We start from the raw sequence: 54,663 nt of genomic DNA on the forward strand, positions 1-54,663 counted from the left end.
GCCCCGGGCGGTCGGCCCCGCTCCGGCCCGCAGCGGGCGCTCGGCCGCGCCCGGGCCCTGAGGGGGCGTTGTGGCCGCACCCGGCGGGACGCCGCCGCTCATTCCACGCCGAGGCCCTCGATCAGCACCGCGTTCGGCAGCTCCGGGAACACCTTGCCGGGCACGATCAGCTTGCCCCGGCGGCTGCCGCTGCCGACCAGGACCCACGGCAGGCCGGCGACGGCCGCGTCGACGAGGAGCGGCCAGGTGCCGGGCAGGCCGATCGGCGTGATGCCGCCGTACTCCATGCCGGTCTCGCCGGTGGCGGTGTCCATCGGCGCGAACGAGGCCTTGCGCGCGCCCAGTTGGCGGCGCACGGCGCCGTTCACGTCCACGCGGGCGCGGGACAGGACCACGCACGCGGCGAGCGTGGTCCCACCTCCGCGCTTGCCGGCGACGACGACGCAGTTCGCGGACTGGTCGAGCAGCTCGGGGCCGTAGTGCTCGACGAACGTGGCGGTGTCCGCCCACTCGGGCTCCGTGTCGACGTGGACCAGCTCGTCGGCGGGCACGGGTCCGCTCCAGCCGCGCACCGCGTCGGCGACCGGGGCGACGAGCAGGTCCAGGGCCTGCGGGGCGGGGCGGACGGCGTCGAAGTCTCCGATGGGTGCGCGCATGTCCGCACGGTAACAGGGCCGTTGGCGCGACCCGGCCGGGCCCGGTGCGGGCCGGACGCCGCGTGCCCCCGGACGGGAGGCCCCTCAAGGGGCGCGAGGAACGGCGCGCCCGGTCGGCGCGAAGCCGCGGACGCGACTGCGGGGTGACCCGGCAGACGCGTCCGCGGGCGAGTTGATGGTTGCTCGCGCAGTTCCCCGCGCCCCTGGCCCAGGCGCGCTGCCAGGGGCGCGAGGAACGGCGCGCGCCCGCGGCCGGGTGGGGCCCCGCTACGGAGCGGTGGTGCCCCACGTTCCGGGCAGCGCGTGCTCAGCACCCCGCACAGGCCCGCGTCGCGCGGCGGCCTCGCCCGACGGGGGCGGTGAGGACGACGTGGTGATCGGCTTGAAGACGCCGACGACCTTCTGGACGCCGGTGAGCGGCGGAGTGCACTGGGGGTCCACGCCCTGGCACGCGCCCTTCCATCCCTGGAACTGCGACTGGTCTCCGGCCACTGCCGTCAGGCTGAAGTCGGGGTCCTTGACGTCGTAGGAGCACGCGGAACCGGTGCAGTTGCCCGAGCCGGACACAACCACGCTCCCCTGGCCGCCCGCCATCTGCTCGACACCGACGAGGACCCTGGCGTAACCGGTCCCCGACACCTCCGCGAAGGACGTCGACCCGCCCCAGCCCGCGGTCAGCCGGGCCGTGACCTCGCCGACCCCGCCCGGCCGGAAGGCCACGGTCACCGAGCAGGAGGTCTGCCGCCCGGGGCCCAGCTCCACCGAGGAGCAGTCGTCGGTGACGACCTGGAAGGCGTCCGACCCCGTCAGCTCCACCGTGTCCACGGTCGAGACCTTGGAGCCGGGGTTCACCACGGTGAAGGTCCGGGTCTCCGGCCGCCCCTCCTGCGCGCCGACACCGAGGCCCGCCGCGCCGCCGCCGGCGCCCGGGCGGACCAAGGCGTCGCGGAAGACGGCGGAGCCGGGGGTGACGACGGGGGTGGCCGGCTTCTCCCCGTCGGTTCCGCCTGGTCCGCCCCGCTCGCCCTTCCGGCCGTCCCGGCCGCCTTTGCCCTGTTCCCCCTGTTTACCTTTTTTGCCCTGTTCGCCTTGCTCACCTTGTGCACCGGGATCGCCCGTTCCGCCCCCGCCCCCGGGCCCGCCGGGGGACACCCCGGAGCCGCCGTTGCCCCCGCCGCCGCCGTCGCCTCCGCCCTGCTTCGGCTCCGTGCCGTTCCCGCCGTTCCCGCTGTTCCCGCCGTTCCCGCCGTTCCCGCTGCCGCCGGACGGGCCCGCCGAGGTGCCGCCGGACACGCCCGGCGGCTTGTCCCGCCCCTGGTCGTCGGACCCGTTCAGACCCAGGGCGTCCAGCGCGAACCCGCCCGCCACGACCGCGGCAAGACCGGCCCCCGCGACCACCGCCGCCCGGCGGATCCGGCGCCAGTCCCTGGGCGGGCGGCGGCGGGGCGGGGCGGTGCCGTTCGGGCCCGCGACGACGAACGCGAGGTTCTCCCGGGTGCGCTCCGCGCCCTCCTCGTCGGCCAGCCGGTCCCGAATGTCCAGGGCCTTCTCCAGCTCCTGCCCGGCCTCCTCGGCACGGTCCTGGAAGAAGAGCAGCGTGCCCCGCTGGTGGGCGAAGTAGGCCTCGGCGAGGGCGTCCTGCCGGGCGCGCGCCGCCTCCAGGCCGCAGGCGACCACGCGCTGCCAGGTCTCCCAGCGGCCCTGGACGAACAGGACCGGCTCCACCGCCCGCACGATGTCGATCACGGCCTGCCACTCGCGCACGCCCGCCGCGTACCCCAGCAGCCCGACCGCCGACTCCAGCGCGGTGTGCGCCTCCTCGCCGACGGCGGGGCGCTCCCGGAACCACTCCACAAGGCCGCGCTCGGCCGTGGCGAGCGCGAAGTACCCGAGCAGCAGCCCGCGGTAGGTCTCGCCCTTGCACACCGGCAGCCCGAAGCGGTCGTCCGGGTGCTCGACGAGGCCCTTGCGGAACAGCGCGTCCAAGGCCGTGGTCACGTACGCGACGTCGGCCATCGCCGCCACCAGCGTGGCCGGGATCAGCGCCCCGGCGGCGAAGGCGCACACGGCCAGGACGCGCCGCTCGTCCGCGGTCAGCGCGTCGATGCTGAGCCGGTCCAGCTCGCCGGGGTCGCGCTCGGCCACGGCGGCCAGCGAGGCCAGGGTGTGCTCGCCGGACGTGACCAGCGCGGCCACCTGGCGGATGTGCAGCGGCTGCCCCTGGACGGCGCCGACCAGGTCGTGCGCGGCCTGCGCCTCCTCCGGCCGGATCACCCGGCCCAGTTCCCGGGCGAGCAGCGACACCCCGGCGGCCCGCACGAGCCCGCCCAGGTCGTGCACGGCCCCGCCCTCGCCGAGCACCGGCTCCCCGGAGCCGATGACGAGGGCGCAGCCGGGCAGCATGCGGCGTACGTAGGCGAGCTGGCTCTCGGTGAGGGTGACGTCGTCCAGGGCGACGAGGGCGTTGGCGTGCCCGAGGATCTGGGCGCACTGCTGGGTGGTCAGCCGCACCGGCTCCTCGGAGGCCTCGGCGGGCCGGAGGGTGTAGAGCTCGGAGACCAGCCGCTGGAGGAGGTCGTCCAGGCCGAAGTCGCCCAGTTTCAGGTACACATGGGGCTCGGTGGCGCCGCGGGCGGTGCCGAGCGCGACGAGGTGCCGCAGGAGGGTGGTCTTGCCGTAGCCGCACGGGGCGTGGAAGTTGACCGCTTCGCGGTTCTCCACGGCGGTGTGGGCCAGGCGCACCGCCGCGTCGCGCCCCATGAGGAACGGCTGGGGCAGTCCCCGCGTCCGGGCGGGGCCGAGCGGGTCGGTGGCGGTGGTGCGCAGCCGCGCGCGGGCGATACGGGCGCCGAGCGCGGTGTCGATGGTCAGGGTGTGGGTTCCGCAGACGACGGTACTCATGGGTACTCCGTGCTTGCTCTGGAGCTTCGGCGCGCCGGTGTGCCGTACGGGGCCGGGGCCGGGGCCTCGCGGGCGGGAGCGGCGAGCCTGTGTCCGCTGTCCCCCGCCACGGGTCCGGGGGGCGGGTTCAGTGGACGTCCAGGATCAGCCGTTTCCGTAGGGCTGTCGAAGTCGTAATGCCTATGGGGCAGAGCCCGCGGCTATGGCGGCCGGTGGGCTGACGTGTCGGACGCGCGGGACGGCCGGGGCGCGGGCGAAGGGGACGCGGCATGCCCGGTGCGGCTCAGTGCGCCGTGAGCCCGCGCGCGAGTTCCGCGGCCAGCGCGCAGAACGCGGCGGGCAGCTCCCTGTGGTCCTCGCGTCTGCGCGCCGCGACGACGAGGGCGCCGGGCAGGCCGGTGAGCGGCAGTATCCGGACCCCGGCCGGGAGGGGCGTGGTGCGGAAGGCGAAGGGGCCCGGGCACACGACGTGGTGCAGGACGACCGAGGTGAAGATCTCGTACGGCGAACTGACCGGTTCCCCGACGAACTCGGGGGCCTCGCCGTTGCGTTGGGCGTACATCTGCCACCACCGGCGCATCCCGTCGGGCACGGCGGGGGCGACGTGGGGCAGCGGCTCCTCGATGACGTCGGCGAGCGTGGCGCCGTCCCGGCCGTGCAGCCGGTGGCCCGGCGGGACGGCGAGGCCGCGCGGCTCCGCCAGGAGCGGCTCCCACACCAGGCGCTCGGGGTCCAAGGGCATCCGTATCAGTGCCACATCGACCTCGCCGCTGGTCAGCGGGGTGTCGAAGTCGGTGATGGTCAGCTCGCGCCAGGCGACGCGGACCTCCGGGTGGGCGGCGGCGAAGGCGCTGAGGACGGGCAGGTGCACGTCGCGCGGCAGCGGCACCCCGATGCCGACGCTCAGCCGCGCCGGCCCGTCGGCCGCCCGCCGCGCCGCGCGGGCCGCGTCGTCCACCGCGGCCAGGACGAGCCGGATGCGCTCGTAGTACACCTCGCCGGCCCGTGAGGGGCGCACCCCGCCGGGGCCGCGGCTGAGCAGCGTGACGCCCAACTCCCGCTCCAGGTCGCGGATCTGCTGGCTGAGGGTCGGCTGGGAGACGTGGAGGGCGAGGGCGGCGCGGGTGAAGCTGCCCTGCTCCGCCACCGCGACGAAGTACCTCAAGTGCCGTATCTCCATATCCGGTCGCCTCCCCCGACGCCTTCCGGATGCTCCTTCCGCATATTCCTCCGGGAAGCGCCACCGTCAGAAGGGCGCACACCGGGGCGCGGAAGCACACCACCGAGGGGCGCGCGCCGGATGCGGGGTGCGCGGGGCACATGGCGCGCGCGTGCCCCGTGTTCCGCGCCGCGGGCGGCGCGCGACGCCCGCGGCGCACCGGGGCGCCGTGTCGCGTACGGCGCTCTCCGTACGACCCGGCGCACGCGAACGGCGTCGGCTCCGTACGACTCGGCGCGCGCGGACGGCGTGGGCTCCGTGCACCCCCTCACGCGGGCGGCGTCGAGTCCGTACGACTCGGCGCGCGCGGGCGGCGTCGGCTCAGTAGGACCCGGCGTGCGCGAACGGCGTCGGCTCAGTAGGACCCGGCGTGTGCGGGCGGCACCGCCACCGACATCGTCATCTCCACCGGTTCGGCGCCCTTGTTGTGGTACCCGTGGCGCACGTTGGCCTCGAAGCTCGCCGAGGACCCGGCGGGGACCAGGTGTTCCGCGCCGTCCACGACGAGGGTCAGCTCCCCGGTGCGCACGTGCAGCAGCTCCATGGTGCCCGGCGGGTGCGCGTCGGAGTCGCTGCCGTCGCCGGGCATCAGGTGCCAGGTCCACAGCTCGAAGGGGCCGCGCGCCTCGGTGCCGACGAGCAGCGTCGTGCTGGAGCCCGCCTCGGTGGACCACATCCGCACCGCCTGCTCGGGCGGTACGACGCGCACGTGCGGGCCCTGTTCGTAGTCGAGCAGCGTGGTGATGCTGATGCCGAGGGCGTCGGCGAGCTTCACGGTGGTGCCGACGCTGGGGTTGGTGCGCGCCTGCTCGATCTGGATGATCATGCCGCGGCTGACGCCGGAGCGGGCCGCCAGCGCGTCGAGCGTGAAGCCCCTCTCACCGCGCCAGCGCTTGAGGTTGCGCGCGAGGGACTGCGTGAGCTGATCGAGATCTGACAAGGCCGACCCATTCCGTCCAATATTTTGGATGACACAGTTCAGTCTACTGAACTACGGTGTGGTGCATCCCAACGCTCCACCTGGTTCACCACACTGTACTGCGAGGCTCCGATGACAGCACTGTTCGCCCTGGCCACGAGCCTGTTGTGGGGGCTGGCCGACTTCGGCGGCGGGCTGCTGACCCGGCGCCTGCCCGCGCTCACGGTGGTCGTGGCGTCGCAGTGCCTCGCGGTGGCCGTGCTCGGGGTGGTGGTCGTGGCGAGCGGCGGCTGGAGCGAGTGGGGGCCGCGGCTGTGGTTCGCCGTCGGCGCGGGCCTGGTGGGGCCGGTCGCGATGCTCGCCTTCTACAAGGCGCTCGCGCTCGGCCCGATGGGCGTGGTCTCGCCGCTGGGCTCCCTCGGCGTCGCGGTGCCGGTGGGCGTCGGCCTCTTCCTCGGCGAGCGGCCCGGCCCGGCGCAGTTCGCGGGCATCGCGGTGGCCGTCGCCGGCATCGTGCTCGCGGGCGGGCCCGAGCTGCGCGGCGCCCCGGTGCGGCGCCAGGCGGTCCTGCTCACGCTGCTCGCGGCGTTCGGCTTCGGCGCCGTCATGGCCCTGATCGCGGAGGCGTCGACCACCGTCCCCGGCCTGTTCCTCGCGCTGTTCGTGCAGCGCGTGACGAACGTCCTCGCGGGCGGCACCGCGTTGTACGTCTCCGTGCGGCGCGGCGGCAGGGCCCTGCCGGAGGGCACGGGGCCGGGCGCGGTGTGGTCCGCGCTGCCCGCCCTGGCCTTCGTCGGCCTCGCCGACGTCGCCGCCAACGGCACGTACGCGCTCGCGGCCCGCTCCGGCCCGGTCACCGTCGCCGCCGTCCTCGCCTCCCTCTACCCCGTCGTCACCGCGCTCGCCGCGCGCGGCGTCCTCAAGGAGCGGCTGCGCGGGGTACAGGCCGCGGGAGCGGGCCTGGCGCTGGTGGGGACGGTGCTGCTGGCGACGGAGTGAGGCGGGGCGGGGCCTCGACGGCGGTGGGGCGCCTGGGGCCCTCGGGGCACGTGAGGCCCGCGGGGCCCCCGGCTTCCCGGCGGAAGCCAGGCCTTCGCACCCGTCCCGCGGCGGGCACGGGGCGTGGCCGGAGCGGGGCGCCGCTGCGCTACCCGTTCCCCTCGGCCTCGGTCAGCTCCCCCAGCCGCTCCAGGGCCGGTTCGTCCAGCTCCCCGAGCGCCAGCAACTGCTCCGGGGTGATGCCCTCCGGGATCGGCACCGGGGCGGGCGTCCGCAGCGGCGGCTGCCAGCCCCGCTCCGCGCACCACGTCCGTACGACGCGCGCGGGCGCCCCGGCCACCACGGCGTGGTCGGGCACCTCGCCGCGCACCACCGCGCCGGCCGCGACCACCACGTTGCGGCCGATCCTGGCGCCCGGCAGGATCACCGCGCCGGTGCCGACCCAGCAGCCGGAGCCGATCTCGACGGGCTCCATGCGGGGCCACTGCTTGCCGATCGGCGTGTGCGGGTCGTCGTAGGAGTGGTTGGTCGACGTGACGTACACGTACGGCCCGAAGTAGCAGTCGTCCCCGATCGTCACCGAGGTGTCGGCGATCACGTGGCTGCCGCGGCCGAGGACCACGCCGTCGCCGATGCGCAGGATCGGCTCCGGGCCGAGGTCGAGGTCGGGCATCAACCCGGCGGTCAGCGTGACCTGTTCGCCCACGATGCAGTGCGCGCCGAGCCGGATCCAGGGGGCGCCGAAGACCGTGCCCTGCGGGAAGGCCAGCTTGGTGCCCTCGCCGATCGCGCCGAACCTGAGCCGCCCCGGCCGCCGCGCGGTCACCGCGCCGGTGCGCTGCACCCAGGCCCAGCCCGCGTGGACGGCGCGCTGGGCGGCGCCGCGCCGCCAGTCGGCGAAGGATGAGAACACGTTCTTGTTCCGGGGCACGGGCTCACGTTACTCAGCCCCGCGCGGGGCGAGCACGTCCCCCGGCTGTGATCTTCGCCCCACGCCCCGGCACGCGGGCGGCCGTCCCGTACGGTTCGCTCAGGCGCGACGGACGGACGCATCCGAGGAGAGAGCGATGAGCCACCAGGCACTCGTCATGGGCATCGGCGGCAAGGACCCCCGCATCGACCAGGAGGCCTTCACCGCCCCCACGTCCGTGGTCATCGGCGAGGTGACCCTGGGCGCGGGCGCGAGCACCTGGTACGGGGCCGTGCTGCGCGCCGACTGCGGGCCGATCGAGGTCGGCGCGGACAGCAACGTCCAGGACAACTGCAGCGTGCACGTGGACCCCGGTTTCCCGGTGACCATCGGCGAGCGGGTGTCGGTCGGCCACAACGCGGTCGTGCACGGCTGCACGATCGAGGACGACTGCCTCATCGGCATGGGCGCGACGGTCCTCAACGGCGCGGTGATCGGCGCCGGTTCCCTCGTCGCCGCGCAGGCGCTGGTCCCGCAGGGCATGGTGGTGCCGCCGGGCTCGCTCGTGGCGGGCGTCCCCGCGAAGGTGAAGCGCCCGCTCACGGAGGAGGAGCGCGCGGGCATCTCGCTCAACGGCACGATGTACGCGGAGCTGGCGAAGACCCACCGCCAGGCGCACGCGGAGCGGTCGGCGTAGCCCGGGAGGGCGACACCGACCGCGGGGCTTCCGAGGGGGCCGTTCGAGCCGGTCAGTCCGCGACGGCGGCGGCCGTCGCGGGCACGGCCTCGCCCGTGCCGCTCCCCGCGCCGTGCGCGTCGTTCTCCGCCGCGCACTTCCGCGCCCGCCGCTTCATCAGCAGCATCGAGCCGATCCCGACGAGCACGGCGAGGCCGAGGCCGACGTACGAGAAGCGCTTCAGCCAGTCCTCGGCGACCACGCCGACCCAGTAGACGACGGCGGTGGTGCCGCCCGCCCAGGCGATGCCGCCGAGGACGTTGGCGACGAAGAACTTCCAGTACGGCATGCGCAGGACGCCGGCCAGCGGGCCCGCGAAGATGCGGAGCAGCGCGACGAAGCGGCCGAAGAAGACCGCCCACATGCCCCACTTCTGGAAGGACCGCTCGGCGCTGCCGATGTTGGCCTCGCCGAAGTGCTTGGGGAACTTGCCCCCGAGCCAGGCGAGCAGCGGCCTGCCGCCCTTGCGCCCGATGGCGTAGCCGATGGAGTCGCCGATCACCGCGCCCGCGGTGGCGCAGGCGCCGAGGACGACGGGGTTCACGTCCCCGTGCTGGGAGGACAGGAGCGCCGCCGAGACGAGGACGATCTCGCCGGGCAAGGGGATGCCGAGCGACTCCAGGCCGATGACGATGCCGACGAGCGCGTAGACGCTGACGGCCGGTACGTTCTCCAGCCACTCCTGGACGTGCAACCCCGGTTCCTTCCGTGTGCGGTCGACTCCCCCGGCGCGCACCGTGATCACGCGCGCCGGGGCAGCCTACCCGCACGCTTCCCGGCTCCCGTGCCCCGCCTCAGCGCCCCGGGCCGGCGCACACGAGGGCCTCGCCACCGCCGCAGCCCCCGTGTCCCGCCCCCGCGGCGGCGGACTCCCGCAGCCGGGCGGGCTCGTCCTCGTGGCGCCGGTAGGCCGCGCCGCCGGTCGGAGGCGGCGCGGTCGGGCGGCGCGGGCGCCGCGGGCGGCGCGGGCGGCAGGTCCATACGGACCACGATCACCGCACGGCGCCGCGCCCCGCCTGAGTACGGGTACTCAGGTACTCAGGACACCCCAGCCACGCGAGGACGCCTCAGCCACGCGGGGCCCCGGGTCACCGGGGGTCGTTGGGGCGGAGCGTCCAGGTCACGGACATCTCGCCGGTGACGGCGCCGTCCTCCCGCGTGATGTCGATCCGCACCGGGAACTCGGGGCGCCGGCCCGCGTCGAGTTCGGCGACCACCTCGGCGGCCGGCCGGCCGAGCGTCGCGGTGGCCCTCACCGTCCCCATCGCGAGCTTCTTGTACGCGATGTCGGCGCGCACCGCGAGCGGCACGGCCCGCGAGAGCTGGTCGCCGAAGGCGGCGAGCACGATGGCCCCGCTGGCGGACTCCCCCAGCGTGAACATCGCCCCGGCGTGCGGCCCGCCCACGTGGTTGTGGTAGTCGCCCTGGTCCGGCAGAACGACCACGGCCCGCTCGGGCGTCGTCTCGACGAACTCCAGGTTGAGGGTCCGGGCCATCGGCACGGTGGCGGCGAGCATCTCGCCGATCGACATCTGGTCTGCGCTCATGACCGGAGGTTACCCACGAGTAGCCAATCTTGGCCAGACACGGCCGCACATCGGACATGTGCCGCGCGGGAGGCCGTACCACCCCACGCGGGGCCCCGTCAGGGCCAGTTGCGGGGGCCTCGGCGGCGGCCCCGTAGGGTTTCCGCCATGAGCCCGCAGGATCAGAATCCGTACCAGCAGCCCGGCTACCAGCAGCCGAACCCGTACCAGCAGCCGGGTTACCAGCAGCCCCATCCGTACCAGCAGCCGGCCGCGGGCGAGCAGGGCGGGTGGAGCGCGCCCACCGCGCCGTCGGGCGTGCCGCAGGCGCCGGGCGGGGGCGCCGGTGGAGGGGGCGGGGGCGGGAACAGGACCAAGGTCATAGCCATCGCCGCGGCGGCGGCCGTGGTGGTGGCCGCGGGCGTGACCGGCTTCCTGATCCTCGGCGGCGGCGACGACGACAAGGACGAGGCCCGGCCCGAGGCCGCGCCCACGAAGGCGGCGCCGACGCCGAACGACGGCGACGACGGCGAGCGCGGCACGGACGGCGACCCGAAGCCGACGATCCCCGGCTGGCACGTGGTGGTGAACGCCAAGTGGGGCACCGCCTTCGACGTGCCGCCCGACTGGGAGCCCCAGGGCCCCGGCTTCGCCATCAACATGGAGGACCACAAGACCGGCAAGCCGGTCGCGGCCATGGGCGCCCCGGCCCTCCTGAAGCCGAAGTGGTGCACGCACGACGACGACAAGGACGGCCGCTCCGAGGACGTCGAACTCGGCGCCACGGGCACCAAGGGCGCGCGGGGGGCGAAGAACACCGACGAGGTCGCGATCAACACGGTCGGCTGGTGGATCTACGGCGGATACACCCAGCCGGACAAGAAGAGCTTCACCCTCGACGAGAAGGCCCAGCCCTACACCACCAAGTCGGGCATCAAGGGCAGCTTCGCCTGGGCCCGTTCGACGAACACGCCGCAGCGGGGCAAGTGCGCGTCCGACGGCAAGGCGATCTCGTTCGGCTTCAAGAACGCCGCGGGCGAGTTCGTCTCCTGGAACCTCTACGGGGCGAAGGGCGTGAAGGAGGAGATCCCGACCGACACCATCATGAAGATCCTCAGCACGGTACGCCTGCACGGGAAGCCGACGGCGTCCTGAGCCGTATTCTGACCGGCCCACGTCAAATCTTCACGAGTTCGTCACCGCTTGGTACGGGCCCTGGCCCGGTGCCCGTCCGCCGCTCGACCGAGCGTGGCGACCGGGCGCACGCCCCCTCTATGGTTACTGGCCATGTGGCCAGAACAGCAGCCGCCCGGGGGCGCGCAGAACCCGCAGGACCAGAACCCGTACCAGCAGCCGGGGTACCAGCAGCCCAACCCCTATCAGCAGCCCGGCTACCAGCAGCCGAACCCGTACCAGCAGCCCGCGGGGCCGCACCCGGGCGGGCAGCAGCAGTGGGGCGCGCCCACCGTTCCGCTGGGGGCGCCACAGCCCGGCGGCCCCGACACGGGCGGCGGCAACGGCGGCGGCGGTGGCAACAAGACCAAGGTCACGGCCCTCGTCGCGGCGGCGGCCGTGGTGGTGGCCGCGGGCGTGACCGGCTTCCTGGTCCTCGGCGGCGACGGTGACGACAAGGCGGACAAGGCGGGCACGAAGCCGTCCAAGTCCGCCACGAAGAAGCCGGAGCCGAAGCCGTCGGACGACGACAACCCGCGCGGCGTGGACGACCTGAAGCCGACGGTCCCGGGCTGGCAGGTCGTGGTGAACCCCAAGTGGGGCACCGCCTTCGACGTACCGCCGGACTGGGTGGTGAAGTCCCCGGACACGCTGATGGGCTTCCACGACCGCAACAAGGGCGACGGCACCAAGGCGCTCATCATCATGTCCGCGCCCGCCGTCTACAAAGAGAAGTGGTGCACGTCCGACGACGACAAGGACGGGCAGATGGACGACTCCTCGCTCGCCACCGTCGGCACCAAGGGCCAGAACGGCGCCAAGAACACCAAGGACGTCGCCCGCAACGACTCGGCGTGGTGGGTGTTCGGCGGCTACACGGGCCAGAAGAAGGCCGACAAGAAGAAGATCAAGATCGGCAAGGTGGAGTCGTACACCACCAAGTCCGGCATCGAGGGCAGCGTCGCGACCACCGTGTCGGTGGGCGACCCCGGCTCGGACAAGTGCGACAGGAATGGCAAGGCCACGACGTTCGCCTTCAAGAACGCCTCGGGTGACTACGTCGCCTGGACGCTGCACGGCGCGAAGGGCGTGAAGGAGGAGGTCTCCGACGCCCTGGTGAAGAAGATCCTCGCCACGGTCCGGCTGCACGGGGAGCCCGAGGAGTCCTGACCCGACCTGACCCCGCGCCTCGCCGCCCCGGCGGCGGCGCGCGGGGTCAGCCGATGCTGAACGCGCCCTCCGGGGGCTCCGGTGAGGCCACGGCGTCCGCGTCCCGTACGGGCCGCGCGTCCCCGAGGAAGCGGCGCAGCGCGGCCCCGTGCACCACCCGTGCCGGGAACACGTCCGCCCGGGCGCGTCGTACCAGCGCGTCGACGTCCAGGGGCCGGTGCGCGGCGACCAGGACCGCGTTGCCGAAGCGGCGCCCGCGCAGCAGCGCGGGCTCGGCGATCAGCGCCAGCTCCGCGAACCGCTCGGCGAAGGTGGCCACCTGGGAGCGGAGGAAGGCGAACGGCGCGCCGTCGGCGAGGTTCGCCGCGTAGACGCCGTCGGCGCGCAGGGCCCGCTCGACGGCGCCCGCGTACGCGTCCGAGGTGAGGTGCGCGGGCACCCGCGAGCCGCCGAAGACGTCCCCCACGACCACGTCCGCGCCCCCGGCGGGGGCCGCCTCCAGCCAGGCCCGGGCGTCCGCGGCGTGCAGACGGATCGGCTCGCCCTGGGGCAGCGGCAGCTCCTCCACGACCAGGCGCAGCAGCGCGCGGTCGGCGTCGACGACGTCCTGCCGTGAACCCGGCCGGGTCGCGGCGACGTAGCGGGGCAGCGTGAGCGCGCCGCCCCCGAGGTGCACGGCGTCGAGCGGGCGCCCGTCCGGGGCAACGGTGTCCAGGATGTGGGCGAGCCTGCGCGCGTACTCGAACTCCAGGTACGTGGGCGCGTCCAGGTCGACGTACGACTGCGGGGCGTCGTCGACGGTGAGCATCCAGGCGCGGGCCCGGTCCACGTCGGGCAGCAGCTTGGCGGTGCCGTGGTCGACGACACGGGTGACGGGCAGCGCCTCGCCGCCCTCTTGGGCGTCGCCCCCGCCACCGTCGCCGGGGGCGGTGCCGGGTATCGGCGCGGGGTCGGGGGTGTCGGCTGGCAGGTCCACCGGACCATTGTGCCCGGGCGCCGGGGGGCGAGGGAGCCGTCGGCCGGACAGCGCTTGTAGGACCGGACCGGAACGGGGGGCGGGAGCGGAACGGGGGCGGGGGCGGGAGCGGACCCGGAGGCCCGGCACACCCCGACGGCTCAGCAGCCCCCACAGCCCCGGACACCCCAGCCCCGCAACGTGGTCGGCACCCGGCCCGGCGGCGCGGCCGGGGTCGCTCCGGCGCGGGGCGGTGACGCGGGCCCCACCGCTCGGGCGGTGGGGCCCGCGTCACCTCACCGGCGCGTCAGGCGACAGCCGTCACCGTGCCGGCGCCCACCGTGCGCCCGCCCTCGCGGATCGCGAAGCCGAGGCCGGGCTCCAGCGGGACGTCCCGGCCGAGCTCCACGGTCATGGTGACCGTGTCACCGGGGCGGGCGACGGCCGCCTCGCCGAGGTCGATGTCCCCGACGACGTCCGCGGTGCGGATGTAGAACTGCGGCCGGTAGCCCGTCGACACCGGGGTCGAGCGCCCGCCCTCGCGGGCGGACAGCACGTACACCTGGGCGGTGAAGCGGCGGCTCGGCCGGGTGCTGCCGGGCGCGGCGACGACGTGCCCGCGGCGGACGGCGTCGCGGGGCACCCCGCGCAGCAGCAGCGCCACGTTGTCGCCCGCCTGCGCGGACTCCATGGCCTTGCCGAACGTCTCCAGGCCGGTCACGACGGTCTCCACGTCGTCGCCGGAACCGCCGAGGACGCCGACCCGGTCGCCGACGCGGACGGTGCCGCGCTCGACGGCGCCGGTGACGACCGTGCCCCGGCCGGTGATCGTCAGGACGTTCTCCACCGGCAGCAGGAACGGCGCGTCCACGTACCGCTCCGGCATCGGCACGTACGTGTCCACGGCGTCGAGCAGCGCCTCGATCGAGGCCGTCCACCGCGGGTCGCCCTCCAGCGCCCTGAGGCCCGAGACCCGGACCACCGGTGCGGCGTCGCCCCCGTAACCGTGCGCGGTCAGCAGGTCGCGCACCTCCAGCTCGACGAGGTCGGTGAGCTCCTCGTCACCGGCGTCCGCCTTGTTCAGCGCGACGACGACGTGGTCGACGCCGACCTGGCGGGCGAGCAGCACGTGCTCGGCGGTCTGCGGCATGATCCCGTCGACCGCCGAGACGACGAGGATCGCGCCGTCGAGCTGCGCGGCGCCGGTGACCATGTTCTTGACGTAGTCGGCGTGGCCCGGCATGTCCACGTGCGCGTAGTGCCGGGTGTCGGTCTCGTACTCGACGTGCGCGATGTTGATGGTGATGCCGCGCTGCGCCTCCTCGGGCGCGCGGTCGATGCGGTCGAAGGGCACGAACGTACCGGTGCCGCGCTCGGCGAGGACCTTGGTGATGGCGGCGGTCAGGGTGGTCTTGCCGTGGTCGACATGGCCCATCGTGCCGATGTTGAGATGCGGTTTCGTGCGGACGTACGCCGTTTTGGACATGGTGGTTCCAGCTCCGGAACTCGAAAGGTGAGGTCCGCGGCGCGCGGCCGACGGACGGGGACCCCGGGGGCCTGGCCGACCCTCCCCCTGCGGGGTCCGCCGGAGTGTCCGGGGAGGGTCAGCGTCGGGCGCCGTCAAGAGGAAAGGCGGCAGCCTCGGCAGCGTCCGCGACTGCGGACGGAGCTGCGGGAGAGGCGTGCCGGAACATGTCGACGATCATGGCTGACGGGCTGTCGTCCGTCGAATGATTTTCTGCGACGCACCGGTCACGTACGGCAGTTGCGCCGCGCGTGCCCCGGGGGTCCCGGGGGTCCCGGACGTTTCACGCCGGGCACGTCAGGCGCGTCAGGCGCCGATGTTCCTCAGGGCCTCGCGCACCGACAGGGGTGACAGGCTCTCGCGGTGCCGCCGGACGAAGTCGCGTACCGCGTCCGGTGCGGTCTTCGCGTACTCACGCAGACACCAGCCGACGGCCTTGCGGACGAAGAAGTCGGGGTGGCCCGCCTGGCGCGCGCAGTAGCCGAACAGCCGCTCCTCGTCGGTCGCCCGCCGGAAGCGGAGCTGGTGGAGCAGCGCGGTGCGGACCAGCCACAGGTCGTCGTCGGTGCTCCACTGGTCCATGGTGGCCGCGAGCTTCGCGTCGGCGGCGACGAGCCCGCCGACGACGTGCGCGGCCAGCGCGTCCACGGTGTCCCACCACGGCACGGTCGTGACCAGGTGGCGGGCGACCGGCAGGAAGTCGGAGGAGCAGTGCCGCACGTGCCGCCGCAGGTAGTCGACGGCGAAGTAGTGGTACTCGCGCTCGGGCAGCTCCCAGCAGCGCAGGGCGATCGCGGCGCAGTCCGCCTCGCCGGGGCGCGGGGTGCCCGCGAGGACGGTCCGCGCCAGGTCGCGGCGGACCGGCGAGGCGAGGCCGAGGAACGGAGCGACGTCCTTCATGTACGCGCGCATCTCTGCGGCGCGGGCCGGATCGGCCGCCTCCGCGAAGGTCGTGGTGAGCCGGTCCACGAGGGTGTCGGCGAGTGAACTGCGCGGCACTGTGACGCTCATGAGACGCACCATACGGCGATCAGACACGTCTGTCGGTTAATCTCCCCGGATGCTCGATACCGCCGCAACCCCGCCGCCGGGCCTCGCCGTGCGCTGCACCCGGGTGCTGCTCTCGCCGTGGTCGCGGCTCTCCCTGCTCGTGCTGCTGCTGGCCGCGGCCGGCACGGGCGTGCTGCTCTTCGAGCCGCAGCGGCTGCTCTCCGACGGCTGGCCGGCGCAGCTCACCGGGGCCGCCGCGGTGGGCGTGTTCGCGGTGGCGTACGGCATGTGCACCGTGGCGTTCGTGCCGCGGCCGCTGCTCAACCTCGCGGCGGGCGCGCTGTTCGGCGCGCAGGCGGGGCTCGCCGCCGCGGTCGCGGGCACGGTCCTGGGGGCCGGTGTCTCCTTCGGGCTCGGCCGGGTGCTGGGCCAGGACGCGCTGCGGCCGCTGCTACGGGGGCGCTGGCTGAAGGCCGCCGACGGCCAGTTGAGCAGGCACGGCTTCCGCTCGATGCTGGCGGCGCGCCTCTTCCCCGGCGTGCCGTTCGCGGCGGCCAACTACTGCGCGGCCGTCTCGCGCATGGGGCTGCTGCCCTTCCTCCTGGCCACGGCGGTCGGCTCGGTCCCGAACACGGCGGCGTACGTGATAGCGGGCGCCCGCGCCGACACGCCCACGTCCCCCGTGTTCCTGCTCGCGATGGGCTTCATCGCGGTGTCGGCGCTGGGGGGCGCGGCGGTGGCCTGGCGCAAGAGGCACCGGCTGCGCGGGGGACTCTGACCCGGCCGGCGTCCGCGCCGCCCCGGTCCGTCCGGGCCCCGGTCCGTCCGGGCCTGGGTCCGTCCGGGCCTGGGTCCTTCCGGCGCCCGGACACCGCGAGGCTCGGAGCACCGGACGGGCCGGGGTGCGGCCGGGCGGGGGCGCGGCCCGTCTCCTGATGGCGGGGCCCGCCGCGTCGTCACCTCACAGGGCTTCGAGGACCGTGGCGTTGGCGAGACCGCCGGCCTCGCACATGGTCTGCAGGGCGTACCGCGCCCCGCGGGCCCGCATGGCGTGCACCAGCGTGGTCATCAGCCGGGTGCCGCTGGCGCCCAGCGGGTGGCCGAGGGCGATGGCGCCGCCGTGCACGTTCACCTTCCGCTCGTCGGCGCCGGTCTCCCGCAGCCAGCACAGGACGACGCTCGCGAACGCCTCGTTGACCTCGAACAGGTCGATGTCGTCGAGGGTCAGGCCCGCCCGGCGCAGCACCTGCTCGGTCGCGGGCAGGATGCCGGTGAGCATCAGGAGCGGGTCGGAACCGGCGACGGCGAAGCTGTGCAGGCGGGCGAGCGGGCGCAGGCCGAGCCGGGCGGCGTTCTCACCGGTGGTGATGAGCACGGCCGACGCCCCGTCGTTGAGGGGGCTGCTGTTGCCCGCGGTGACCGACCAGTCGATCTGCGGGAAGCGCGCGGCGAAGGCGGGGTCCTCGTAGGCGGGCCTGAGCCCGGCGAGGACCTCGGGCGTGGTGGCGGGGCGTACGGACTCGTCGCGGGTGACGCCGTCGAGCGGCGCGACCTCGGCGTCGAACAGCCCGTCCTCCCAGGCGCGGGCGGCCTTCCGGTGCGAGCCGGTGGCGAAGGCGTCCATCTCCTCGCGCCCGATGGACCACTTGGCGGCGATGAGTTCGGCGCTGATGCCCTGCGGGACGAGCCCCTCGGGGTAGCGCTCGGCGACGCCCGGGCCGAAGGGGTCGGCGCCCGCGGGCACGTTCGACCACATCGGTACGCGGCTCATGGACTCCACGCCGCAGGCGATCGCCATGTCGTAGGCGCCGGCGAGCACGCCCTGCGCGGCGAAGTGCACGGCCTGCTGGGAGGAGCCGCACTGACGGTCCACGGTGGTGGCGGGCACGGACTCCGGGAAGCCCGCGGCCAGGGCCGCGTACCGGGTGGTGTTCATGGCCTGTTCCGCGACCTGGTCGACGCAGCCGCCGATCACGTCGTCGATCCGGGCCGGGTCGACCCCGGCGCGCCCGACGAGCGTCCGCAGGGTGTGGGCGAGGAGGTCGACGGGGTGCACGTGGTGGAGGGAGCCGCCCGGCTTGCCCTTGCCGACGGGGGTGCGTACCGCTTCGACGATGACGGCGTCGCGCATGGGAGATGCCTCTCGCACAGGCCGGGCCACGGGCCCGGCGGGCTGGGTGAGTTTGAAAACTGGACGCACTGGCGTACTCCACGGTAACCAAGTGCGTTGGTTTTTCCAACCCACCTTTAGACTCGTCTCCATGCCGCGTACGACGACTACGCCCGAGACACCTGCGATGCCTGAGACGCCTAAGACGCCTGTCGGGGCTGGTGGTGCTGCTGGCGCTGCTGGTGCCGCCGGTACTGCCGGTTCCGCTGGTACTGCCGGTGCCGCAGGTACTGCTGGTGCTGCCGCTGCGATGAAGGGTCCGAAGGGTGCGAAGGGTCCGCGTCCCTGCGCCATTGCCGACACCCTCGCGCTCGTCGGGGAGAAGTACTCGCTGCTCGTCCTGCGTGAGGTCTTCCTGGGGGCGCGCCGCTTCGACCAGCTCGTCCGCAACACGGGGGCGCCGCGTGACGTCCTGACGGCGCGGCTGCGCCGCCTGGTGGAGGCGGGCGTCCTGGAGAAGGTCCGCTACAGCGAGCGCCCGCAGCGCTTCGAGTACCGGCCGACGGCGGCGGGCCTGGAGCTGGAGTCCGTCCTCATGACCCTGATGGCGTGGGGCGACCGGCATCTGCGCGCCCCGCACGACCGCCCCATGGTCATCGAGCACGCCTGCGGGCACGCGCTCACTCCCGTGGTCACGTGCGCCGCCTGCGGCGACGCGGTCCGCCACGACGACCTGACGGCTCACCCGCAGGCGCCGGGCTGGACGGTCACGGGGCCGGCCCCGACCCCGCCCACCGACTGAGCGCCACCCGCGCCCGACTCGCGCCGCCCCCGCCCCGCACCGATCCCCCGTCGGGCCCCGCCGGGTCAGCGCCGATCGCCGTCGGGCCTCGCCGGTCCCTGCCGACCCCCCGCCGGCGCCAGGAAGCCGGACCGCGCGCCACCGCGCCCGACCGCGCTCGACCGCACCCCACCGCTAAAAGCGGCCCTCCCACCGGTGCGTAACTTTGTGACGCTACGCTGCCCCCGGCGAGGCACCGTGATCCCCGGGAGCACCCCCATCCCTCCTGGCCGACCACCACCCGGAACCCGCACAGACGCACCCATCCCACCCACCGCACTCCGCACGCCCCAACGCAGCACCGCACCGCACCGCACCCACCGCACCGCCCTCGCCGCCCCGGTCCCCTTCCCCTGCCTCTGACCGCCACCTCACGGGTCAGCGCACGATCAGCATCTGGACGGCGCAGTTCTCATGTCTTGGCTCGAATCGTTCATCCTCGGACTCGTCCAGGGACTGACCGAGTTCCTCCCGATCTCCTCCAGCGCCCATCTGCGGCTGACCGCGGCCTTCGCGGGATGGCACGATCCGGGAGCCGCGTTCACCGCCATCACGCAGATCGGCACCGAGACCGCCGTCCTGATCTACTTCCGCAAGGACATCGGCCGCATCATCGCGGCGTGGTCCGGTTCGCTGGTGGGCAAGGTGCCGCGGTCCGACCACGACGCGCAGATGGGCTGGCTGGTCATCGTCGGCTCGATCCCGATCGGCGTGCTGGGCGTGACCCTCAAGGACCAGATCGAGGGGCCGTTCCGCGACCTGCGCCTCATCGCCACGACCCTGATCGTCATGGGCGTCGTCCTGGGCGTGGCCGACCGCCTCGCCGCGCGCGACGAGACCGGCGGCAGGCACCGCGCCGTACGCCACCGCAAGGACCTCAAGGAGCTGGGCGTCCGGGACGGCCTCATCTTCGGCGTGTGCCAGGCGATGGCCCTCATCCCCGGTGTCTCCCGCTCCGGCGCGACCATCAGCGGCGGCCTTCTCATGGGCTACACCCGCGAGGCCGCGGCCCGCTACTCCTTCCTCCTCGCCATCCCTGCCGTCCTCGCCTCGGGCGCCTACGAACTCAAGGACGCGGGCGAGGGGCACGTCTCCTGGGGGCCGACGATCTTCGCCACGATCATCGCGTTCGTGGTCGGATACGCCGTGATCGCGTGGTTCATGAAGTTCATCACGACCAAGAGCTTCATGCCCTTCGTCTACTACCGCATCCTGCTCGGCATCGTCCTGTTCGTACTGGTGGGAATGGGCGAGCTGAGCCCGCACGCGGGCGAGTCCGCCGACTGAGGCCACCCTCCGGAGTCATTGCCCTCCTGCCCGGGGAGGAGGGGTGGAACCTCTCCCCCGCCCTGGACACGGCCCCGCGTGCCACACCGCGCGGGCCCCGGCCCCGGACGGCGAGTCCTTCGCGTACGAGGCGACCGGTTCGCCGGGCCGGATCGGCTGATCGCAGCGCCAGCACAGCAGCGCGCCCGCGCTCACGGCCGCACCTCGCCGTCTGCCGGGTACGCGGCCAGCTTGCGCAGATGACGGGCGAGCTCTCCCACACGCAGGGCTGCGGCCAGCGGCCCGACGCGCAGGTCGGGCTCCTCGCCCTTCGCCTCCAGAGCCGCACGCGCGTCGTCGACGACCTGGAGATGCCGATACCAGTCCCGGCTGCGGACCTCCGCCGCGGCGGCCGCCCGCTCCGCCCCGGGCAGGCGGAGGCGGATCTGGGCGACGAGGCGCCGGTGCACCTCGGCGGTCTCCGCGGGAGGAGGCAGCGTCCTGCCGGCCTCGCCGGCCGCCGCGAGCAGTTCGTCGAGCTGCCTGGCGTTCGTCATGAGCGTGTCCCCACTGCGATGGTGTCAGAGCCTGCCCACGCGGCGAGCGCCCGCAGCACGACAGCCAAGCGACGCTCACGGAGCGGAAGCACGCGGTCTAGGAGGACCTGCCGCCCGAGCGCGATGGCGAGCACGACCTCCACGAAGGCGTACTCGGCGTCGTCCAGCTCCAGCTCGGTGAGACGGAGGGAGAGGCGTGTCCAGTCCGCCCGTACGCCGTCGTCGGCCTGCGCCACGAGGACCCGCTGTACGGCGGGGCGGGCCAGCAGCTCCTGCTCGTGGATGAGCATGGTCACCGCGATCCGGTCGGAGGCCTCGGTGGCCCACGCCAGGAGACGCTTCTCGACGGGCTCGGACCGGGGGGCGGGCGCGGTGTGGTCGTGCTCGGTCATCGTCGGCCCACCGTCCTGAGCGGCTCGGCCGTGGCCAGCAGCGCGCGCAGGCGCCGGACGTCGCACAGGCATCCGGGCTGCGACGGCTCGACGATCCAGCGGGTGAGCATGGTCGGTTGGCCGGGGCGGGGCACGCCGAGGTACGTGTTCGTGGAGAGCCGCTCGTCCGGGCCGTCCCAGTCGGCGCCCGGCTCAATGAGTACGTAGTACGGACCGAGGCTGCTCCGAAGATCCCGGAGCACGGGGCCCTCGAGCCAGGACTCCAGCGCATCGGCCACCATCTGTGGCTGGTCGCTGCCCACGGCGGCGTGTATGCGCGCGGCCGGGACGCGGACCGCGTCGAAGCGACGGCCGAGTGGCAGGAGCGCCACGCCGTGGTCCAACCACTCCGCCCAAGCCCCGTTGGAGTCGGGGGCGGCCTGGGCCAGCCAGTCGGCGATCAGCCGTTGCCCCACCGTCACGATGCACCCCGCATTGCTGTGGCTGTTGATGACAGCTTCAGCGTGCCGGGGTGCGGAGGCCGGAACGCTCACAGATTTGTGAGCGTGACGCGGGGCCGCTTACAGGCCCACCCACGCGGCCATGTGGACCAGTTCTTCCGGAACCTGCCGGGTCGTCTTCAGCAGGCCTGTGATCGTTTCGCGTGTACGGGGGTGGTAGCGGGTCTGTTCGGGGGCCGCCTTCCGTGCGGCGACCAGGTGGCGCAGGGAGGCATGGGCGTAGCCGGTCTCCATCTCGGCGAGCGCCCGATCCACCAGGTAGCGGGCCCTCCGGCTCGTCAAGGTCGACGGCGGCAGCTTGATCGCTCTTGCCCGGCGCAGTGCCTCGTCGAAGTCCTTCATGGTGATCGCCGCCCCCATCTCGTGCAGGGCTGTGTTCACGCGGCCGAAGCTGAGCCAGTGCACCTCGCGCGCCTCGCCTCCGACCCGCTGGGCCAGGTCCCGGGCCGCGCCGATGTGAGCGGCCACCCCTGCCCTGTCTCCGGCCCGGGCGGCCACGGCCGAGGCGCCGAGGTGGAGTTGACCGGCCACCGCTACCTCCTCCAGGGTGGCAGGTTCGCCGAGGAGGTCGTGGCCCGCGGCCACGAGGCGCCGCCCCAGACGGCGGCTGGACCCCTGGTGGCTCAACGCCCGCTTGTACTGCCGGACGGCGGCCAGGCACGGGTCCGAGCCGCGCTCGGCAGCCCACCCCATACGGTCCAGAGCCAGGGCCGAAAGGTCCTGCTGGCCCAGCTTGAGGGCGACGTCGTGGGCACTGCGGTAGCAGGACGCCAAAGCGCGCCACGCCTCGTCGCTGGGGGTGGAGCAGGAGATGGCGGTGAGGTGGGCGATCAGGTCGGGGAGCTCGCGTGCGGCGGTGCGTAGGTGGGTGGCCCGGACGGCCTGGCACACGCGGTCGGCTTCCGTCACCAGCACGGACAGCGGAGGCGTTTCGGCCCCTCGTTCGGGTGCCAGATCGTACAGATCCAGGGATTCTCGGATGGGCCGCAACATGACGGTCAGGCGTCCGGCTTGGAGGCCGTTCACGTGGTCGGGCTCCGACAGGATCGAGGGATCGATGCGCAACTCGCCAGCTACTGCGGCGATCAGTTCGCCGGAGGCTGCCCGGGCCCCGCACTCGACTTGATTCAGCAGGCTGTAGGAGAAAGGGATACGTGCGGCGAGCTGTCTTTGCGAGAGGTGAGCGAGCTTCCGGTACTTCTTGATACGGGCACCCGTGTGATCGTCGCCCAGCGCAGGCATACTGGTCTCCGTTCCTGACTCGTCATCTGGAACGGTACTCGCGTCCGCCCCCGAACCACCCGGTTCCGGGGCGGCTGCATATGGTCGGATGGGCGGCATGACCACGCTGTACTTCTTCGCCAGCGCCGCCCCGCCAGCCTTCGACGCGGCTCGTGTCATCCGGGACGCCCAAGAGCGCGGCTTCGACGTGTGCCTCGGGCTGACGCCGAGCGCGGCCGAGTGGCTCGCCGATGACCTTGCCGAGCTGGCCACCTTGACGGGGCACCCCGTGCGTACCCGGTACAAGCGCCCAGGTGATCCAGACGCATGGCCCCGGGCCGACGTGATCGCGTTCGCGCCCCTCACGTTCAACTCCCTCAACGCCTGGGCGCAGGGCTTGACGACGTCGTGGGCTGTGGGTGTCGTCGCCGAGGCCTTCGGCAAGAAGATTCCGATGGTCGCGATGCCTTGTGTGAACGCGGCGTTCGCCGCGCACCCGCAGGTCGACCGGAGTGTGGCCGTACTCCGGGCCATGGGCATCGAAGTGCTGTACGGCGACGGGGGGTTCGTTCCCAACCAGCCGGGTCAGGGGCGCCCCGGGGAGTATCCGTGGGGACTGGTCCTCGATGCGGCTGAGCGCGCGGCGGCGAGGAGCGCTCCCTAGGGCTGAGGCCCTCGCCCCGTAGCGGCTGTCAGTGCCGCCGCCTACGCTGACGGGCATGTCCCCCAACCCCGGCCCCCGAGCCGCCGCCGTGCGCCCCGCCGCGGTCGTGAACGAGGACATCCGCGCCCTCTGGCACGACGCCCGTGTCGGCCTGACTGATGACCAACGCGCCGTGTACGAACGGCTGCTGGCCGAGTGGGCCGCCGCTGTCCGCGCGGACGTCGTGCCCGCCGCCTGACCCTGGGCACGGCGAGACGCCCCGGACCCCGCCATGCAGGTGAGGACTGGGGCGTACGTGCACGCGTACTGGCGTCGGGGGATCGAGCGCGGCGGCCCGCGGACCGTACCGCCCGGGGGCGGGGTGAGGTCGGCAGGGCGGAACGGTTGATTGGCAGAGGCGCTGCTGCCGGTCCCGCTTGCGGCGGTTGTGGGCGTCGCGCTGGTACTGCCCTGTACGTGTTCTCCAACTGGTCGTACAGGGCGCGGGCCTTCCGCACGTCCGCCTGCGCCTGGTAGAGCCTCTCGCTGACGTACTGGCTCTGGTTGCGGTCGAGTCGCGCAAGGGGCATGAGTTGGCCGGCGTGGAGGGGCCCTACGCGAAGGTGACGCCGACGGTGGAGTGGTTCCTTATGGATGTGGAGCGGTCCCTCATCGACGCTGCGCCCGCGCGTCGGCGAGTCCGTCGGCTGACCGGCCGTCCGGGGCGGGGCCGCGCGGCCGGGCGCCTCCCTGTTCCGGGACGGAGCAGGCGCGCGGCGTTCCGTTACGCGGCAGGTGCGCGTCCTAGGCGTCCCGGTAGCGGTCCCGGACCTCCGGGATGGGTGGAAGCCCGCGGCGGTGCAGGCGGCGATGGCGCCGGTGTTGGCGCTCGGGGTGCAGACGACGGCGCTGGACGCGCCGAGCTCTGGAGCGCGGCCGCCGCGGCGACGGAGACCGCCGTGCCGTGGCCGCGGCGGCGGTGCTCGCGGTGCACGCCCATCGGTTCGAGCGGCCCGGGCCTGCCCGGGCCGGCCGACCACACCGTCACCGCCGCAGCGCGCCCGGCGGCACCTCGACGTTCAGCCTGCCCGTCGGCAGCACGCCGCGCTCCGGCCGGGTCACGTCGTCCAGCAGTCGCTGTGCCAGCTCCTCGTCGCGGTGGGCGGCGGGCGCGAACGTCAGCCGCAGCAGCCGGGGGCCGTCCAGCAGCCCGACGGCGAGGATCCGCCCGTCCCGGTCCACGTCCGGACCGCGGCGGCGGTCGCCTCCGCCCCCGACCGCCAGAACCAGCCCACGTCGCCCGGGTGCAGTTGCGTCGGCGCCCCTCGCGCTGCCACTCCCGCAGCACAACCACCGCCTCGCCGAGCCCGTCCACGTCCGGCTCGCTCGTCACGATCGTCATGCCCGCGATCGCAATGCCCGCGATCACACACCAGAGCGGGGAGGGTTCGCACCCGGTTTACGACCGGCCGGGCGGCGGGTCGTCGTCGTCCGGTCCTCCGGGCCCGGGGCAGGTGTCCGGCGGGGAGTCCGGGCGGTCGGCCACGGTGCCGGTCGGCCGGGCGGACGTCGTACCGGTCGGTTCGGACGTCGTAGCGGCCGGTGTGCGGGACGTCGTAGCGGCCGTTTCGCCGTACGGGGGGCCTGATACGCGGTCGTCGATGACGATCGTGACGGGCGGCGCGCCGTCGCCGCGGTGCGGGTGCTCGACGACGTCCCGCACCGTCTGGGTGAGCCGCTCGTGGAGGTGGCCCGCGATGGCCCGGGTGCCCGGGTCGTCGTCGGTCCGGCTGACGCTGCGGAGGCGGGTGAGGGCCGCGACGAGGCTGGGCCCTGACACCCGGACGCTGACGGCCTCGCCCTCCTCGACCACGCTGCCCGGCACCCGGAAGTGGCGGTCCGGGCTCGCGTGCTCGACGACGAAGGCCCAGGTGTCGCGGTGCGCCCTGACAGTGGCGCAGGAGATCCCGGCCGCCCGCAGCAGGGTCCTCGTCTCGGTTTCGAGGGCCTCGGGGCATTTCTCGCGACGCTCTGTACGGGGTTCTTGGCGGGGTTCTCCGCGTGGCTCCTCGCGGGGCTCTTCGCGGGGCGGGCGGGGCTCCCGGCGCGAGAGGCGGGCGAGGTCGTCGAGCGCGCCGCGCACCGCCCTCAGCTCGCTGTCGACACGGGCGAAACCGGTGGTGACGGCGTCCTCGGTGGCCCGCCGTGCCTGGTCGGCGGCGTGCTGCCGGTCGCTCACGCGCCGGCTCAGCGCTTCGAGTTCGCCGAGGACCCGGCGGAGGAGGTCGCCGGTGCCGTCGTCCCCCTGGGGATCGCTGCCGCGGTACCTGCCGAATACGCCCATGTACGCCCCTTCGCGTCGGCGGTGACCCGGCAAGGGTGCGGGCATATCGACAAGGCGACAAGACGGCCCGGCGGGCGGCTTTCGGCACGGCCCCGGCCGACGGCCGTGCGCGGGGAGGAACACGCCTGGTGGTGACGGTTCGTGCCGTCGCACGGCCGGTGCTCGGCGGGCGGTTGCACAGCGCGGAGCGGGGCGTTCGAGGGGCCGGGCGCGCTCACGGCGCTCCCCTCGGGAGCGGTGGGCGCCCCCAGGGCTCGTCAGCCCGGTCGAGGGGAAGCCGGGCGGCGGGCCTAGTACACGACCGACACGACGCGGCACACGGCTTCCGCCAGTCGGCGCTCCCCGTGGGTGCGGGTACGGCCGAGCGCGGTGGCCGGGTCGATGCCGCGCGTGCACAGCCGCCACGCCGTGTCCGGGTCCCACTCCACGGCCGCCGCGGGCCGTCCGGCGGGCGGCCGGGCCAGGCTCCAGCGGTCCCGCTCGGCGGTGACGGTCCACGTGCCGCCCGCCGGGCCGCCGACCCGCACCTCCACCTGGGTGCCGACGGGGGCCTCCGTGTCCCGCAAGGTGTGCGGCAGGGCGCGCAGGAACGTGTCCAGGACCACCGCGAGCGGACCGGGAGCGAGGTCGCTCCCCAGGCCGACGGCGTGCCGCACCTGCTGGCGGTGGGTCCAGAACTCGGTGAACTCGCGGGCGCAGTCCAGCCACATGGGCGCCGGATCGACCCCCGCCCAGGACACGCCCAGCGAGGCGGCCGCCGGGTCGGCGGCCTCGAAGAACCGGGTGACCTGCCGGCCCACCAGGTCCAGGGTGTCGACCAGGGCGGCGGGGCTGACCCGCGCCCAGGCGTCGACCCACTCCTGGTTGGCGCGGTGGATGAAGGCCTCCAGCGTCTCGCCCGGCGCGGGGCGCGGCCCGCCCTCGTGGCGGTCACGGTCCCGGCCGAGGCGCCCGTAGTAGTCGCCGAGGACGTGCGCGGCGAGATCGCGCACCGTCCAGCCGGGCACCGCCTCCCGGTGCCAGTCGGCGGGCGCCGCCCCGCGCAGGGTCGCCAGCAGTGCCTCGTGCTCGGCGGCGAACAGCGGGCGGGCGTCGACGGGCGCGCCGAGCCACGCGTGGCCGTGCGCCCCGGAGGGTCCGGAATCCATGGCCCCACCTTGCGGGCCGCGCTCCCGGTCGGCCAGCGAATATCCGGCACGGCACGGGCCCCACCGCCTGCGTACGGCCCCCACCGCCCGCGCACGGCCCGGCCCCCCCCCCCCCCCCCCCCCCCCCCGTACGGGAAGACCCCTACCGCCCGCGTGCGGCCGGTCCACGGCCCGCGTACCGCCCGCGTTCGGACCGCGGGCCCCGCCCCGGTGGGCACGTCCGCCACACGCGCCCCCGCGCAGCTCAGAGGGCCGCCGTGCATCACATCGCCCCTTCGGGGCACCTGTAGCGCCTGGTACGACCGAACCCCGCGCTCTCCGGTGGACGCCGGGCAGAAAGAGAGGAAGCCTGGTGGAGAACCCTCTCCCCTCACACCCCACGGAAGGCACCATGGCGCGTTCGCTCACCACCGACGCGCCCCCGGCGGCACCCGTCCCCCCGGCACGGATGTGGCGGCTGCCCGGTGTCTACGCGCCGCAGGCCGACACCCGCCTCCTCGCCCGCGCCCTGCAGCGCGAGGGCGTGGCGGGCCTCGACGTCCTGGACGTCGGCAGCGGCAGCGGGGCGCTCTCCGTGTACGCCGCGCACTTCGGCGCCCGCGTCACCGCCGTCGACGTCTCCCGCCGGGCCGTGTGGACCACCCGGTTCAACGCATGGCGCGCCGGCCGTCGTCTCACCGCCCTGCACGGCAGCCTGGACACGCTCGAAGGCCGCCGCTTCGACGTCCTGGTCAGCAACCCTCCCTACGTGCCCGCGCCGAACCCGAATCCTCCCGCGCGCGGCGCCGCACGCGCCTGGGACGCCGGGTACGACGGGCGGCACGTGATCGACCGGATCTGTGCCGCCGCGCCCCGGCTGCTGCGCCCGCACGGCGTGTTCCTGATGGTCCACTCCGCGCTGAGCGGCACCGAGACGACGCTCATGCGCCTGGAGGAGGCGGGCCTGCGGGCCAGGGTGAGCGAGCGGGCGCTGATCCCGCACGGGCCCGTGCTGCGCTCCCGCCAGGAGTGGCTGCGCGCCCGGAACCTCATAGGCCCCGACGAGACGCTGGAAGGCCTGGTGGTGATCCGTGCCGAACTCCGCTGAGCCCCGCCACGCCCCCGACCGGGCCCCGTGCCCGGCGGCCGCGGCCCCCGTCCCGGCCCCGGCCCCCACCCAGGACGCGCGGCGCGTCACCGTTGACCCGGCGGGCCCCCTGCTGGTGGAGGGGCCGGTCGAGGTCGTGACCGCCGACGGCTCCCTCGTACGGTCCGACCGCTTCGTCGTCGCCGTCTGCGCCTGCCGCCGCACGCGTACGCCGCCCTGGTGCGACACCAGCCACCGCCGCCGCACCAAGGGTTCGCCCGCCGCCGAGGGCGGCCCGCGCCCGGCGGGGCCCGGGAACCGGACGAGCTCCCCGGAACCTGCGGGCTCCCCCGCCGCCGGCCCGGCGCCCGCGCCCGCTCCGAAGGGCCCGTACGACTCGAAGGACCAGCACCGCTCGAAGGACCGGCACCGCTCGAAGGACGCGAAGGACGCGACGTGACCCACCTGCCGCCCCCGCGTGGGCCCCTCTCGCACGCCGTCATCACCGCCCTGCGCGACGGTCCCGACGGCCTCGCGCACGACCCCGCCGCCCTCCGCGGCGCCGACCCGTGGGGCGAGGACCTGCACCTCGCCCTGTACGTGCTCTACGAACTGCACTACCGGGGCTTCGACTCCGTCCCCGACGACCTGGAGTGGCACCCGGCCCTGCTCGCCGTGCGCCGCGGCCTGGAGGACGCCTTCCTCACCGCGCTGCGCGACGCCGTTCCCACCGGGCGCACGGCCGCGGAGGCCCTCGAGGACCTCCTGGTCGAGCCCGTCGAGGCCACGGGCAGCGTCAGCCACCACCTCGCCAAGGACGGCGAGCTGTGGCAGGTGCGCGAGTACGCCGCGCTGCGGTCGCTCTACCACCTCAAGGAGGCCGACCCGCACGCCTGGGTGCTGCCGCGCCTGTACGGCCGGGCCAAGGCCGCGATGGCGGCGATCGAGTACGACGAGTTCGGCGCGGGCCGCGCCGAACGCGTGCACGCCCAGCTCTTCGCCGACCTGATGAGCGACCTCCGGCTCGACCCGACGTACGGCCGCTACCTCGACCGGGCCCCCGCCGAGGCGCTCGTGGTCGTCAACCTCATGTCGCTGTTCGGCCTGCACCGCGCGCTGCGCGGCGCGCTCGTCGGGCACTTCGCCACAGTCGAGATCACCTCCCCGCCCGGTTCGCGGCGCCTCGCCGCCGCCATGCGCCGCCTGGACGCGGGCCCGGCCGCCGAGCACTTCTACGCCGAGCACGTCGAGGCCGACGCCGTGCACGAGCAGGTCGTGCGCCGCGAGGTGGTGGCGGGACTGCTGGCCGACGAGCCGGAGCTCGACGCCGACGTCGCCTTCGGGGCGGACGCGACCGTCCTGGTGGAGGACCGGTTCGCGGCGTACCTGCTGGACGTGTGGGGGCAGGGCCGCTCGGCGCTGCGCGGCGAGCACGCCCCCGCCCTCGCCGGACACGCCCGCTGACCCCGCGACCCGTTGATGCGCTGATCCGCTGAGTTGCTGATCTGCCGAGCTGCTGAGCCGCTGATCCGCCGGTCTGCTGACCCGCTGACCTGTTGACCTGCTGACCCGCTGACCCGCTGACCATCCGAACGGCACTCAGCGCCGACGAGCCCCTGAGGGCCGCCGCGCCGCCCGTTCCGGCCCCTTTACGGTGCCGGGCCGGGTGAGCGGCGCGCCCCTGGGGCTCGCCGTGCTGCCCGGAACCACCGGCGGTACGAGGGGGACGGGTCCGGCCCGGTGGGCGGGGCACGGGGACGGGCCCGGCCGGGTGGGCCGGGCCCGTCGCGCTCGTCCCTGGCCGGGCGAGGTCAGGCCGGGAGGGACCGGGGCGGACCGGTCGGCGGACCGGTCACATCTGCCCCTCCCCCGGCTCCTCCTCGTCGGGCTCCTCCACGACGTGCACCGCGGCCTCCTCGGCGCCCGCCGCGCCCCCGTCCACCCCCACGTCGGAGGCGACGAGGTCCTTGGTGGTGTCCCGGCTCACGCCCTCGTCCGGGGCGACCAGGCGGCCGGCGCGGTCCGCCCCGGTCTCGGGGTCCCGGAGCTCGCCCTCGCCGCCGGGCAGGTCGCCGATGCCGTCACCCGCGGGCGGTTCCGTGTCCGGCACCTCCCGGCTCAGCCGCTCGTCGAGGGACTCGCCCTCGTGCTGCTCCGCCGCCGTGACGCCGGTCTCGTTGACGCCCAGGGGCTTCTCCGGCGGCGAGTAGCCCTCGTCGAGGATGTCGTCGTACGTACGCTCGTCCACGGCGTCCTGGAGGTCCAGGGGCGCCGCGTCCTCCTGTTCCTCGTTGTCGCCGGTGGGCTGGTAGGCGTCGTCCGCCATGCTGCTGTCACTCATGGCACCTCCTGCTTCCGCGGTATCGGGGCGGCACAGGGATCTCCAGGCCGCCGGAGCCTCTCGGTGCCCGTCACAGACCTCGCCAAACGTGTCCGGCCCCCACCGTCGCGGCCGTGACCGTCCTCCCGGCGCTCGCGCCCGGCGAACCGCACACCGCTGCCCAGGCCCTTCCCCACCTGCACACATCATGGGCCGGATGGCGCGGCTTCGCAGCCGGTCACGCCGTGGGGCGCCCCTGGCGCTTTGCCGTACCGGCAACCATGTTTGCTTTCGCGGCAGGTGCACACGCACCGTCGTCGCAAGGAGGTGGTCACGGTGACCGAGCACATGGACGACAGAGCCCGTCGGGTGTACGAGAGGACCCGGCGAGTGGCCGACGGGGCCCGACAGGTGGACGGCAGGGCTCAGCAGGTGGACGGCGGCTACGACGTGGTGGTGGTCGGCGGTGGCGCCGCCGGGCTGAACGGGGCCCTGATGCTCGCGCGGGCGCGGCGCTCCGTTGCGGTGATCGACGCGGGCGCCCCGCGCAACGCCCCGGCGAGCCAGGTGCACGGGCTCCTCGGCCGTGAGGGGACGCCGCCCGCCGAGCTGCTGGAACGCGGCCGGGCGGAGGTGCGCGGGTACGGCGCCCACGTGGTGTCCGGCTCGGTGGAGTCGGCAGCCCGGGACGGCGAGGGCTTCACCGTCGCGCTGGCCGACGGCCGGAGCGTCCGCGCGCGGCGGCTCCTGGTGGCGACCGGCCTCGTCGACGAGCTGCCGGACGTGCCGGGGCTGCGCGAGCGCTGGGGGCGGGACGTGCTGCACTGCCCGTACTGCCACGGCTGGGAGGTCCGCGACCAGGCCGTCGGCGTGCTGGCGGGCGGGCCGATGTCGGTGCACCAGGCGCTGCTGTTCCGGCAGTTGACCGACGACGTCACGTACTTCACCCACACCGGGGCGGCCCTGGACGACGAGGAGGCGGAGCAGTTCGCGGCGCTCGGCGTCCGGGTCGTGGACGGGGAGGTGACCGGCCTTGAGGTGGCGGACGACCGGCTCGTGGGCGTGCGGCTGCGCGGCGGCGCCACCGTCGCGCGTGACGCCCTCGCGGTCGCGCCGCGCATCGTGGCGCGCGCCGGTTTCCTGGCGGCGCTGGGGCTGCGGGCGGTCGAGCACCCCATGGGTGTCGGCGCGTACGTCCCGTGCGACGCGACCGGCCGCACCGAGGTGCCGGGCGTGTGGGTCGCGGGCAACGTCACCGACCTGACCGCCCAGGTGGGCGCGGCCGCGGCGGCGGGCGCCGCGGCGGGTGCCCAGATCAACGCCGACCTGGTCGCCGAGGACACCCGGCGGGCCGTGGCCGCCCGGCGGCGGGCGGCGGCCGTCAGAGCGTGACGAGGGTCAGCACCAGGCCCACGAGGCCGGTGGCCACGCCCGCCACGGCCTGCTTGCGGCCGGCGCCGTGCATGCGGTGGGCGTTGGCGAGCCCGGTGACGCCGAGGACGAGGGCCGGCACGGGGATGGTGCCCGTAACGGCGCGCAGCGGCGGAAAGAGGGCCCCGACGACGGACAGGGTGCCGTAGGCGAGGGCGAGGGTGGCCAGGCCGTTGAGCGGGCCTTTCGCCGGAGCCGAAGCCGGAGCCGAAGCCGAAGCCGGGTCTGGTGCCGAAGCCGGGTCCGGCGCCTGGGCCTGGGCCGGGGCCTGGGCCTGGGTGGGTGCGGTCTGTGCGGCAGGGGCGGGCGCGAGTGTGGTCATGAAGGCGTCGTCCTGGTGACTCGGAGCGGGTGGGAGGGGCGCGGCAGGCACGCGAGAGCCGTCCGCGACGGCCCCGCGCGGCGCGCGCCGCGCGGGCAGTGCCGTCGATGCGGGGGGGGCACTGGCGGTGCCGACGGTACGAGCGGTGCGAGCGGCACTGGCGGTGCCGACGGTGCGGGCCGTACAGGCGGTGCAGGCGGTAGCGACGATGCGGGCCGTGCCGATGGTGCCGACAGCGCTGTCGGCCGGAAAGCCGCCGTCGACTCCGCCGAGGCCGCCGTCGACCCCGCCGTAGACCCCCTGGGGCTGCCGTCGGCCCCACCGAGGCTAGGGAACCGCAAGCCATAGATCAAAGACGCGATTCCATGGGGAGGCATAGGGTTCGCCTATGGCCATCCCCACGCTGCGGCAGCTCGAGTACCTCGTCGCCGTCGTCGAGACCGGCAGCATCACCGACGCCGCCGCCCGGCTGCGCGTCTCCCAGCCGACCCTGTCCCAGCAGCTCAAGAGCCTGGAGCGGGCGGTGGGCACGCCCCTGTTGGAGCGCACGCCGCGCGGGGCGCACCTCACCCCGGCGGGCCGCGCCTTCCTGCCGGGTGCCCGGCACGCCCTGACGGGTGCCGAGCGGGCCGCCGGGGCCGCCCGCGCCGTGGCCGACATGGTCCACGGCGAGCTGCACCTCGCCGCCGTGCTGAGCGTGGCCCTGGGCGTGGTCCCCGGCGTGCTGGCCGCCTGGCACCGGCACCACCCCCGCGTCGACGTCGTCCTGCACGAGTACGCCGACCTCGGCTCCTTCGCCCGCGCGGTGAGCGACGCCACCGCCGACGTGGCCCTCGGCCCGCTGCCCGAGGGCTGGGAGGGGCCCCATCACCCGCTCGGCACCGAGGAGTTCGTCGCGCTCGTGCCGCCCGGGGACCCGCTGGCCGGGCGCGTGACCGTGCGCCTTGAGGAGCTGGCCGACCGCCCCTGGGTCCAGTACGGGCAGAACCACGCCCTGGCCGCCACCGTCGAACGGCTCTGCGCGGAGGCGGGGTTCACTCCGCACGCGGCCATTCGCTCGACGCAGACGGCCGCCGTGCCCCGGCTCGTCGCCGCCGGGCTCGGCGCCGGTCTGGTGCCCGCCAACGTCCTCACCCCGGACTTCCCGGGCACGGCGCTGCGCCTGGTGCCGCGCAGGCGCCGCCCCCTGGCCGTCTTCACCCGCCCCGGGCCGCACCCGCTGATCGCCGAGTTCGTCACCACCGCGCGCGACCACGCCCGCCTGACGCCCGAGCACCTGGCCGAACGGCTCGCCTAGGCGCGATCCGGACGGCCGCGGGGAGGTGCCGACCGGGCCTCCGGGGCGGTCCACACCCTTGCGTGATTGACGCGGGCATGCCAGTTTCCTTGGTCGGTACGTCCCCCACGTACCTCGGTACGTCCCCCACGTACCTCGGTACGTCCCACACGTCACCGTTGAAGGAGACCCCCCACATGAGACGCACCACGTCCGCGCGCCTCGTCCTGTCCGCCCTCCTCGTCACCGGCTCCCTCGCCCTCGGCGTGACACCGGCCGGGGCTCGGAGCGAACCGTCAGGACCGCCCACGCCGTCCCAGGTCAACGCCCTCAGCGCCCAGGTGGAACGGCAGTTGGGCGACGACAGCGCCGGTACGTACGTCGACCGGCGGACCGGCGCGCTGATCGCCACCGTCACCAGCGACGCCGCCGCCGAGCGCGCCCGCGCGGCGGGCGCGGTCCCGAAGCGGGTGACGCGCGACGCCGCCCAACTCGACGCCGCCATGGACGCGCTGGAGTCCCGCGCGAAGATACCCGGCACGTCCTGGGGCCTCGACCCGCGCACCAACCAGATAGCCGTGCAGGCCGACCGCTCGGTGTCGGCCCGTGACCTGGCCCGACTGCGCCGCGTGGCCGATTCGCTCGACGGGGCGGTCCGCGTCAGCCGCGTGCCCGGCACCTTCCGGCGCGAGGTGGCGGGCGGCGACGCCATCTACGGCGGCGGCTCCCGCTGCTCGGCCGCCTTCAACGTCACCAAGGGCACCACCCGCTACTTCGTCACCGCCGGCCACTGCACCAACCTCAGCTCCACCTGGTCGGCCACGTCCGGCGGCGCGGCGATCGGCACGCGCGAGGGCACCAGCTTCCCCACCAACGACTACGGCCTCGTCCGCTACACCAACGGCTCCAACCCGGCGGGCAACGTCACCCTCCACAACGGCAGTTTCCAGGAGATCTCCTCCGCCGCCGACGCCGTCGTGGGCCAGGCGATCCGCAAGAGCGGCTCCACGACCAAGGTGACCAGCGGCACCGTCACCGCCGTCAACGTCACCGTGAACTACGGCGACGGGCCCGTGTACGGCATGGTCCGCACCACGGCCTGCTCCGCGGGCGGCGACAGCGGCGGCGCCCACTTCGCGGGCACGGTCGCCCTCGGCATCCACTCGGGCAGCTCCGGCTGCTCGGGCACCAACGGCTCCGCCATCCACCAGCCGGTGCGGGAGGCGCTGGCCGCGTACGGCGTCAGCGTGTACTGACGCACGGCCCCGCTCGTGGCGGGGATTCGCCTCGGCGGCCCGTCAGGACGCCAGCCGCGCCTCCAGCGCGAGCACCTCCTCCGCCGCCCGTACGGCGTCGGGGCAGGCCACCGCGATCAGTCCCCAGTTGCCCGGCACGGACGTGAGGGCCCTGGCGTAGGACGTGGGGGTGCGGCGGTCGACGAGGCGGCGCAGCCGGGGCAGGTCCATGCCGGGGGCGGGACGGATGACCTTGGTCGCGGCCGAGACGCCGCCTCCGGCCCGGCCGGGGGCGGCGAGCGCGCCGCGGCTCTCGTCCAGGAAGGCGTGCAGGTAGTCGGCGCCGCACGCGGAGAGGTTCAGGTCCTGCATGGCCACCAGGGGGGTGTCGCCGAAGCGGCCGCCGACGCGGGCGATCGCGAAGTCGATGCCGCCGTTGACCAGGCCGCGCCCCTGGAAGACCTGGACGAACGCGGCCATGGCGCGCCGCACGCGCGCGTAGTGGTCGCCCGTGATGCCGAACGCCGCGTGGGTGGCCTCGTCGAGGAAGACGTTGCCCTCCCACACGGTGCCGTTGAGGAACTGCAGGGCCATGCCGTCGGCCAGTCTCCCGCCCCGTACGTGCAGGGACGGGGCGAGCAGGAACTCGTGGCCGGTGACGGTGTGCCGCAGGTAGTCGGCGTGGGCCTCCAGGAGGTGGTCCTCGCCGGAGCGGGCCGCCCGGTGGGCCAGAGCGGCGAGCGCAGCCGGGTCGTCGAGCGGCACCCCGACGTGGATGCGCTGTCCGGTGCCGCCCCTGACGGGTTTGAGGCAGCCGCGGCGCAGGCCGTACCGCTCCCGTAACAGCCGTGCCGCGAGCCGGAGCCGGGCGGCGAAGGAGGCCTCCGCGGAACCGCTCCCGCCGTTCGCACAGGCGCCGTTCGTCCCGGGGGCGCCCGCCCGGCCGGCGGGGCGGCCTCCGGCCTCGTGCGGTGCGCCGCCGGGTTCTGTCCGGGTTCCGCCGCTCGCGGCGGCGTCGCCGAGCGCGCCGTCCCACTCGACGGTGTACCCGGGCAGCCGCGGTACGGCCAGGCCGAACGCGCGGTACAGCGGCGTGAGGGCCGACTCCTCGTCCAGGACGTCAAACGGGGCGCGCCCGGGCACGGGCGTCGCCAGCTCCCCCGCCGCCCGGGCCGTGGGGTGCAGGACGGCCTTGTGCCCCCAGCGCTCGGATATCTCCGGGGAGTTGGCCTCGACCAGGAGCCGGTCGAGGCCCGCGACCCGCCCGAGCCACAGGAGCAGCACCCGCAGCGGTGCGTCCAGGGCGTAGACGCGGACGACGCACGCGGGGTCGGCGCGCAACCGGTCGATCACGGGGCCGAGGATTCGGGACCACCGGTCGGCGGGGCCGTCGGCGAGCTTCAGCAGGGCGTGGCTGAGGTGGAAGTGGTCCAGGTCGGGGACCTCGACCGTCGGGTGGCCCGCCGCCGCCTGCCGCCAGGGCCCGGTCCTGCCGACGAGGAGGTCGTCGGCGTGCGCGAGGCAGACCGAGCGGGCCTCCAGGATGGTGGGCCAGTCCTCGGCCGGCTCCCCGGCCGCGAGGCGTTCGATGGCACCCTCGTACATGCGCTTGGCCAGGGGCGGCGAGTAGATCACGATGCCGGGCCGGTCGCGGTCGGCGCCGACCGGGACCAGCTCTTCGCGGGCCGCGGCCTCGGCCGCGGGCGGGTCCATCCCGAGGAGCCGTCGGCAGATGCCCGCGAACTCCTCCGGGGCGAGGCCCGCCGGTCCGACGTGGAACCCCGTCCAGGGCACGACGCGCCCGTCCGGCAGGGCGACTTCCCAGTGGTCCCGGGCCACGCGCCCCTCCCGCCTCTCCGCCGTCGACACCAGCAGCCTCCTGACGTGAGCCCTGCCTCCTGGCGAGGCCGTGAGCGGGCGCGGGACCGTCGCGTGCTGTGTGCAGTGTTGCCCACAACCGGGCGGGGGTCACCACCGCCGTCAGGGCGCCCGGCGGGCTTTGGCGCGTTGTACTCCCCCGGAGGCGGCGGCCCGGGCCGCCCGCCAGTCGGCGCCGTCGAGGAAGTGCACGTCGTAGCGGTCCTGCTGCGGCAGGAGGCTGTCGAAGGGTTCGAGGCCGTGCTGGACGCGCCCCAACGTCCGGAAGTAGTCGAAGCGGTCGACGCCGGGCGCGAGGACCACCAGCAGGTCGGCGGTGTCCCCGGCGGCGGCGCCGAAGGCGTGCGGCGTCCCCGGTGCCACCACGACCAGGCCGCCCCGCCCCACGGTGACGAGTTCGCCGTCCAGGAAGAAGTCCACCGTGCCGTCCAGGACGTGGAACAGCTCCGTCGACCGGGCGTGGTGGTGCGGTCCCGCGCCGTCCGCCCCCTCGCCGAGGGTGAGCCGGTTGGCGCCCAGGGCGCCGCCGGTCGCCGTCGCGTCGACGAGCAGGTCGAAGCCGCCGCCGTGGGGCAGCGGCACGTGCTCGGTCGTGCCGGGCGGTACCACCAGCGCCCCGGGGGTGCGCGGGGAGCCGCCGCCGGCTCCGGGGTGGTCAGGGGCGTGTGCGTACCGGCTCATCCGGGGCTCCTCGGGTCGGGCGGGCCGCGGCGCGGCCCGCGCGGATCCCATTCGACCCGGGGAACAGGGCGCGTACCAGCATCAGTTGTCACCTGCAGAGATCACGGATCGAGATGAATGCGGGGGGGGCGGGGCGCGCCCCGCCCGGATGGCGCGACGGGGGGCGGCGGGGCCGGTGGAGCTGCGGCAGTTGGAGTACTTCGCGGCGGTCGCCGACGAGGGCGGTTTCAGCCGGGCCGCCGCACGCCTCGGCATCGTCCAGTCGGCGGTGAGCCAGCAGGTGCGCCGCCTGGAACGCGAGCTGGGCGTGGCGCTGTTCCGGCGCACCACGCGGCACGTCGAACTCACCGGCGCGGGCGAGCGCCTGCTGCCGGAGGCGCGCGCGGTGCTCGCCGCGGCGCGCCGGACCCGGCGGGTCGCGGCCGACCTGGCGGCGGGCGACGGCGTGCTGCGCCTGGGCACCGTGCAGGGCCCCGGCGACCGCCTGCGCCGCCTGCTGGCGGACCTCGCGGCGGCGGCACCCGGGCTCCGCGTCCGGCCACGCCGCCTGGGGCTCACCGAACGGCTCGCGGCGGTCCGCTCCGGCGAGCTGGACGCGGCGCTGGTGCGGGCGGCGCCGCGCGCGCCGGGGCTCGAACTCCTGCCGGTGTGGCGCGATCCGCTGTACGTGGCGCTGCCCGCGGGCCACCGCCTCGCGGGCGCGGCGTCCCCGCGCCTCACCGACCTCGCGGACCTGCCGCTGCGGCTCGCTCCGCGCGGGCACAACCCGCCCTTCCACGACCTGGTGACCGGCGCGCTGCGGGCGGCCGGTGCCGAACCGCCGTACGGGCCGCCGTTCACCACGCTCCAGGAGACCCTGGCCGAGATCGGCGCGGGCGCCCCGTCGTGGACCGTCTTCTACGAGGTGGCGGGGGTGCCGTCGTTCCCGCGGGTGGCGGTGCGGCCGCTCGCCGCCCCGGCCCTGACGACGTACCTCGCGGTGCTCCCGGGGCCGCCGGGTCCTGCGCTGCGCCCCCTGCTGGCGGTGCTGCCGGACCCCGCCGCGTCAGACTGAGGCCTCCGCGCCCTCGTGGTGGCGCTGGTAGTGGCCGCGCCAGCGCGGTGTCGCCGCGCCGCCCATCACGGTCATCACCACGTCGTGCGCGAGCGTGTCCGTGACCGGCAGATGGCCGAAGAGCACGCGGTGGTACGTGGTGGCGCCGAGCATGTCCAGGAGCAGGTCCAGGTCGGCGTCCGGCCGGATGTCGCCGCGCTCGATGCCCCGGCGCAGCGCGGCCTCCGTCGTGGCCCTGCGGGGCCGGAAGACCGTCTCGGTGAAGACGCGGTCCAGCTCGGGGTCGTCGGCCAGCTCCGCCACCAGGGCGGGCAGCGTCCGGCGCCCGAGCGTGCCGCCGAAGGCCTGGCTGAGGGTCTCGATGCCCAGGATGAGGTCGCAGTGCGTGCAGCCGGTGTCCGGGGTGGGCGCGGTGCCCATGGTCTCGGCGAGCGCGGTGATCACGAGGTGCTGCCGGGACGGCCAGCGGCGGCGGATGGCCGGTTTCGTGGTGCCCGCGCGGCGGGCCACGCCCTCGAGCGTCAGGTGCGGATAGCCGGACTCCTCCAGGAGTTCCAGCGTCGCCCGGACGATGGCCTCGTCGAGCCGGGCGTCACGCGGGCGTCCCGCCGAACGGGCGGGCGGGGCTGCGGAATCCGGGGTTGCCATGGGGTCCAGTATAGGTAGCATGTACTTTCGTTCCGTTCCGGATCGAAACGTAAAGGAGGGTTGGCCTTGCCGTCAGAGCCGCCCGCACGGGGAGCGACCGCCCGGGGCGCCCACGCCGAGTCCGCGTCCGCGTCCGCTTCTTCTTCCTCACCCGTGCCCGCTTCCTCTTCCGCGCCCACACCCGCTTCCACTCCCGCACCCACTTCCTCTTCCGCGCCCGCGCCCGCGCCAGCGCCAGCGCCTGCATCCGCACCCACGCCGACGCCCCCGTCCGCCCCCGCCTCCGCCTCCACACCAGCGCCCGAGGCGGCGCCCGAGACGGCGCCCGCGTCCGACCCCAGCGACGCACCACCCGCCGCCGACGCCCTCAAGACGACCGCGCCCGGCGGTCGTCCCCCGTCGGCCCCGGCCGTCGCCGAGAGCGCCTTCCGTGCCCCCTACGCCGCCCTGACCTGGGGCATCGTGTTGTCCGTCGGGCTGGTGGCGTTCGAGTCGATGGGGGTCGCCACGGTGCTCCCGGAGATCGCGGGCCGCCTCGGCGGCCTGCACGCGTACGGCTGGGGGCTCTCCGCCCTGATGCTCGCCAACCTCATCGGCACCGTGGCCGCGGGCCGCGACGCCGACCGGCACGGTCCGGCCCGGCCGCTCGCCGTGGGCCTGGTCGTGTTCGCGGCGGGCTGCGCACTCGCCGGGGCCGCGCCGAACTGGCCCGCCTTCCTGGCCGGCCGCTTCCTCCAGGGGCTCGGCGTCGGGGCGGTGATGGCGCTCGCGTACGCCGTCATCGGCCTGGCCTACCCGGGGCACCTGCGGGCGCGCATGTTCGCCCTGGTCGCCGGCGGCTGGACCGTGCCGTCCCTCATCGGCCCGACGGTCGCCGCCGTGATCGCCGACCACGTGTCCTGGCGCGGCGTGTTCGTCCTGCTGCTGCCCCTCATCGCGATCGCCGCCACGCTGGCGCTGCCCCCGCTGCGCCGCCTGCACCGCACCGGGGGCACCGGTTCCTCGGCACCCGCCGCCACGTCCGGCGCCGCCCCGCCGGTGCGCTGGTGGGCCACCCCGGTCGCGCGGAGCGTCCTGCTCGCGGCGGGCACGGGCGTCCTGCTCGCCGGGCTCCAGGTGCGCCACCCGGCCCTGCTCGTCCCGCTCGTCGTCGCGGGCGGCGCCGTGGCGGTCCTCGCGCTGCGCTCCGTCACGCCGCCCGGCACGCTCGCCGCCCGGCGGGGCGTACCGACGGGGGTGGTGCTGCGCTTCCTGCTGTGCGGCGCGTACTTCGGCAGCGAGGCCTTCCTGCCGCTCGGCCTGGTGCGCCTGCGGGACCTGAGTGCCTCGCAGGCCGGTCTCGGCCTCTCGGCGGGCGCGATCACGTGGGTGCTCGGGGCCGCCTGGCAGGGCCGGGCCGACGGCCGCTGGAGCGGGCGGTCGCGGGCCGTGCCGATCGCGGCCGGGTTCGCGGTGCTGCTCGTGGGCATCGTGGTGATGGCGCTCGGCGTCCTCGTCGACGCGGTACCGGCCCTGACCGCCGTGGCGGGCTGGGCCATCGGCGGCGCGGGCATGGGCGTGGCCTTCAACGCCGCCACCACCGACGCCATGGAGCAGGCCCCCGCGGACCGGCAGGGCGAGGCCGGCGGCGCCATGCAGCTCGCCCAGACCCTGGCCGTCGCCGTCCTCAGCGGCCTCGGCGGCGCCGCCGTCTCGCTGGCGTCGGCGTACGGCTCGACGGTGACGGTCGCCCTGTCGGCCACGTTCGCGCTCACCGCCGCCCTGGCCGCGGCGGGGGTCCTCGCGGCCCACCGCATCAGGCCCGCCGACCGCCCCTGACCCCGGCGCGCACGGCCGCCACCGGACCGCGCCGGTGCTGCCACCATGGGATCTTCAGCCGTCCGCGCCCGGCGGGCGGCACGCGACGAAGGGGACGTGACATGCCGGCAGGCGCGGACGAACGCGGGACGGCCAGGAGAACGAGGTCCGCGGGGCTCGCCCTCGGGGCACCCGCCGTCGCGGCGGCCGTGCTCACCGGTGTCGTCGCGCTGTACATCGCGCTCGTCGCGTTCGGCAACCTCACCGACTTCGACACCAACCGGCAGTTCGTCCGGCACGTCCTGGCGATGGACACGACCTTCAAGGACGAGGACTTGATGTGGCGCGCCGTCGAGTCCCGCGCCCTCCAGGACGCCGCGTACGTGGCGATCATCGCCTGGGAGACGCTCGCCGCGCTGATCCTGATCGCCGGAACCGTCGTGTGGGTCGCGGCGCTGCGCGGGCGCGCCGGCGGGTTCGGCAGGGCGCGGCGGCTGAGCACCGTGGGCCTGCTGATGCTGGTGCTGCTGTTCGGCGGCGGCTTCATCGGCATCGGCGGCGAGTGGTTCGCGATGTGGCAGTCCAAGAACTGGAACGGCCTCGACGCCGCCACCCGCGTGGTCACGCTGTGCGGGATCGCGCTGCTGGTCGTCCACCTCCCTGCGGCCGGACGGGCGTCCGGCGGCGGGGGCTCCGCGCGGAGCGGGGAGGCGGACGCCTGAGGCCGCGAGCCGGAGCCGCCCCCGCGTGATCACGCGCCACCGGTGTGTGGTAACCGACAGTTCCGATTGTCGGAGCCATCCCCTAGGCTGAGGTCATGCCCTTAACCCCCCAACCCCATGGTTCCACGCGGTCGGCTGCCGAGCTGAACGAGCGGATACGAGGCCTGTGGCTGCGCGCCGGCGGCCGCCTCTCCGCCGAACAGCGCAGGGAGTACGAGCAGTTGGTGACCGAGTGGGCGGCGGCGGTCCGGGCGGAGGTCGTCCAGGCCGCGTGACGCGGCACTCCCTCGCGGCACTCCCTCTTGGCTGCGCCCGCCCGGTGCCCAAGACTGAGCCGATGACGCAGCGTGTGGAACTCGCGGCCGTGCTCGACCAGTTGGCCATCGACACCCTCATCACGGACTACGCCGGTACCGTCGACGACGGGGACTGGGACGCCTACCGGGAGCTGTTCACGCCCGACGGGCGCGCCGACTACCGGTCGGCGGGCGGCATCGAAGGCGGCGCCGCCGAGGTGTCCGCGTGGCTCGCGGAGACGATGGGCGCCGTCGCGATGCGCCAGCACCTCATCGTCAACCGCCGGGTCCGCTTCGGCGTCCGCGAACAGGACGTCGGTGACACCGCGCGCATCCGCGCCGACTACGTGAACCCCCTGCGCTTCGCCACCGGAGCGGACGGCGTCCCCGGCACCGCGCCCGACCTCACGTGCGGCGGCCGCTACGAGTTCGCCGCCCTGCGCACGCACGGCGGCTGGCGGCTGCGCCAGGTGGTCGTACGGGAGAAGTGGCGCAGCACGCGCACCGCCGACCGGACCGGCGCCCCGGCCCGGGCCGCGCAGCGGACGGACACCCCGCCCGGACGGGGCTGACCCGGACGAGGGGCGGGGCGGGCGGTGGCGGGCGAACGGACCGGACGGGCGGCGCGCAGCAGGTGGGGCGGACGGCCACGGACGGGCGGCGGACGGCAGACGGCAACGGGCGGACCGGACGGGCCGCGGGCAGCGAAGGCCGCGCGGGCGGTGGCGGGCGAGGCCGTGGACGGCAGCGGGCCGGGCCGGTGGACGGCGGGGTGGGCGCGCTCCGCGTGCGGCCGGGCGGAAGCGGTCACCGTGCCCGGAGCACGTCCCTCCGGTCCGGTGGCCCGGCGGCGCCGCCCCCTGTCCTAGATCGCCACCGGCGCGCACACTGGAGCACGACCGGGCCTGAGGCCGAGCCGGGGGCGAGGAGGCACGCTGCATGGACGTACTCGGCGGCAAGCGGTCACACCGGTGGGCCCTGCCCGCGCACCGCCCTGTGGCGTGGCGCCCGCGCCTGGACACCGCCCTGGCCTCCCCCCGGCAGCGCGGCGCCCTGGCCGTGCTCTGCGGCGCCCTGCCCGCGCTCGCCTTCCCGGAGCCGTCGTGGTGGTGGTGCGCGTACGTCGCGCTCGTGCCGTGGATCCTGCTCGTCCGCTCGGCGGGGTCGGGGCGCGGGGCCGCGCGCGACGGCTGGCTCGGCGGGCTCGGCTTCATGCTGGCCGTGCACCACTGGCTGCTGCCGAGCCTGCACGTGTTCACGCTCGTCATCGCCGCGCTCCTCGGGCTGCTGTGGGCGCCGTGGGGCTGGCTCACGCACCGCCTCCTGGGCGGCGCCCCCGCCCCCGGGCGCGCGGTGGCGGCGCTGTTCGTGCTGCCGTCGGCCTGGCTGATGGTCGAACTGGTGCGGTCCTGGGAGGGCCTTGGCGGGCCGTGGGGGTTGCTCGGCTCCAGCCAGTGGCAGGTGGAGCCCGCGCTGCGGCTCATGTCGGTGGGCGGCGTCTGGCTGGTCAGCGCGCTCGTCGTGGGCGTGAACACGGGCGTCGCGGTGCTCGTCGCCTGGCGGTCGGCGCGCGTCCCCGCCGTCGCCGGGCTCGTCGCCGTGGCCGCCGCGGCCACCACCGCCTGGACCTGGTCCCCGCGCCCCGAGACCACGGGCAGCGTCCGCGTCGCCGTGGTGCAGCCCGGTGTCCTGGACGGTGCCGACGCCCCCGAGCGGCGCTTCGACCGCGAGGAGGAGCTGACGCGCACCCTCGCGGGGCGCGGCCCGGACCTCGTCGTGTGGGGCGAGAGCAGCGTCGGGCACGACCTGGCCGATCGGCCCGACCTGGCGCGGCGGCTCGCCGCGCTGTCCCGTCTCGTGGGCGCCGACGTGCTGGTGAACGTGGACGCGCGCCGCTCCGACCGGCCCGGCATCTTCAAGAGCTCCGTACTGGTCGGCCCGGACGGCCCGACGGGCGACCGCTACGACAAGATGCGGCTCGTGCCCTTCGGCGAGTACGTCCCGGCGCGCTCCCTGCTCGGCTGGGCCACGTCGGTGGGCAAGGCCGCGGGCGAGGACCGCAGGCGCGGGGAGCGCCCCGTCGTGATGGACCTGGCGGGCGGGGTGCGCGTGGGGCCCCTGGTGTGCTTCGAGTCGGCGTTCCCCGACATGAGCAGGCACCTGGTCCGCGAGGGCGCGCAGGTGCTGCTCGCGCAGTCCGCCACGTCGACGTTCCAGGGCAGTTGGGCGCCCGAGCAGCACGCCTCGCTCGCGGCGGTGCGGGCCGCAGAGACCGGCCGCCCCATGGTGCACGCGACGCTCACCGGCGTCTCCGCCGTCCACGGCCCGGGCGGCGAGCGGATCGGCCGGCCGCTCGGCACCTCGGCGTCGGACACCGCGGAGTACGAGGTTCCGCTGGCCACGGGCACGACGCCGTACGTACGGTTCGGCGACTGGCCGGTGTACGCGGCGCTGGCCGTGCTGGTCGCGCTCGCCGCCGTCGAGGGGGCGCGGGCGCTCAGGCGGCCTGTTCGAGGACCGCGCGTACCACCCGCTCGCACAGCTCATGGGTCGCCAGCGCGTCCCGGGCGCTGAGCACCTTGCCCGCGCGCACGGCGTCGAGGAAGGCGAGCACCACCTGCTCGATGCCGCGCTGCCGCACCACCGGCACCCAGTCGCCGCGCCGCCGCACGGTGGGCTGGCCCTTGTGGTCGACGACCTCGGCGAGGTTGAGGACCTGCCGCTTGGAGTCCTGGCCGGAGACCTCGAGGATCTCCTCCGTGGAGCCGCTGAGGCGGTTCATCACGCCGATCGCGGTGAACCCGTCGCCCGCGAGCTGGAGCACGACGTGCTCCAGGAGGCCGTCCGCGACGCGGCCACGCACGCTCACGTGGTCCACCGCGCCGGGCACGAGGAACCGCAGCGTGTCCACGACGTGGACGAAGTCGTCGAGGATCATCGTGCGCGGGTCCTCCGGAAGGCCCACGCGGTTCTTCTGCATCAGGATCAGCTCGCGCGGGTGCTCGGCGCACTGGGCGTAGCCGGGCGCGTAGCGGCGGTTGAAGCCGACGGCGAGGCTCACCCCGCGCTCCTCGGCGAGCGCCACCAGCCGCTCGGAGTCCGCGAGTTCGTACGCGATCGGCTTGTCGACGTACGTGGCAACCCCCGCCTCCAGGAGGCGCTCGACGATCTCCGGGTGGGCACTGGTCGGCGCGTGCACGAAGGCGGCGTCGAGGTCCTGGGCGAGCAGCGACTCCAGGTCGGTGTGGCGGCGTTCGGCCGGGACGTGGTAGGTCTCCGCGGTCCGCTCCAGCGTGGCGGGCGTCCGCGTCTGGAGGTGCAGCTCGACGCCTGGCTGCGTGGTGAGCACCGGCAGGTACGCCTTCCGCGCGATGTCGCCGAGTCCGATGCAGCCGACCTTCACCACTGTCTCCCTACCGTCGTGCCGGTGTGCGCGGGTGCGCCCCGGCGTCCGTCCCGGCAGCATACGGGTCCGTCGGCGGGTGCCAGTCGGCGATCGAGGCGAACCCCCGCGTGATCAGGTGGGGACCGAGCAGGGAGAGCGCCCGCAGGGCGGTGTCGCGGGCGGCGAGGAGCACGCCGTTGGAGAGGTGGTTGAGGCGGGCCGTGCGGGCGGCCCGCCGGACGACGGCCGTCGTGCGGGGCACGCGGGCGGCGCTGTAGGCGGCGAGGCCCGCGAAGAGGTCGTCCGCGGGGCGGGCGTGGTGGCCGAGGACGACGCCGTCCTCGATGGCCTGGTTGCCGCCCTGGCCGAGCGTCGGCGCCATGGCGTGCGCCGCGTCGCCGACCAGGGCGACGCGGCCGCGGTGGTGGGCGGGCAGCGGCGTGGCCATGTGCCAGACGTCGTTGCGCAGCACGTCCTCGGGGCGCGCGGCGGCGACGATCTCCGGGATCGGGTCGTGCCAGGCGGCGAAGCGGCGCGTCAGCTCGGCCCTCTCGTCGTCGGGCGCGCGGCCGCCCGGGGGCACGAGCGCGGTGGCGTACGCGTACACCCTGCCGTCCTTCAGCGGCTGCGTGCCCCACAGGCCGCCGCGCCCCCAGGTCTCGTGCGGCTCGAGGGGCCGCCGGGGCGCGGGCACGATGAGCCGCCAGGCGGTGAACCCGGTGTAGACGGGCCCGGGGTGCTCCGGGAACAGCGTCGCGCGCACGGCGGAGTTGATGCCGTCGGCCCCGACGACGAGGTCCGCCTCCAGGTCGTCGCCGTCGGCGGTGGTCACGACGGCGGGGCGGTCCGGTCCGCCCGCGTCGGCGAGCCGGGCGGCGGCGCCGGTGCGCAGGCAGTCGCCGGGCAGCGCGCCGACGAGCAGGTCGACGAGGGTGGCGCGGTGCAGCAGCACCAGCGCGCCGCCGAACCTCCGCGCGGTGGCGTCGGACGTGGTGCGCACCAGCCAGCGGCCGTTCGGCGTGCGCAGGCCGGCCCCGCCCTGCCAGGCGGCAAGCTCGCGGACGCCGTCGCCGAGGCCGAGGACGTCCAGGGCGCGCTGGGCGTTCGGGGCCAGGCCGATGCCGGAGCCCACGGGCTCCAGGGATGCGGCGCGCTCCAGGACGGTGACCCGCCAGCCGGAACGGCGCAGGGCGAGGGCGGTGGTGAGCCCGCCGATGCCGCCGCCGACGACGACGGCGCGGGGCTCACGGGGCTCGGCTGCTCGGGACACGGTTCCTCCTCGGTCACACCCCCCGGCCACTACGGCTGTAGTGCCGACAGGGACAGACCGTACTACATCTGTAGTGCCACCGGTAGGGTGGCCCGCATGTCCGCACGCACCCCGGGGTCCGCACCCGTCCGCGGCGCGTCCCGCGCCGAACTGATCGCCGACACCGCGCTGGCCCTGCTCGCCGAACGCGGCATGCGCGGCCTCACGCACCGCGCCGTCGACGAGGCCGCGGGCCTGCCCACCGGCTCCACGTCGAACCACGCCCGTACGCGGCTCGCGCTCCTGGAGGCGGCCGTACGGCGCCAGGCCGAGCGCGAGGCGGCCGTCCTCGCCCCGGACGAGCTCCCGGACCCGGCGGGCGGCCGCGCGTCCCTGGTCGACGGCCTCGCCCTGACCCTGCACCGCTTCCTCACCGGCGAGGCGCACCGCGCGCTGCTCGTGTCCCGGTACGAGCTGGCCCTGGAGGCGACGCGCCGCCCCGAGCTACGGGCGTACTACGACGCGACCGGCGCCAGGTTCCGCGAGCTCCTGAGCGACCTCCTGAGCGCGGCGGGCTCCACGGACCCGGAGCGCCACACACTGTCCCTGGTGGCCTGGTGCGACGGCATGCTCTTCTCCTGCGTGGCCGGCTCGTACAGCACGGAGCCCCCGACACGGGAGGAACTACGGGCGGGCTTCGCGGAGCTGCTGGGCGGGACGCTGGACGGGTGAGGGGGCTGGCCGGGGGCCTTGGGGGGCGCCACTGCGGGGCGGGTGGCTTCGGTGGCGCTTGGGCTGGGCGGGCGGGGCGCGTCCCCGCGGGGCGGGTGGCTTCAGTGACGCTTGGCCGGGCGGGCGGGGCGTTCCCGCGGCGCGGGTGGCTTGGGCGACGCTTTGACCGGGCGGCGCGGGTGGTGTGGGGCCGGGCGGCGCGGGTGGTGTGGGACCGGGCGGCGCGTGGCCCGAGCGGCGCGCACCGGCCGAGGGCCGGGCGTGGGCGGGCCGGGGGGCCGGGACGCGTCCCGCAGCGTGAGGGTCTCTCTCCCGGGCAGCGCGTGATCCGCACGGCCTGAGGCCCTAAGCGGCGCGGTGGAGCGCGCTCGTCCCGCATCGCGGGCGCCTCGTTCGGCGCGCGTCCGGCTGGAGGTTCGCGTCGTGGGCCGGGATCCGCCCCGTCGATTGACACTCGCCCCATCGGCCGGAGACCCGCCCCCGGCCGGAGGCCACCCCCGCCGACCACAGGTTCGCCCCGTCCCCCGTGCGGGGGCATCCACCCCCTTCGGCGGGCCGGGCGCCGCCTCGGGCTGCACTGTGGGGCGGGTGCGGCGTTCGACGACCACCATGGCCCTGCTCGTCTCCGTGACCGTCACGGCCGTCTCCGGCTGCGTCGGCGTGGACCGGACGTCCGCCGGCCCCGGAGGCGCCGCCCCCACCGGCTCGCCGGAACGCTCGACCGGCGCCGGGGACCGGCCGCCGCCCGCCCCGGAGGCCACCCAGGCCCCCGGGCACGACCGGCTGCAACGCGCCGGAGCGCCGCCCGCCGTTCCCGCCCGGGCCGCCACGATCGGCACGGCTCCCGGCCCGGCCGTCCCCGCGCCGCCGGACCCGCCCCGGACGGCCGCCCCGGCGGATACACCCACACGCGTCGACCGGGCCCCGAAGCCCCCGCGGCCCGGGCCCCGGCAGCGCCCGCCCCACCGGCCCGAGAAGCCGTCCCGGCCACCGGCGCAGCCCCGGGGCGAGGCAGACATCTGCGCCCTGGGTGAGCGGTTCGGGCACTGGCGGCCGGACAGCCCGGAGGCGGTCATCTGCCGCGAGGTCTACGGGAATTGAGGACGGCCACCGAGGGAGCGGCGGCCGAGAAGACGGGGTCGAGCCCGGGACAACGGGCGCAGCCGCGCCCGGGGCGGAAGGCGCACCCGGGCCCGGCCGGACAGCCCACCCGGGCCCAGGGGGCGACACCGCGCCGCCCGGCCCGGGGGTCACTCCTCCGCGGCCCCCTCCCCCACCTGCGTCTCCAGGCGGTCCAGCGCCGCGCGGATGCCGTCGCCGTAGCCGTCGTCGCCGAGGGCGCCCACCGCGCCGCGCGCGAGGCGCAGATGGCTGCGGGCCGCCTCCGGGCGGGCGAGCTTCACATAGTCCGCCGCCAGGTTCAGGTGCAGCGAGGGGTAGAACCCGCGGACGGCGAGCGAGTGGTGGTGGGCTCCCACCCGGTCGTCGGTCAGCTCCTGCGCGGCCGACAACGCCCGCAGGTCCCAGGCCAGTTCGTCCGCCGGGTCGTCCTGCGTGTCCGCCATGTAGTGCGCGAGGGTGCAGCGGTGCAGGGCGTCGCCGTCCTCGCCGATCTCCGACCAGAGCGCGAGGAAGCGGCTCCTCGCCTCCTCGCGGTCCCCGGCGTGCTGGAGCATGACCGCCTGCCCGATCCGGGTCATCACGACGTCCTCGCCGTCCGCCGTCCGTTCCTGCCGCTCCACCACCGCGCCGCCCTCCACCGTCCGCCGCCGGTCCTCTGCCGCCGGCCGCTGCCGTCCGTCGTCCCGGCGCCCCGGCGTCCCGTCGTCAGGGCGGCCGGTCGCCGACGGTGCCGACGCTAGCGGCCGGCACTGACAATCGCGGTCAGGCACGGTGCGACGCGGGGAGCCCGGGCCCGCCGCTGCGCCAGGCCGGTGACCCCCGCCGCCCCGGCCCCGCGCCCGGCCCGCGGCTCAGCCCAGGTCCGGGATGCGCCAGTCGATCGGCGCGTGCCCCTGGGCCGCGACCGCCTCGTTGATCTGCGTGAACGGGCGGGAGCCGAAGAACCTCCGGGCGGACAGCGGGGAGGGGTGCGCGCCCTTCACCACGACGTGCCGCTCCTCGTCGATCAGGGGCAGCTTCTTCTGCGCGTAGTTCCCCCACAGGACGAAGACGGCCGGGTCGGGGCGGTCGGCCACGGCCCGGATCACGGCGTCCGTGAACTTCTCCCAGCCCTTGTTCTTGTGGGAGTTCGCCTCGCCCGCGCGAACCGTCAGGACCGCGTTCAGGAGCAGGACGCCCTGGCGGGCCCAGGGCATCAGATAGCCGTTGTCCGGGACGGGCAGGCCGAGCTCCTCCCGCATCTCCTTGTAGATGTTCCGCAAGGAGGGCGGGGTCCTGACGCCCGGGCGGACCGAGAAGCACAGGCCGTGCCCCTGGCCCTCGCCGTGGTACGGGTCCTGGCCGAGGACGAGCACCTTGACCTCGTCGTACGGCGTCGCCTCCAGGGCCGCGAACACCTCCTCGCGCGGCGGGTACACCGGCCCCTTCGCCCGCTCCTCCTCGACGAAGTCGACGAGCTCCTTGAAGTAGGGCTTCTGGAGCTCCTCGCCGAGGACTCCGCGCCAGGACGCGGGCAGCATGGCGATGTCGGTCACGTCAACAACCTCCGGTGTACGGTCCGTTCTTCGGCACGGCCCGCCACCGGCCGACAGCTCCTCGGCTGCCCGGCTCCTCGGTGCGGACCGTCGTCTCCACAGAACCTACCGGCGGCCACTGACAACCGGCCCCCGGGCGGCGGTCACCACCCTCGCCGGAGCCCCCCGCCCGCGCGCTACCAGCTCGTCTTCCGGCTCAGCTCCCACATCATCATGATCGCCGACGGGTCGAGGGCCCGCTCCCCGCCCGCGATCTCCTCGCTGGCCATGATGTACTGCTTGCCCTGCCACAGCGGCAGCAGCCGGACGTCGTCGACGAGGATGCGCTGCGCCTCCTCGAACTCGTCGACGACCTCGCCCCGGTCCGCCGCCCGCCGCGACCGCGGCAGCACCCCGTCGGTGATCCCCGGTGTCCGGTAGGGCGTGTTGAGCACGTTGCGCTCGCCCACGAAGGGCGCGATGAAGTTCTCCGCGTCCGGGAAGTCCGGGAACCAGCCGCGTCCGAAGACCGGGTACTCGCCGTTCTTGTAGCCCTTCTCGAACGCCTTCCAGGGGCGGCCCTTGATCGTGACCTCGAACAGGCCCGAGGCCTCCAACTGCCGCTTCAGCTCGGCGAACTCCGCCGCCGTCACCGAGCCGTAGCGGTCGGTGGCGTACCACAGGGTGAGCGGCACGCGGTCGGTGATGCCCGCGGCCGCGAGGATGCGCCGGGCCTTGGCCGGGCTCGGCTCGCCGTAGGTGTCGAAGAAGCCCGTGGTGTGGCCGGTGACCCCGCGCGGCACCATGGAGTACAGCGGCTCGACCGTGTCCTTGTAGACCTTGTGCGCGAGCGCCGCGCGGTCCACGGTCTGTGCGACCGCCTTGCGCACGGCGGGCTTGCGCGCCCAGGGGTCCTTGGGGTTGAACACCAGGTAGCGGATCTCGGCGCCGGCGCCCTCGACGAGCCGGAGGTGGCTCTCCTTGTCCGCGCCCTGCTGGGCGACGACGTCCTCGGCGGCGATGCCGCGGAAGGTGACGTCGAGCTCCTTGTCGCGCAGCGCCGCGACCATGGCCTCGGAGTCGTCGAAGTAGCGGATGGTCACGGCGTCGTTCTTGCGGTCGGCGCCGCCCTCGTAGTCGTCGTTGCGGACCAGTTCCGCCCGCTCGCCGGAGCGGTACGACGCCAGCGTGTACGGACCGGAGCCGGTGACCCCGTCGCCCTCGCGGAGCCGGTCGGCCGGGTAGTCGGCGGGGGCGACGACGGACATCGCGGGCGTGGCGAGCACGAACGGGAAGGTGGCGTCCGGCTTGCGCAGCTTGAAGACGACCGTGCGGTCGCCCTCGGTGGAGACGGAGGCCAGCGACCCGAGCAGTCCGGCCGGGCCGCCCTCGACGTCGATGCGCCGGATCCGGTCGATCGAGTGCTTCACGGCCGCGGCGTCCAGCGGGTCGCCGTTGGAGAACGTCAGGCCCGCGCGGAGCGTACACGTGTACACCGTGCTGGAGCCGTCGGTGAACTCGCATGCCTCCGCCGCTTCCGGTTGCGGCTCGGTGGCGCCGGAGGGGAAGCTCAGCAGCGTCTGGAAGACGTTCCGGTACAGCTCCCAGGAGCCGTCCCAGGACGCCGCAGGGTCGAGCGTCGTCGGCGCGCTCGTGGTGCCGACGGTGATGGCGTCCTCGTCGTCCGCCCCTCCGGACGACAGCAGCCCGCACCCGGCGAGCAGGGATATCGACACCGTCGCCGCGACGGGGCGCAGACATCGAAGCTGACCTCTGGTGAACACGTACGCGCTCCTCGATCCGCCGTGCCATGGGTCGGCAGACCATACCGCAAGGCCCCGCCCGGCCAACCCTGTTGGCGGACGGGACTTTTCGCAGCTCACCCTTGGTACGGACCTTCACCCGGCCGCGACCGGACGGAGGAGCCCGTCCGGCCCCGGCGGCGGGCGGCGCCGGTCAGCCCACCCCGGCGTTGAGGAAGATGCCGCCGTCGACCACGAGCGTCTGGCCGGTGATCCAGTCGGACTGCTCCGAGGTGAGGAAGGCCGCCGCGCCGCCGACGTCGGACGGCACGCCGAGCCGCCCCAGCGGGTACGCCGAGGTGACCTCCTCCTCGCGGCCCTCGTAGAGCGCCTTCGCGAACTTGGTCTTCACCACCGCGGGCGCGATGGCGTTGACCCGGACCGCGGGGGCGAACTCGTGCGCGAGCTGGAGCGTCAGATTGACCATGGCGGCCTTGCTCATGCCGTACGCGCCGACGAACGGCGACGCGGACACGCCCGCGATCGAGGCGATGTTCACGATCGCGCCGCCGTGCTCGGACTGCCAGGCCTTCCAGGTGAGCTGCGCGAAGCCGAGCGCCGAGATCACGTTCGTCTCGAAGACCTTGCGCGCCACGTCGAGGTCGAGGTCGGCCATCGGCCCGAACACGGGGTTCGTGCCGGCGTTGTTGACCAGGAAGTCGACGCGGCCGAAGGCCTCCATGGCGCGCTCGACGGCGATCGCCTGGTGCGCCTCGTCGTGGGCCTTGCCCGCGACGCCGATGACGCGGTCGGAGCCGAGCTTCTCGACGGCCTCCTTGAGCGCGTTCTCGTTGCGGCCGGTGATGCACACGCGGTCGCCGCGGGCGACGAGCGCCTCCGCGATGCCGTAGCCGATGCCGCGGCTCGCCCCGGTGACGAGCGCCGCCTTGCCGCTGTCCTGCACTGCCATGGTCTGTGCTGTCCTTTGCTTCGAGACGCTTCGAGAAGCGGGAGGGTGCCTGGGGGTGCGAGGGGGCGCTAGTCGAGCGGGCCGCCGGCCACGTACAGGACCTGGCCGGAGACGAAGCCCGCCGCGTCGCCGGTGAAGAAGGCGATGGCGTTGGCGATGTCCTCCGGCTCGCCGACGCGCTGGACGGGGATCTGCGTGGCGGCGGCGGCCTTGAAGTCCTCGAAGCCCATGCCGACGCGGTCGGCGGTGGCCTTGGTCATCTCGGTCGCGATGAAGCCGGGCGCGACCGAGTTGGCGGTGATGCCGAACTTGCCCAGCTCCTTGGCGAGGGTCTTGGTGAAGCCCTGCATGCCCGCCTTGGCGGCCGCGTAGTTGGCCTGGCCGCGGTTGCCGAGGGCGGACGAGCTGGAGAGGTTCACGACGCGGCCGAAGCCCGCGTCCACCATGTGCTTCTGGCAGGCCCGGGACATCAGGAAGGCGCCCCGCAGGTGCACGTTCATGACCGTGTCCCAGTCGGCCGCGCTCATCTTGAACAGGAGGTTGTCGCGCAGCACGCCCGCGTTGTTCACCAGGATCGTCGGCGCGCCGAGCTCCTGCGCGATCCGTGTGACGGCGGCCTCGACCTGCTCCTCGTCGGCCACGTCGCAGCCGACGGCCAGGGCCCTGCCGCCGGCCGCGGTGATCTTCTCCACGGTGTCCTTGCACGCCGTCTCGTCGAGGTCGATCACGGCGACGGCGCGGCCCTCGGCGGCGAGGCGGACCGCGGTGGCGGCGCCGATGCCTCGCGCCGCTCCGGTCACGACCGCGACACGCTGCTCAGTGGTGGACATGCTGGCTCTCCTCGCCCTCGGTGTGCGGCTCCGCGGCGCGCCCCCAGGTGAGCGACCGCTTAGTACCTTCAGCAGACGAGACGCTAGAAGCCCTGGCACCCGGTGTCAACGGCACCCCGGGGATCGGGCCCCGGGCCGTCCTCGCTCAGCGCACCAGGAGCTCGACGAGGCGCTCCACCTCGGCCTCGGGGTCGGCGGTCAGACCCGTGTGCACGGGCCCCGGCTGCACGACGGCCGAGCGCGGCGCGATCAGCCAGCGGAAGCGGCGCCCGGCGTCGTCCCGCGCGGCCTGGCCCGCGGCGGCACCGCCCGCGCAGACGCCCTCCACGGCCCGCAGCGCCGCCCGTACGCCCGCCACGTCGGCGGCGGGGTCCAGGGCGCGGAGCTTGGCCTCGTCCAGGTGGGTGCGGGCGGCCACGAAGGACCGGGCGCGGCAGTACACGACGACCCCCGCGTTGAACTGCTCGCCGCGCTCCACGCGCGGCACGACGCGCAGCAGCGCGTACTCGTAGACGTCCCGCGCGGGGACCTCGTTCGGCTCGCTCACGGGGTGGCACCTTCCAGGGTGATGCGTTCGTGGATGCTCCGCGCGCGCGGCAGCAGCGCCTCGGCGTAGGCCCGCCGGACGGCGTCCGCGTCGTCGAAGCCCGGCTCGTCCGCCAGCCAGGCGTCGGGCACGTCGGCGGTGACCTCGGCCAGCAGGTCCTCGGTGACCAGCGGCGCGAGCTCGGCGGCGGCCGCGGCGACGTCCGGGCGGTACCCGGCGAGGGCGTGGTCGGAGGCGTCGTAGCCCCGGGCGGAGGCGGCCGGGGCGGTGGGCCAGTTGTGGTGCCAGATCATGGTCGCGCCGTGGTCGATGAGCCACAGGTCGCCGTGCCACACCAGAAGGTTCGGGTTGCGCCAGGAGCGGTCCACGTTGTTCACGAGGGCGTCGAACCACACGACGCGGCCGGCCTCCAGCGGGTCCACCGCGAAGGCCAGCGGGTCGAAGCCGAGGGCCCCCGAGAGGAACTCCATGCCGAGGTTCAGCCCGCCGCTGGACTTCAGCAGTTGCTGCACCTCCGGGTCCGGCTCACCGAGGCCGAGCACCGGGTCCAGCCGGACGCCGACGAGCCCCGGCACGCGCAGCCCGAGCCGGCGCGCGAGGCCGCCGCAGACCACTTCGGCGACGAGCGTCTTGCGGCCCTGGCCCGCGCCGGTGAACTTCAGGACGTACGGCGCGGGGGACGCCGCGGACCCGGTCGGCACGGCCGCCCGGGGCGGCCCGGACGCCCCGTCGTCGACGGCCTCCACGAGCCCGGGCAGCGAGCCGCCCTCGCGCAGCGGCGTGACGTAGCGGACGGCGGTGACTTCGGTGAGCATCGCCCCAGGTTACTTGCGGGGACTCGGGCCGAGGACGGTCCCCGGTCCACGCGGACGCGCACACGGATGCTTGAAGGGGTGAACACCTCGGGGCCGCCGTCCGTATCCCCCGGCATGACAGCTTCGAGGGACGCGTCCCCCCTGCCCACGGGCCACCGCCTCGCCCGCCGCACCGTCGTCGCCGCCGTCGGCGCCGGGGGCCTCGCCGCCGCGCTCGCCGGCTGCGGCTCGGACGACGACAAGGGCTCCTCCGCACCGGCGGGCGGGGAGGAGGACACGGCGCGGGAGGAGGGCGGCGCGGCCGGGGCGGTGCTGGCCAGGACGGCGGAC

The 54,663-nt window shown here is 75.1% G+C and carries 55 protein-coding genes and 1 pseudogene (1 of these 56 only partly in view); 24 read left to right on the forward strand and 32 right to left on the reverse strand.

The window, feature by feature from the left end:
• Positions 1 to 98: 98 nt before the first annotated feature.
• The 4 genes from IE330_RS08025 to IE330_RS08040 all read right to left on the reverse strand — a co-directional run bounded on the left by IE330_RS08025 (position 99) and on the right by IE330_RS08040 (position 5,716).
• Complete coding sequence (locus IE330_RS08025; protein WP_190135177.1) at positions 99 to 656, reverse strand: YbaK/EbsC family protein; 558 nt, start codon at positions 654 to 656, stop codon at positions 99 to 101.
• Between the two features lie 267 nt (positions 657 to 923).
• Positions 924 to 3,557: a hypothetical protein gene (locus tag IE330_RS08030; RefSeq protein WP_190135178.1), complete on the reverse strand. Its 2,634-nt coding sequence runs from the start codon at positions 3,555 to 3,557 to the stop codon at positions 924 to 926.
• Positions 3,558 to 3,840: 283 nt separating this feature from the next.
• On the reverse strand, positions 3,841 to 4,737 hold the full coding sequence (locus IE330_RS08035) for a LysR family transcriptional regulator (protein WP_190135179.1): 897 nt from the start codon (positions 4,735 to 4,737) through the stop codon (positions 3,841 to 3,843).
• 394 nt (positions 4,738 to 5,131) lie between these two features.
• On the reverse strand, positions 5,132 to 5,716 hold the full coding sequence (locus IE330_RS08040) for a helix-turn-helix domain-containing protein (RefSeq protein WP_190135180.1): 585 nt from the start codon (positions 5,714 to 5,716) through the stop codon (positions 5,132 to 5,134).
• A gap of 111 nt (positions 5,717 to 5,827) precedes the next feature.
• Here IE330_RS08040 and IE330_RS08045 point away from each other — a divergent pair, with 111 nt between their 5' ends.
• Positions 5,828 to 6,694, forward strand: a complete 867-nt coding sequence (locus tag IE330_RS08045; RefSeq protein ID WP_190135181.1) for a DMT family transporter — start codon at positions 5,828 to 5,830, stop codon at positions 6,692 to 6,694.
• Positions 6,695 to 6,842: 148 nt separating this feature from the next.
• On the opposite strand, the gene IE330_RS08050 is transcribed toward IE330_RS08045, so the two are convergent.
• Positions 6,843 to 7,625 (reverse strand): acyltransferase, encoded by a 783-nt coding sequence (locus IE330_RS08050; RefSeq protein WP_190135182.1) that lies wholly within the window; start codon positions 7,623 to 7,625, stop codon positions 6,843 to 6,845.
• 136 nt (positions 7,626 to 7,761) lie between these two features.
• Between IE330_RS08050 and IE330_RS08055 the strand changes: the two genes are divergently transcribed.
• The gene (locus IE330_RS08055; protein ID WP_190135183.1) at positions 7,762 to 8,301 is read left to right on the forward strand and encodes a gamma carbonic anhydrase family protein; all 540 of its coding nucleotides are present in this window, start codon (positions 7,762 to 7,764) and stop codon (positions 8,299 to 8,301) included.
• A gap of 52 nt (positions 8,302 to 8,353) precedes the next feature.
• On the opposite strand, the gene IE330_RS08060 is transcribed toward IE330_RS08055, so the two are convergent.
• Entirely contained in the window at positions 8,354 to 9,034 is a 681-nt protein-coding gene (locus tag IE330_RS08060) for a DedA family protein (protein WP_190135184.1), read from the reverse strand.
• Between the two features lie 394 nt (positions 9,035 to 9,428).
• On the reverse strand, positions 9,429 to 9,887 hold the full coding sequence (locus IE330_RS08065; protein ID WP_190135185.1) for a DUF4442 domain-containing protein: 459 nt from the start codon (positions 9,885 to 9,887) through the stop codon (positions 9,429 to 9,431).
• Between the two features lie 147 nt (positions 9,888 to 10,034).
• Here IE330_RS08065 and IE330_RS08070 point away from each other — a divergent pair, with 147 nt between their 5' ends.
• Positions 10,035 to 11,021: a DUF8017 domain-containing protein gene (locus IE330_RS08070; protein ID WP_190135186.1), complete on the forward strand. Its 987-nt coding sequence runs from the start codon at positions 10,035 to 10,037 to the stop codon at positions 11,019 to 11,021.
• 132 nt (positions 11,022 to 11,153) lie between these two features.
• Complete coding sequence (locus IE330_RS08075) at positions 11,154 to 12,209, forward strand: DUF8017 domain-containing protein (RefSeq protein ID WP_190135187.1); 1,056 nt, start codon at positions 11,154 to 11,156, stop codon at positions 12,207 to 12,209.
• Between the two features lie 46 nt (positions 12,210 to 12,255).
• Here the strand turns inward: IE330_RS08075 and IE330_RS08080 are convergent, their stop codons facing one another.
• The 3 genes from IE330_RS08080 to IE330_RS08090 all read right to left on the reverse strand — a co-directional run bounded on the left by IE330_RS08080 (position 12,256) and on the right by IE330_RS08090 (position 15,700).
• Complete coding sequence (locus tag IE330_RS08080; protein WP_190135248.1) at positions 12,256 to 13,149, reverse strand: spermidine synthase; 894 nt, start codon at positions 13,147 to 13,149, stop codon at positions 12,256 to 12,258.
• Between the two features lie 322 nt (positions 13,150 to 13,471).
• The gene (gene tuf / locus IE330_RS08085) at positions 13,472 to 14,650 is read right to left on the reverse strand and encodes an elongation factor Tu (protein ID WP_190135188.1); all 1,179 of its coding nucleotides are present in this window, start codon (positions 14,648 to 14,650) and stop codon (positions 13,472 to 13,474) included.
• 345 nt (positions 14,651 to 14,995) lie between these two features.
• The gene (locus IE330_RS08090) at positions 14,996 to 15,700 is read right to left on the reverse strand and encodes a DNA alkylation repair protein (RefSeq protein WP_190135189.1); all 705 of its coding nucleotides are present in this window, start codon (positions 15,698 to 15,700) and stop codon (positions 14,996 to 14,998) included.
• 49 nt (positions 15,701 to 15,749) lie between these two features.
• On the opposite strand from IE330_RS08090, the gene IE330_RS08095 reads away from it, so the two are divergent.
• Positions 15,750 to 16,457 carry a TVP38/TMEM64 family protein gene (locus IE330_RS08095; RefSeq protein WP_190135190.1) on the forward strand — a complete coding sequence of 236 codons (708 nt, stop codon included), beginning with the start codon at positions 15,750 to 15,752 and terminating at the stop codon, positions 16,455 to 16,457.
• Positions 16,458 to 16,640: 183 nt separating this feature from the next.
• Here the strand turns inward: IE330_RS08095 and IE330_RS08100 are convergent, their stop codons facing one another.
• Positions 16,641 to 17,810, reverse strand: a complete 1,170-nt coding sequence (locus IE330_RS08100) for a thiolase family protein (RefSeq protein WP_190135191.1) — start codon at positions 17,808 to 17,810, stop codon at positions 16,641 to 16,643.
• A gap of 289 nt (positions 17,811 to 18,099) precedes the next feature.
• On the opposite strand from IE330_RS08100, the gene IE330_RS08105 reads away from it, so the two are divergent.
• Both IE330_RS08105 and IE330_RS08110 read left to right on the forward strand, forming a co-directional pair.
• Positions 18,100 to 18,591: a winged helix-turn-helix transcriptional regulator gene (locus IE330_RS08105; RefSeq protein WP_190135192.1), complete on the forward strand. Its 492-nt coding sequence runs from the start codon at positions 18,100 to 18,102 to the stop codon at positions 18,589 to 18,591.
• A gap of 453 nt (positions 18,592 to 19,044) precedes the next feature.
• Positions 19,045 to 19,917: an undecaprenyl-diphosphate phosphatase gene (locus IE330_RS08110; RefSeq protein WP_190135193.1), complete on the forward strand. Its 873-nt coding sequence runs from the start codon at positions 19,045 to 19,047 to the stop codon at positions 19,915 to 19,917.
• 191 nt (positions 19,918 to 20,108) lie between these two features.
• Here IE330_RS08110 and IE330_RS08115 read toward each other — a convergent pair whose 3' ends face one another.
• The 4 genes from IE330_RS08115 to IE330_RS08130 all read right to left on the reverse strand — a co-directional run bounded on the left by IE330_RS08115 (position 20,109) and on the right by IE330_RS08130 (position 22,587).
• Entirely contained in the window at positions 20,109 to 20,453 is a 345-nt protein-coding gene (locus tag IE330_RS08115) for a DUF6415 family natural product biosynthesis protein (RefSeq protein WP_190135194.1), read from the reverse strand.
• Entirely contained in the window at positions 20,450 to 20,845 is a 396-nt protein-coding gene (locus tag IE330_RS08120; protein WP_190135195.1) for a hypothetical protein, read from the reverse strand. Before IE330_RS08120 ends, IE330_RS08115 begins: the two co-directional genes overlap by 4 nt.
• Positions 20,842 to 21,306 (reverse strand): hypothetical protein, encoded by a 465-nt coding sequence (locus IE330_RS08125; protein WP_229925473.1) that lies wholly within the window; start codon positions 21,304 to 21,306, stop codon positions 20,842 to 20,844. Before IE330_RS08125 ends, IE330_RS08120 begins: the two co-directional genes overlap by 4 nt.
• Before the next feature lie 99 nt (positions 21,307 to 21,405).
• Positions 21,406 to 22,587: a helix-turn-helix domain-containing protein gene (locus IE330_RS08130; RefSeq protein WP_190135196.1), complete on the reverse strand. Its 1,182-nt coding sequence runs from the start codon at positions 22,585 to 22,587 to the stop codon at positions 21,406 to 21,408.
• A 97-nt stretch (positions 22,588 to 22,684) separates the two neighbouring features.
• Between IE330_RS08130 and IE330_RS08135 the strand changes: the two genes are divergently transcribed.
• Together IE330_RS08135 and IE330_RS08140 are read left to right on the forward strand one after the other, a co-directional pair.
• Positions 22,685 to 23,230, forward strand: coding sequence for a flavoprotein (locus IE330_RS08135; protein ID WP_190135197.1), 546 nt, complete (start codon positions 22,685 to 22,687; stop codon positions 23,228 to 23,230).
• A gap of 55 nt (positions 23,231 to 23,285) precedes the next feature.
• Positions 23,286 to 23,468, forward strand: a complete 183-nt coding sequence (locus tag IE330_RS08140; protein ID WP_190135198.1) for a hypothetical protein — start codon at positions 23,286 to 23,288, stop codon at positions 23,466 to 23,468.
• Between the two features lie 545 nt (positions 23,469 to 24,013).
• On the opposite strand, the pseudogene IE330_RS08145 reads toward IE330_RS08140, so the two are convergent.
• The 3 genes and pseudogenes from IE330_RS08145 to IE330_RS08155 all read right to left on the reverse strand — a co-directional run bounded on the left by IE330_RS08145 (position 24,014) and on the right by IE330_RS08155 (position 26,701).
• Positions 24,014 to 24,611: pseudogene (locus tag IE330_RS08145) on the reverse strand (GNAT family N-acetyltransferase).
• Positions 24,612 to 24,668: 57 nt separating this feature from the next.
• Positions 24,669 to 25,553, reverse strand: coding sequence for a hypothetical protein (locus IE330_RS08150; RefSeq protein WP_190135199.1), 885 nt, complete (start codon positions 25,551 to 25,553; stop codon positions 24,669 to 24,671).
• A gap of 290 nt (positions 25,554 to 25,843) precedes the next feature.
• A complete protein-coding gene (locus tag IE330_RS08155) occupies positions 25,844 to 26,701 on the reverse strand; it encodes a maleylpyruvate isomerase family mycothiol-dependent enzyme (protein WP_190135200.1) in 858 nt (285 codons plus the stop codon).
• A 391-nt stretch (positions 26,702 to 27,092) separates the two neighbouring features.
• Here IE330_RS08155 and IE330_RS08160 point away from each other — a divergent pair, with 391 nt between their 5' ends.
• From IE330_RS08160 to IE330_RS08170, 3 genes are read left to right on the forward strand one after another with little or no spacing between them, the layout of a single operon-like run.
• Positions 27,093 to 27,788 (forward strand): HemK2/MTQ2 family protein methyltransferase, encoded by a 696-nt coding sequence (locus tag IE330_RS08160; RefSeq protein ID WP_190135201.1) that lies wholly within the window; start codon positions 27,093 to 27,095, stop codon positions 27,786 to 27,788.
• Positions 27,772 to 28,227, forward strand: a complete 456-nt coding sequence (locus tag IE330_RS40005; RefSeq protein WP_373314594.1) for a CDGSH iron-sulfur domain-containing protein — start codon at positions 27,772 to 27,774, stop codon at positions 28,225 to 28,227. The genes IE330_RS08160 and IE330_RS40005 overlap by 17 nt, the downstream gene beginning before the upstream one ends.
• The gene (locus IE330_RS08170) at positions 28,224 to 29,231 is read left to right on the forward strand and encodes an iron-containing redox enzyme family protein (protein ID WP_190135202.1); all 1,008 of its coding nucleotides are present in this window, start codon (positions 28,224 to 28,226) and stop codon (positions 29,229 to 29,231) included. Before IE330_RS40005 ends, IE330_RS08170 begins: the two co-directional genes overlap by 4 nt.
• A gap of 388 nt (positions 29,232 to 29,619) precedes the next feature.
• On the opposite strand, the gene IE330_RS08175 is transcribed toward IE330_RS08170, so the two are convergent.
• Positions 29,620 to 30,108, reverse strand: a complete 489-nt coding sequence (locus IE330_RS08175) for a DUF5709 domain-containing protein (RefSeq protein ID WP_190135203.1) — start codon at positions 30,106 to 30,108, stop codon at positions 29,620 to 29,622.
• Positions 30,109 to 30,423: 315 nt separating this feature from the next.
• Here IE330_RS08175 and IE330_RS08180 point away from each other — a divergent pair, with 315 nt between their 5' ends.
• On the forward strand, positions 30,424 to 31,479 hold the full coding sequence (locus tag IE330_RS08180; protein ID WP_229925474.1) for an NAD(P)/FAD-dependent oxidoreductase: 1,056 nt from the start codon (positions 30,424 to 30,426) through the stop codon (positions 31,477 to 31,479).
• Here the strand turns inward: IE330_RS08180 and IE330_RS08185 are convergent.
• Complete coding sequence (locus IE330_RS08185; protein WP_190135204.1) at positions 31,469 to 31,840, reverse strand: hypothetical protein; 372 nt, start codon at positions 31,838 to 31,840, stop codon at positions 31,469 to 31,471. The genes IE330_RS08180 and IE330_RS08185 overlap by 11 nt on opposite strands.
• Before the next feature lie 388 nt (positions 31,841 to 32,228).
• Between IE330_RS08185 and IE330_RS08190 the strand changes: the two genes are divergently transcribed.
• Together IE330_RS08190 and IE330_RS08195 are read left to right on the forward strand one after the other, a co-directional pair.
• Positions 32,229 to 33,137, forward strand: coding sequence for a LysR family transcriptional regulator (locus tag IE330_RS08190; RefSeq protein ID WP_229925475.1), 909 nt, complete (start codon positions 32,229 to 32,231; stop codon positions 33,135 to 33,137).
• Positions 33,138 to 33,313: 176 nt separating this feature from the next.
• A complete protein-coding gene (locus tag IE330_RS08195) occupies positions 33,314 to 34,372 on the forward strand; it encodes a S1 family peptidase (protein WP_190135205.1) in 1,059 nt (352 codons plus the stop codon).
• Positions 34,373 to 34,414: 42 nt separating this feature from the next.
• Here the strand turns inward: IE330_RS08195 and IE330_RS08200 are convergent, their stop codons facing one another.
• Positions 34,415 to 36,220 carry a hypothetical protein gene (locus IE330_RS08200; RefSeq protein ID WP_190135206.1) on the reverse strand — a complete coding sequence of 602 codons (1,806 nt, stop codon included), beginning with the start codon at positions 36,218 to 36,220 and terminating at the stop codon, positions 34,415 to 34,417.
• A 111-nt stretch (positions 36,221 to 36,331) separates the two neighbouring features.
• Complete coding sequence (locus IE330_RS08205) at positions 36,332 to 36,910, reverse strand: cupin domain-containing protein (RefSeq protein WP_190135207.1); 579 nt, start codon at positions 36,908 to 36,910, stop codon at positions 36,332 to 36,334.
• Positions 36,911 to 37,058: 148 nt separating this feature from the next.
• Between IE330_RS08205 and IE330_RS08210 the strand changes: the two genes are divergently transcribed.
• Positions 37,059 to 37,964, forward strand: coding sequence for a LysR family transcriptional regulator (locus tag IE330_RS08210; protein ID WP_229925476.1), 906 nt, complete (start codon positions 37,059 to 37,061; stop codon positions 37,962 to 37,964).
• Here the strand turns inward: IE330_RS08210 and IE330_RS08215 are convergent.
• On the reverse strand, positions 37,956 to 38,612 hold the full coding sequence (locus tag IE330_RS08215) for a TetR/AcrR family transcriptional regulator (RefSeq protein ID WP_190135208.1): 657 nt from the start codon (positions 38,610 to 38,612) through the stop codon (positions 37,956 to 37,958). The genes IE330_RS08210 and IE330_RS08215 overlap by 9 nt on opposite strands.
• 462 nt (positions 38,613 to 39,074) lie before the next feature.
• Between IE330_RS08215 and IE330_RS08220 the strand changes: the two genes are divergently transcribed.
• The 5 genes from IE330_RS08220 to lnt all read left to right on the forward strand — a co-directional run bounded on the left by IE330_RS08220 (position 39,075) and on the right by lnt (position 44,001).
• Positions 39,075 to 40,430 carry an MFS transporter gene (locus IE330_RS08220; protein ID WP_229925477.1) on the forward strand — a complete coding sequence of 452 codons (1,356 nt, stop codon included), beginning with the start codon at positions 39,075 to 39,077 and terminating at the stop codon, positions 40,428 to 40,430.
• 101 nt (positions 40,431 to 40,531) lie between these two features.
• A complete protein-coding gene (locus IE330_RS08225; protein WP_190135209.1) occupies positions 40,532 to 41,131 on the forward strand; it encodes a DUF2165 domain-containing protein in 600 nt (199 codons plus the stop codon).
• Between the two features lie 95 nt (positions 41,132 to 41,226).
• Complete coding sequence (locus IE330_RS08230) at positions 41,227 to 41,406, forward strand: hypothetical protein (RefSeq protein WP_190135210.1); 180 nt, start codon at positions 41,227 to 41,229, stop codon at positions 41,404 to 41,406.
• Between the two features lie 62 nt (positions 41,407 to 41,468).
• Positions 41,469 to 41,999, forward strand: coding sequence for a nuclear transport factor 2 family protein (locus IE330_RS08235; RefSeq protein WP_190135211.1), 531 nt, complete (start codon positions 41,469 to 41,471; stop codon positions 41,997 to 41,999).
• Between the two features lie 367 nt (positions 42,000 to 42,366).
• Entirely contained in the window at positions 42,367 to 44,001 is a 1,635-nt protein-coding gene (gene lnt / locus IE330_RS08240; protein WP_190135212.1) for an apolipoprotein N-acyltransferase, read from the forward strand.
• Here the strand turns inward: lnt and IE330_RS08245 are convergent.
• Both IE330_RS08245 and IE330_RS08250 read right to left on the reverse strand, forming a co-directional pair.
• Positions 43,925 to 44,830, reverse strand: a complete 906-nt coding sequence (locus IE330_RS08245; RefSeq protein ID WP_190135213.1) for a Gfo/Idh/MocA family protein — start codon at positions 44,828 to 44,830, stop codon at positions 43,925 to 43,927. The two genes, lnt and IE330_RS08245, sit on opposite strands and share 77 nt — an antisense overlap.
• Positions 44,831 to 44,840: 10 nt before the next feature.
• Positions 44,841 to 46,082 carry an FAD-dependent oxidoreductase gene (locus IE330_RS08250; protein ID WP_190135214.1) on the reverse strand — a complete coding sequence of 414 codons (1,242 nt, stop codon included), beginning with the start codon at positions 46,080 to 46,082 and terminating at the stop codon, positions 44,841 to 44,843.
• 96 nt (positions 46,083 to 46,178) lie between these two features.
• On the opposite strand from IE330_RS08250, the gene IE330_RS08255 reads away from it, so the two are divergent.
• Positions 46,179 to 46,793 carry a TetR/AcrR family transcriptional regulator gene (locus tag IE330_RS08255; protein WP_190135215.1) on the forward strand — a complete coding sequence of 205 codons (615 nt, stop codon included), beginning with the start codon at positions 46,179 to 46,181 and terminating at the stop codon, positions 46,791 to 46,793.
• Positions 46,794 to 47,381: 588 nt separating this feature from the next.
• Entirely contained in the window at positions 47,382 to 47,894 is a 513-nt protein-coding gene (locus IE330_RS08260; RefSeq protein WP_229925478.1) for a hypothetical protein, read from the forward strand.
• Between the two features lie 149 nt (positions 47,895 to 48,043).
• Here IE330_RS08260 and IE330_RS08265 read toward each other — a convergent pair whose 3' ends face one another.
• The 7 genes from IE330_RS08265 to IE330_RS08295 form a co-directional block, all read right to left on the reverse strand.
• Positions 48,044 to 48,538, reverse strand: coding sequence for a hypothetical protein (locus IE330_RS08265; RefSeq protein ID WP_190135216.1), 495 nt, complete (start codon positions 48,536 to 48,538; stop codon positions 48,044 to 48,046).
• Between the two features lie 228 nt (positions 48,539 to 48,766).
• Positions 48,767 to 49,450, reverse strand: coding sequence for a uracil-DNA glycosylase (gene ung, locus IE330_RS08270; RefSeq protein WP_229925479.1), 684 nt, complete (start codon positions 49,448 to 49,450; stop codon positions 48,767 to 48,769).
• A 176-nt stretch (positions 49,451 to 49,626) separates the two neighbouring features.
• Positions 49,627 to 51,213: an ABC transporter substrate-binding protein gene (locus IE330_RS08275; RefSeq protein ID WP_190135217.1), complete on the reverse strand. Its 1,587-nt coding sequence runs from the start codon at positions 51,211 to 51,213 to the stop codon at positions 49,627 to 49,629.
• 172 nt (positions 51,214 to 51,385) lie between these two features.
• Positions 51,386 to 52,141: an SDR family oxidoreductase gene (locus tag IE330_RS08280; RefSeq protein WP_190135218.1), complete on the reverse strand. Its 756-nt coding sequence runs from the start codon at positions 52,139 to 52,141 to the stop codon at positions 51,386 to 51,388.
• Between the two features lie 68 nt (positions 52,142 to 52,209).
• Complete coding sequence (gene fabG / locus IE330_RS08285) at positions 52,210 to 52,971, reverse strand: 3-oxoacyl-ACP reductase FabG (protein ID WP_190135219.1); 762 nt, start codon at positions 52,969 to 52,971, stop codon at positions 52,210 to 52,212.
• Positions 52,972 to 53,116: 145 nt separating this feature from the next.
• Positions 53,117 to 53,518 carry a DUF3037 domain-containing protein gene (locus IE330_RS08290; protein ID WP_190135220.1) on the reverse strand — a complete coding sequence of 134 codons (402 nt, stop codon included), beginning with the start codon at positions 53,516 to 53,518 and terminating at the stop codon, positions 53,117 to 53,119.
• Positions 53,515 to 54,333 carry a HipA family kinase gene (locus IE330_RS08295; protein ID WP_190135221.1) on the reverse strand — a complete coding sequence of 273 codons (819 nt, stop codon included), beginning with the start codon at positions 54,331 to 54,333 and terminating at the stop codon, positions 53,515 to 53,517. Before IE330_RS08295 ends, IE330_RS08290 begins: the two co-directional genes overlap by 4 nt.
• 114 nt (positions 54,334 to 54,447) lie before the next feature.
• Here IE330_RS08295 and IE330_RS08300 point away from each other — a divergent pair, with 114 nt between their 5' ends.
• On the forward strand, positions 54,448 to 54,663 hold the beginning of the coding sequence (locus tag IE330_RS08300) for a Rieske (2Fe-2S) protein (protein WP_190135222.1). Its footprint extends 261 nt past the window's final position; the window shows 216 of its 477 coding nt (coding positions 1-216); the start codon lies at positions 54,448 to 54,450; the stop codon falls past the right edge of the window.

The sequence above is a fragment of the Streptomyces longispororuber genome (assembly GCF_014656095.1).
Classification (GTDB): domain Bacteria; phylum Actinomycetota; class Actinomycetes; order Streptomycetales; family Streptomycetaceae; genus Streptomyces; species Streptomyces longispororuber.

Coding starts and splice junctions, on each gene's coding strand:
- IE330_RS08135 (WP_190135197.1), top strand. CDS start 22,685: ATGACCACGCTGTACTTCTTCGCCAGCGCCGCCCCGCCAGCCTTCGAC.
- IE330_RS08035 (WP_190135179.1), bottom strand. CDS start 4,737: ATGGAGATACGGCACTTGAGGTACTTCGTCGCGGTGGCGGAGCAGGGC.
- fabG (WP_190135219.1), bottom strand. CDS start 52,971: ATGTCCACCACTGAGCAGCGTGTCGCGGTCGTGACCGGAGCGGCGCGA.
- IE330_RS08280 (WP_190135218.1), bottom strand. CDS start 52,141: ATGGCAGTGCAGGACAGCGGCAAGGCGGCGCTCGTCACCGGGGCGAGC.
- IE330_RS08065 (WP_190135185.1), bottom strand. CDS start 9,887: ATGAGCGCAGACCAGATGTCGATCGGCGAGATGCTCGCCGCCACCGTG.
- IE330_RS08120 (WP_190135195.1), bottom strand. CDS start 20,845: ATGACCGAGCACGACCACACCGCGCCCGCCCCCCGGTCCGAGCCCGTC.
- IE330_RS08230 (WP_190135210.1), top strand. CDS start 41,227: ATGCCCTTAACCCCCCAACCCCATGGTTCCACGCGGTCGGCTGCCGAG.
- lnt (WP_190135212.1), top strand. CDS start 42,367: ATGGACGTACTCGGCGGCAAGCGGTCACACCGGTGGGCCCTGCCCGCG.
- IE330_RS08195 (WP_190135205.1), top strand. CDS start 33,314: ATGAGACGCACCACGTCCGCGCGCCTCGTCCTGTCCGCCCTCCTCGTC.
- IE330_RS08185 (WP_190135204.1), bottom strand. CDS start 31,840: ATGACCACACTCGCGCCCGCCCCTGCCGCACAGACCGCACCCACCCAG.
- IE330_RS08070 (WP_190135186.1), top strand. CDS start 10,035: ATGAGCCCGCAGGATCAGAATCCGTACCAGCAGCCCGGCTACCAGCAG.
- IE330_RS08115 (WP_190135194.1), bottom strand. CDS start 20,453: ATGACGAACGCCAGGCAGCTCGACGAACTGCTCGCGGCGGCCGGCGAG.
- IE330_RS08045 (WP_190135181.1), top strand. CDS start 5,828: ATGACAGCACTGTTCGCCCTGGCCACGAGCCTGTTGTGGGGGCTGGCC.
- IE330_RS08055 (WP_190135183.1), top strand. CDS start 7,762: ATGAGCCACCAGGCACTCGTCATGGGCATCGGCGGCAAGGACCCCCGC.
- IE330_RS08255 (WP_190135215.1), top strand. CDS start 46,179: ATGTCCGCACGCACCCCGGGGTCCGCACCCGTCCGCGGCGCGTCCCGC.
- IE330_RS08110 (WP_190135193.1), top strand. CDS start 19,045: ATGTCTTGGCTCGAATCGTTCATCCTCGGACTCGTCCAGGGACTGACC.
- IE330_RS08160 (WP_190135201.1), top strand. CDS start 27,093: ATGGCGCGTTCGCTCACCACCGACGCGCCCCCGGCGGCACCCGTCCCC.
- IE330_RS08215 (WP_190135208.1), bottom strand. CDS start 38,612: ATGGCAACCCCGGATTCCGCAGCCCCGCCCGCCCGTTCGGCGGGACGC.
- IE330_RS08025 (WP_190135177.1), bottom strand. CDS start 656: ATGCGCGCACCCATCGGAGACTTCGACGCCGTCCGCCCCGCCCCGCAG.
- IE330_RS08150 (WP_190135199.1), bottom strand. CDS start 25,553: ATGGGCGTATTCGGCAGGTACCGCGGCAGCGATCCCCAGGGGGACGAC.
- tuf (WP_190135188.1), bottom strand. CDS start 14,650: ATGTCCAAAACGGCGTACGTCCGCACGAAACCGCATCTCAACATCGGC.
- IE330_RS08030 (WP_190135178.1), bottom strand. CDS start 3,557: ATGAGTACCGTCGTCTGCGGAACCCACACCCTGACCATCGACACCGCG.
- IE330_RS08100 (WP_190135191.1), bottom strand. CDS start 17,810: ATGCGCGACGCCGTCATCGTCGAAGCGGTACGCACCCCCGTCGGCAAG.
- IE330_RS08205 (WP_190135207.1), bottom strand. CDS start 36,910: ATGAGCCGGTACGCACACGCCCCTGACCACCCCGGAGCCGGCGGCGGC.
- IE330_RS08095 (WP_190135190.1), top strand. CDS start 15,750: ATGCTCGATACCGCCGCAACCCCGCCGCCGGGCCTCGCCGTGCGCTGC.
- IE330_RS08155 (WP_190135200.1), bottom strand. CDS start 26,701: ATGGATTCCGGACCCTCCGGGGCGCACGGCCACGCGTGGCTCGGCGCG.
- IE330_RS08295 (WP_190135221.1), bottom strand. CDS start 54,333: ATGCTCACCGAAGTCACCGCCGTCCGCTACGTCACGCCGCTGCGCGAG.
- IE330_RS08175 (WP_190135203.1), bottom strand. CDS start 30,108: ATGAGTGACAGCAGCATGGCGGACGACGCCTACCAGCCCACCGGCGAC.
- IE330_RS08105 (WP_190135192.1), top strand. CDS start 18,100: ATGAAGGGTCCGAAGGGTGCGAAGGGTCCGCGTCCCTGCGCCATTGCC.
- IE330_RS08130 (WP_190135196.1), bottom strand. CDS start 22,587: ATGCCTGCGCTGGGCGACGATCACACGGGTGCCCGTATCAAGAAGTAC.
- IE330_RS08190 (WP_229925475.1), top strand. CDS start 32,229: ATGGCCATCCCCACGCTGCGGCAGCTCGAGTACCTCGTCGCCGTCGTC.
- IE330_RS08140 (WP_190135198.1), top strand. CDS start 23,286: ATGTCCCCCAACCCCGGCCCCCGAGCCGCCGCCGTGCGCCCCGCCGCG.
- IE330_RS08075 (WP_190135187.1), top strand. CDS start 11,154: ATGTGGCCAGAACAGCAGCCGCCCGGGGGCGCGCAGAACCCGCAGGAC.
- IE330_RS08235 (WP_190135211.1), top strand. CDS start 41,469: ATGACGCAGCGTGTGGAACTCGCGGCCGTGCTCGACCAGTTGGCCATC.
- IE330_RS08090 (WP_190135189.1), bottom strand. CDS start 15,700: ATGAGCGTCACAGTGCCGCGCAGTTCACTCGCCGACACCCTCGTGGAC.
- IE330_RS08225 (WP_190135209.1), top strand. CDS start 40,532: ATGCCGGCAGGCGCGGACGAACGCGGGACGGCCAGGAGAACGAGGTCC.
- IE330_RS08210 (WP_229925476.1), top strand. CDS start 37,059: ATGGCGCGACGGGGGGCGGCGGGGCCGGTGGAGCTGCGGCAGTTGGAG.